This window comes from Paenibacillus sp. FSL K6-3182 (genome assembly GCF_037976325.1).
Lineage (GTDB): Bacteria > Bacillota > Bacilli > Paenibacillales > Paenibacillaceae > Pristimantibacillus.
Genome location: NZ_CP150265.1, coordinates 719,045 through 776,715 on the forward strand (window position 1 = coordinate 719,045; position 57,671 = coordinate 776,715).

Here is a 57,671-nt window from a genome sequence, read left to right on the forward strand (position 1 = left end):
CTTTAAGATTCCAAGGGTAGCCTTTATCGAATTTTTCCAGTTTATACAATAAATGAGCAAGTAAACCACTGTCAATAGTTTAGGTACAAAGAATTACTGAATTAAGGAAGTCCACATGGAATTTGGATACAGAAGCTGGTTTGTTCCACTTTTGACCGTTCACACTCCTTTTAAACTCTAACTATCTTATTTCGTAGTGACTACCATGGAGCAACTATCCTTACCACAACTCACGTTCACGAAAAGGGTTCAGGGTTTTAAGTCACGAATATGATAGATGTACCAAAAATTTCTATAGCTGGTTTGGTGAACTAGGATTAAAGAGAAATATCATAGAAATAAGTAGGTGAGGCATAGTGACTCAGGAAGAAGTGTTAAAAGGCGGAAATGTTAATCACATTGTCCGTAGGGAAAATACTGTTCTCCGTCCCACAGGTTATTGGAGCCCGTGTGTTCATGAGCTTCTTAAACATCTAGAGAAGCAAGGCTTTGAGGGAGCACCAAGTTTTCTCGGAATCGACGATTCTGATCGTGAAATACTAACATTCATTTCAGGGGAAGTTCCAGGGAATGAGTACCCTGAGCTTGAGCCTTACATGTGGTCGGATGAAACGCTTGTAGGTTTAGCACGTCTTTTACGCCAGTTTCATGATGCGACTGCAGGATCAACTCTCATGACGAAGAGCAAATGGCAGCTTAGTTATGTCAATGAACGTGAGCACGAAGTGATATGCCATAATGACGCTGCATTGTACAATGTGGTCTTTCAAAAGGGGATTCCTGTGGGGCTCATTGATTTTGATATGGCTGGTCCAGGTCCACGTATGTGGGACATTGCTTATTCACTCTATACATCGGTTCCGCTTGCGAGCTTCGAGCCTGACCATTCTTCGGGAAAAACGGTGAAGTACCAATCGGATATACACGCTACGGAGCGCCGTAAACGAATTCATTTGTTTTTTGAATCGTATGGAACTCCCGTCCCCAATGAACTGAGTCAGTGGATTATTCAACGATTGACTACAATGTGCGATACGTTGAGAAATGGCGCTGCCGAAGGGAATCTTGCCTTTAAAAAAATGGTTGATGAGGGACACTTGGCTCACTATGAGAGCGAGATTCGATTTGTAGCAGATCATTTCAATGATTGGATAAAGAACTAAATATTATGCTAACAGTTCACGATAAAACATATCGAGATCAAAGAAAGGGCCACCCCGCAAAAGGATGGCCTTAAAACTTGCCGTTATAGATATTGCAGTGAACCGTATCAAAGGCACCTAGTCGGGTGCCTTTTGATTATTTTCCTACATACTTAACCGAATAAATATGCGTTTTCGTTAAATCAATCACTTCCTGGATAAATCCCTCCCGAGATTCCTTGAAATCAGTCTTGATCCAATTCAGAATGAGTCCGTAAAAGCCATAGGCTGTATAACGCTTAAAATAATCCATGTTGACGGGGATGTTATTAATCGTTTCAAAAATAAATTGTTCCTTATAGATCTTTAGAATGGTTTGAGGGAATCCCGTGTGCAATCCTGGTAAAGTATCATCGTATTTTATCAGCTCAAAAAAATCCCGGTGTTGATAAATGTAGGAAACGATATTAAAGGACGGTGCGTTGAGTCTTTCCGTGTATACTTTGTGTCCAGGAACATATGGTTTTCCTACGGAATCTTCCAACCCCTGAAACATAGAAGTAAGTAAATCTTCAGCTAATTTAATTTTATCTTGGTAATGTACATAGAAAGTACTACGGTTATAGGAGGCTGTATCTACAATGTCCTTTACAGAAACGAGATGGTAACCCTTCTCTTTTATTAGTTTTATAAAGGCTGATTTTAGATGTTCTTCTGTTCGATTTCTTCGCTCAGATGTCACGTTTTGTTCATCACTCATAAAAATATCTCCTCGTAAAAAGACGATTTTGATGTAAGTGTCTACTAGTTAGACATATATTAATACTTTAATGATTGTTAAATGTGAACAAAAAACTACAATTAAGATGAGAACAAAATAGTACAAATATTTTATTAATGAATGTTAATTAATAAAAACACAAATAGTACTATTAAAAATATTGTACTGGAGGATTCATCGATGGGCAAACTACAAAACAAGGTAGCTGTGATTACTGGGGGAGCATCCGGAATCGGTGCAGCTACAGCACGTTTATTCGTTTTAGAAGGAGCCAAAGTGGTTCTTGTTGATTTAAATGAAGAAAAAGGAAAGGCGTTCGAGAACGAGTTAAAGGCGCTTAATGCTGAAGCATTATTTATTAAAGCAAATATTACAAGTGAAGAAGAAGTCGCCAATATCTTCAAACAAACCGTTGAAGCCTTCGGCAAAGTGGATGTTGTATTCAACAATGCAGGGATTGGGCGCGTTCATCCTTCGCATGATTTGGAGTACTCCGAGTGGCGCAACACAGTAAATGTCGACTTGGATGGCGTCTTCCTGGTAGCACGTGAAGCCATCCGCGAAATGTTAAAAATGGGCGGAGGTACGATAGTAAATACGGCGTCTATGTACGGCTGGGTTGGTTCGCCCGGCTCGGCAGCCTATAATGCGGCAAAAGGCGGCGTGATTAATTTGACTCGCTCTCTTGCTCTTGAATATGCAGAACAAAATATCCGCATTAACTCATTATGCCCAGGTTTCATTGACACACCCATTATTCCCGAAGAAAGTAAACAAGTATTAGCCGGACTCACTCCGATGAAGCGCCTCGGTAAAGCGGAAGAAATGGCAAAAGCCGTACTTTTCATGGCATGCGATGACTCATCATTTATGACTGGAAATAGCTTAACCGTTGATGGCGGATATACAGCTCAATAACAGTTCTAAACATGCAGTGATTAGCATGACCAAAGTTTCAAGCTCAAAAATGGGAAAATTAGTAGAAAGAGTAGCCGTTATTACATGAGCGGCTCAAGGCATGGGCGCTATGCATGCACATGAATTTGTCGAAGAGGATGCAAAGGGTTGGCGTCATAGACATCAAAAGCAGGCCGGCCAACAGCTGGCAGATGAGCTAGGCAGATAGATTTCTTACAGTGAGAATTCTATTGCGACTGGGGAAGAGTAGAAGGCTTAAGCAGACATATAGTATGTAATTTGGAGTACATCGCTCATGTGGCGATGTACTCTTTTGCTTGTATTCCATATTCAGGCCCTACCTCACGCGCGAGAAGCAACGGGAATATCCCTCGAGTAGTCCTAAAATCGGGAGAGTCGACAGGGGTCTAATTCACTTCTAGATTCCCGATCGAGTATTTCACTTGCAGCCAGATGCGCAATCAACGGCGCCAGCGTAATCGCAGAATGCATCACCGTCAGATAAAGTCCCTTTATGTGATCGTGGAAGCCCACGATCGGATAGCCGTCTTCAGGCATGGGTCTCATCCCGACCTTTATACTTTCCAGTTCCAGTTGATTTCCGTCCTTCAGACTGCGACGCAGCGTGTCGAACGCTCGCTTACCGACCGCCTCGGGTCCGTTTTCCTCCGACTCGTCGATATAATCTTCCGCAGCCAACAGTATATGATCTGTCAGTTGACGCGCTTCAAATTGTGCATTTGAGATTAATGTGCGTATCAGTTTATTCGTAGTTTTCATCTGAATTAGAATGGAAGGCGACGACGTTACCGGCACGTGATAACCTAACGGGGCGCAAAGTTCGGGTATGCCTGTACCTGCGGCCAATACCACGACATCCGACTCCAGAAAACCCTTGGACGTATGGATGCCGACTAAGCGGGAATTTTCTTGCTGCAGCTGTGTGACGTTGGTGCCAAGCTGAATCTTTGCTCCGTACTCCCGCGCTTTGCTGAGCAACAGCTCCGTTACCCCTATAGGGTCCACTGCACCTTCTTCGCTGACAAACATTGCTTCATCCGGATATTCCTTCAGATTCGGCTCCAATGCTTCAAGCTGCTCTCGGTTTAATTTTTGAAAGTGGAGTTGCTCCCTTAGGGGCGGAGTGCCCCAAGTCAGCGCTCCATGCCAATGAATGTTCAGTTCAGGCAGCTCTTGCTGAAGCGCATGATATTCTTCCAAAGCTGCATCGTACAAATGCCAGTATTCTGGAGCCACCCTATGAGTCGTATGTATCCAGGCAAAAGATTTTTCAGTGACTTCACGCGCCGCGGCGGGGTGTTGTTCTATTACGGTTACATCTTGATTTCGTTTAGCCAGATGATAGGCCATTGACGCCCCGACAATCCCTGCGCCAATAATCACGATTTTTTGTTTATTCAATTATGACTCCCCCTCTATCACCCTAGTGTAACATAGGCGTTATAATAATCAGACGTTATAACATATTCAGGCAGTTGGAGTTATTGGAGTTCTGTAGAGGGGAATCCGTTTGTTTGGGGGCTGCAGCACTCATCGATTTTCATGAAAACGGTTCCAAAAGGCTAAGAATGACTGGAAAAGTTTAAAAATGTCTCACTACATACTAGGTTACTCATACGGTAAGCTAGTAGTAGTCCTTATATTTACAATTCTTCCATTATGAATACTTAGGGGTGATGTTGGAATCCTCTTCGCTGTCTGGTTGCCAAGCAAGCTAATGGTATAAGCCGAACCTAAGAAATGGGAGGTAACAATTATGCGTAAAAGGTTTATAAGTTTGTTCTTGTCAGTAACGATGCTGCTGTCCGTCCTTATCGGATTCAATTCCTCTACATCAGCCGCGGATCCAATCATCAGTTCTGGAAATCCCATTTTCACTAGTATTTTCACCGCCGACCCTTCTGCTCGAGTGTGGAATGACGGACGTATTTACGTGTACGCGTCACACGATATCTTTCCTTCCAGAGGAAGCGATTTGATGGATAAATATCATGTCTTCTCGTCGGACAATATGGTCGACTGGGTGGACGAAGGAGAGATCCTGAGCGCGGACGATGTGCCGTGGGGACGGCCGGAAGGGGGCTTTATGTGGGCTCCGGATGCCGCATACAAGAACGGAACCTACTACTACTATTTTCCGCATCCTAGCGATACGAATTGGAATAGCTCTTGGAAGATCGGCGTGGCAACAAGTGACAAGCCCGCCAAGGATTTTGAGGTTCAAGGGTATATACAGGGGCTTCCTGGCAGCAATTTGATTGATCCTAACGTATTCCGCGACGACAACGGAACCTATTACCTGTATGCCGGGGGAGGAGGTGCCAGCTACGGGATGAAGCTTGGTGCCGACATGATGTCGATAGATGGTCCCGTCAAGCAGTTCACTGAGCTGGAGGATTTCCACGAGGCTACTTGGGTGTTCAAGCGGGGGAGCATTTATTATTTAATGTACTCCGATAACAATCCTGGCGCGAACCGGATGAGGTACGCCACCAGCAGCAATCCGCTTGGACCATGGACCAACCGCGGCGTCATACTGGATCCGGTATTCGGCAGTGAAACTTCGCATGGGTCCGTTGTGGAATACAAGGGGAACTGGTATATGTTTTATCATAATGCGAAAATCTCCTCTAACGGTACGCTGCGCTCCGTCGCCGTGGATCGGTTGTATTTCAATTCCGACGGGACAATCCAAAAGGTCATACAGACGTCCGAAGGAGTACCGGCTGTTGGACCGCGCTCCACCGCTACCGAGATCAAGTACTACGATTTAATTAACGAAAGCTTTGACGCATATACACAGAAAACGGAGTATGCCATGAATATGAGCAACGTATCCATAGGAGGAGGGGCGACCCGATCCGGTGCAAATGTTGAAAATATGCATACTCAAGGCTCCTACATTCAGTTGAATGGAATCAACGGCGGCGCAGGCGGGAAGGCGCTTCTAACCGTACTCTATTCTTCCGGGGACAGCGGGTCAGCCTTTAAGGTAGATGCGAGCGGCGACACGGCCGGAGACGGTTATTTTCTTTCCCTGCCTGGAACGGGAGGGTGGGGCAATTATACCGGTCGAACCAATCGTCTAATCGATTTGAATTCGGGCACGAACAATCAAATCCGGCTAAGCGGCGGTATGGGAGGAGTCAACGTATCGCGCGTCATCGTATCCTTGATCCCGCAAACGTCGCAGGAAGCGGAATATCCGATGAGCGGAACTAACGTGTCCGTAGGGGGAGGGGCGACGAAGTCGGGCGGAAACATTGAAAATATGCATATCCCGGGCTCCTACTTCGAGCTGACTGGGGTTGGCGGTGGGTTGGGTGGCCAAAAGCTTTTAACCGTGGTTTATGCTTCAGCGGACGCCCAAACAACCTTTAAAGTGAACGCCAGCGGCGACCTGTCGGGGAACGGCTATTCGCTTACTTTGCCTGGCACGGGAGGCTGGAGTGCCTACACCGGTCGGGCCAGCCGCATCATCGATTTGAATACAGGCAACAGCAACGTTATTCGGGTGAGCGGCGGCATGGGCGGAGCTAACGTGAGCCGAGTCATCATCTCGTCCATTCCGTAAACATGAGTCCGCTAAAATAAAAAAATAATTGCTTAATCAATAAGCAGGATGGGGGCTGTGACAGGTTACTGGTTAGTGACCTGTTGCGGCCCTCTTTGGGCCTCTTTGGGCTTTCCGTTCAACAGGTTACAAACAAAGCAAGAAGTGAGTAGTCGCTCAGAAGGTTCGGAGTCAGCCATAGTTTAGCAGTCGGGTCAGGTGGTTGTTGAACGCTTGTCGCTTTTGCTACCGTCCTTTCACGAACAGACGCAAACTTTCTTGCGAAGCAAGAGTTCGACCGCCATTGACGCCAAAGGGATGGCGTCGATGATCGGTTTACTATTCTGATTTATTATTAAAAAATCCAAGCGGGCAAGGTAGCAAGCAAATAGCTTCATTAAAATTAAGCAAGTGTTGTAATCGAGAGTGGGCGGCAACGCAATTATCCTTAAAAAAGCTACGCTCTATCAAATTTTTGACCACCCGAATACCGGCCGCAAAATCTTGCGAATATAATAAGCCATTATTGTCATTGGAGTCCATGAGCTGCGTTTGTTCTGGATGTATTGATCGTTGATAATATAAGTCCGAGTGGAAGTAGGGCTCTTCAGACCAAACGTTTCCCACTTCGCCGGATCATTCGAACCTTCGAGCCTTACAAGCATATTCTCCGACTCACTATTTATTTTAGCCGGAATTTGCTCGTAGGCTTGGGCGATTTGCACATGAAATTCGTCGATCGGATTGCGGCTAGCAAGGCTCTCCAAGTGGATGCCTTCGCGAATGTAAGAAACGTATGCCAGATGGTCAGCCCAGAACTCGTCGATATAAAAAAGTCGTACCCGCTGCTCCGAAGGGCTCATCGGCTTCTCGCCTTTCAAAATTTCGAGCCTCTCCTCGTATAGAATTCGCCTCTGATCCTCCACCATATCCGAATAACAGTTCAGTTCCTGGCGGATATGAAAGTTTTGACCCATAGCAACGCGCTGAATATGCGCGATTTTGCTGCGGAGCCCCGGCTTTTCGAGAGCCTCATCCTGCCTCAGATTGCGAAACGCTTTATCGATGCCGAACTGAAGCAGCAACTCGTCCTCCAAGCTTACGAAAATTACGGAAGCTCCCGGGTCGCCTTGGCGGCCAGAACGCCCGCGCAGTTGGTCGTCGATCCGCACGCTTTCGTTCACATGTGTGCCAATCACGTACAGCCCACCCAGCTTGGCGACAGCTTCTGCTTGCATGGGGTTGCCTCCGCCGAGCCGAATGTCGACGCCACGGCCTGCCATATTGGTAGACACCGTTACGGCGCCGATTTCTCCTGCTTTGGCTATGATCTCGGCTTCTTTTGCGTCGTTTTTTGCATTCAGAACATGGCAAGGAACATCGGCAACCGCTAGCGCCTCCGCCAGCATGTCAGATTCCTCGACGCTTGACGTACCAATGAGAATCGGACGACCCGTCGCATGGACGGATATGATTTCTTTTACAAGTGCCTTGAGTTTGGCATCTTTATGAGTATAAATCCGGTAGGGATGGTCGATCCGTATGTTTGGCCGGTTCGGCATGATTTGTACGACTTGCAGCGCATAAATATCTTCGAATTCCATTGCGGAGGCGTAAGCGGTAGCCGTCATTCCGCAAATCTTCGGATATAGGCTAAGGAAGTGTTGAAGAGTGATTGTCCCGAGAATTTCCCCGCCGGATATCGACTGCAGCCCTTCTTTGGCCGCAAGTGCAGCTTGCAGCCCATCCGGCAAATGCCTGTTCTCCGCCACGCGGCCGGTATATTCGTCGATCAGCTCGATTTTACCGTTCCGGACGATATAATCGACGTCTTTTTTCAATAACAATTCCACATGCAGCGCGCAATTTAATGACGTTAACAAATGACTATTATGGCTATCGTACAAATTGCCGCATCCGAGCAGCGACTCCGCTTTCGCAGAACCTGCTTCATTTAAATATACGTTCCGCTCGAACTCGTCGAAGTCGTAATGCTCTACTTGCTCGAGGTGCCGAGCCACTTCTGCGAAACGAATGCCGTCGTTGCTGGAAGAGCCCGACTCGCCAGCGATGACTAGCGGCACCCTCGCTTCGTCGAGAAGCAGTGAATCCGCTTCGTCGACGATGACGTAGTGGAAAGGACGATGTACGGTATCGGCTTCGCCCAGTGCGATCGTGTCTCGCAAATAATCGAATCCCGCCTCCTTGGCTGTAACATAGGTTATATCCGCGGCGTACGCTTCGCGTTTCTCGGACAGGTTCATGCCCGCTTGAACCGAGTTTATAGTTAACCCTAGGAAACGATAGATTGGGCCCATCCACTCCGCATCTCGATTTGCCAAATAGTCGTTAAAAGTCAGCACATGAACGCCTTCGCCTGTCAGCGCATTTAGATAAGCAGGCATAACAGCAGAGAGTGTTTTTCCTTCACCGGTATGCTGCTCGATCAAAAATCTCTCGTGAAGAGCGATGGCAGCGATAATCTGAACATCGTAAGGCTGTAATCCGAGTGTTCTTTTCGCTGTCTCACAGACTAACGCATAAGCATCGATAAGCAGCTCATCCAAAGGCGTACCCGATTTTGCTTTCTCTCTTAGCCGGAGGGATTCCGCTTGAAGCTGCCCATCGTCCCATGCTTCCAAATTCCGTTTCCTAATGAGCTCCACTTTGTCCTGATAGACTTGCAGTTTATGCTGAGTATCGCGGTCTTTGAATTTTTGCATCAGCTTGGCGGCTATATTCATAGGAATTTAATCTCCCCTCGGTAGAAATTCGTTTAGTTTTGGATAATATTTGTACTGATCTGTCACCTAATAGGTTTAAATCTACTTCATATAAGCAAAACCATATACTGCACTTAGTTATTGGTTAGAAAATATTGTAATTTGTCCATTGCAAAATGTAAATAATATATTGCATTCCAGTGGCGAGAGTGTCTAAAAATACTTTGATTAAGCTTCGTGTTGAGTACGAATATAGTACATACTTTATCCTCCTAAATTTGTTCGCTTTCAACTAGCTGCAAAACTCGATGGCATTTTGGTGGGCAGATTCCCTTTTTAAGTAGTCAATATGCTCAGCAATGAATGGAATACTATCGTCTCTATTTTTATATTTTCAGGTTAATGGAAGCGTGGTATTATAACGAATAATAGGTTTAATTTCAATTATTTTACAAAATCAGATTGGATAAAGGGGGTAACGCTTTATTATGCTAGGCAAATGCATAGGCATTGGCTCCAGTTGTGAGGTGCATGAGTGGGGCGAAGAGGGAAAAGTAGTAAAGTTGTTTCATGCTGGCACACCATTGGAAGCTGTTCAGCTCGAATATCGGAACAGTTCTGCTGCTTGGGCCAGCGGACTACCGGCAGCGCGCCCGTTCGAGCAAGTCGAGTGGGATAACCGCCTTGGTATCGTCTTCGAGAAAGTAGTCGGATCGACATTCGTGAATCGTTTTTTTGAACAACTGCATGCTTTTCATGAAATTGATTTTGACGATGTAGACAGCGATTTAAGGAAATTTGCTCGCGTCCTGTATAACATTCATAAAGGAGACATCAGCGGGATCGTTACTGAGCAAAAGGAGCATTTGAAGGTAATCATCGGTAGACCCTCCTTGCTGACGGAAGACGAAATAACTGCCCTCCATGCTTATGTGGATCAGTTGCCTAATAAACGAATGCTATGCCACGGCGACACGAACGTCAATAATCTCATTTTACGAGAAGGTATACCAGTTATGATTGATTGGATGCATACCGTAATCGGCAACCCGGCGGCGGATATCGCGGAAGTTTGCGTGACAATCCTGTATGCTGTGTTGCCCCCAGAAACGCCGCCTGACGTTAACGCATTCTTTGAATTCTCGCGGCAGACAGCTTACCGTATATTCGTCGATGAATATTGCAAGCTGTCTGGCGTGACAGAAGATGAAATATTCCCTTGGTACGTTCCAGTCGCCGCTCGTCAGCTCGCATCGGGTGCCTTATCAGACGTACAAGCGGAAAAGCTTGTTGCTTTGATTAGGGATAAGCTCAGTATCGTGCTTTAGCGAAGAGGGCTGTAACAGGTTAAGGACAAGTTTACGATTGGATGTCATTTTCAGAGCATGATTGCAAGCTAGAGTGTTATTATTCTACCGGCTGACAATACATGTGTATAAAATATTACAGAAAATTATGGTAATATAGTTTTAATAGATTACCATTTTAATTTATGGAGGCGCTTACTTATGGACCAACAGTTGCAGCAAGAGGGGTACTTCGGGGAATTCGGAGGAAGCTTCGTTCCACCGGAATTGCAGGAAGTGCTAAACTATTTGAGCGAGCAATTTTACAAGTTCAGGGAAGATCCGGACTTTCAGGAAGAGCTCAGCTATTACCTGCGTGAATATGTTGGCCGCAAGAGCCCGCTCACATATGCGGAGAGGCTGTCCAAATCATGGGGAGGACCCAAGATCTACTTAAAGCGTGAGGATCTGAACCATACTGGTGCGCATAAGATCAACAACGCCATTGGCCAGATCCTGCTAGCCAAGCGAATGGGCGCCAAGCGGATTATCGCCGAGACTGGTGCTGGTCAGCACGGAGTTGCGACAGCAACGGCTTGTGCAATGTTTAATATGGAATGTGTCATCTACATGGGAGCAGAAGATATGCGCCGTCAGGCGCTTAACGTGTTCCGGATGGAACTGCTCGGTGCTACTGTTGTACCGGTTGATAAGGGTCAGGGTCGACTGAAGGACGCTGTGGACGAAGCATTGGGCGATCTGGTTCGCAATTATAAAAATACGTTTTACTTGCTCGGTTCTGCGGTTGGTCCACATCCGTTTCCGACGATGGTCAAGCATTTTCAAGCGGTCATCAGTGAAGAGTCAAAGCAGCAGATTTTGGAGAAGGAAGGTCGTTTGCCTGATGCGGTAGTAGCCTGTGCGGGCGGCGGCAGCAATGCGATTGGCGCATTCGCTCATTACATCGACGAGCCGAGCGTTCGCTTAATCGGCGTTGAACCCGATCAAGCACCGACCTTAACGGAAGGCGTTCCGGGCATGATTCACGGCTTCAAATGCTTGGTACTGCTGGACGAGGAAGGAGAGCCGCGGAAGACGTATTCAATCGCCGCGGGGCTCGATTATCCGGGTATCGGGCCGGAGCATAGCCATTTGAAGGTGACTGGACGCGCCGAATATGCGACGGTTACCAATGAGGAAGTGCTGGAAGCATTCCAAGAACTTTCTCGTACGGAAGGAATTATCCCTGCCTTGGAGAGCGCGCACGCGGTTGCCTATGCCAAGAAGCTGGCGCCAACGATGGATCAAGAACAGATCTTGATCATTAACCTTTCCGGACGTGGAGACAAAGATGTCGAGCAAGTATTTCAGATGATTAAATAATAACAAACGTCGGCTGCATCTATGCAAGATCGGCTGCGGTACGATGAAAACAATCACGATTATATCGATGTAATCTAGAATTTGGAATAGCAGACCGGGAGCCTCCAAAGTGGAGAGACTCCCGGTCTTTGTTATATAATTGGCAGAAGCGCTCCATTGAAGATTGGAATCACACCATATACTATAGATATGAAGGCTAATAGAGCAATCTAAGGCTAAAGGTTCCATAATGGATTACATAAATGAACGAAAGAGGCGAGTCAAAATGAATAACATCGTGTCGTTGGAATGGCTAAAGGAGAAACTCGGTGAGCCGAAACTCGTCATCGCGGATTGCCGTTTTCGTTTGGACGATCCCGATGCGGGGCTCAGAGCGTATGAGGAGTCCCATATTCCGGGGGCTGTTTATATGGATCTGGAGAAGGATCTATCCGGTGAGGTCGAGGAATATGGCGGACGCCATCCGCTTCCCGATATTTTTGCAATGACAGTGACGTTCGGCAGGACGGGCATAAGCAATGATTCGATTGTGGTCGCTTATGACGATCAAGGCGGAGCGATGGCTTCCCGGCTGTGGTGGCTGCTGAAGTATATGGGGCATGAGCAGGTCTATGTGCTGGACAAAGGCTTCTCTGCTTGGGTCAAAGAAGGGTTGCCTGTATCAACCGAGAACAAAGTGGTACAGCCTGCGACATACCTTGCAACGGTTCAGCACAATATGCTAGTTGAAATGGATGAGGTTAGGGAGCTGCTTGGCAGCGAGGGAGTAACGCTTATTGACTCGCGCGAAGCTCCACGCTACCGCGGAGAGGTCGAGCCGATCGACCGCGTCGCAGGCCACATTCCAGGCGCGATTAATCGTTTCTGGAAAGAGGGTCTAACGGAATCCGGCGCTTGGAAGGACGTCACCGCTCAAACTGATCGGTTCCATGATCTGGACAAGAACGGCGAGCTGATCGTGTATTGCGGATCAGGCGTCACAGCCACGCCAAACGTCATTGCGCTGCAGGAAGCAGGCTTCACGAAAGTGCGCTTGTATGCGGGAAGCTGGAGTGATTGGATTAGTTTCTCTAACAACCCCATCGCCATCGGGGACGAAGAAGAACGGTTAGAAGAATAGCAGTAATTATTCGATGAATACATCGCCATGCAGCTTGTAAGCTGCGGCGATGTATTTTTATATCGTGAACTCAACACGAGGTCAACAAATGGATTTCGAACGATGAAATGAATTATTTTCAGAGACCTAGCGTACACTCTTATTCATCCTAAATACACAAAGATACCGGACTCTTCGCCCGTAATTGCCCAGCGTCTTGATTAGACAACGTGACGTTTGTATGATATGGTGTGGTTTACAGATAGGCATTCTACTTTCCGAAGTGGGGTGCCTTCCTGTATATTTACGGAGGTTTTACATTAAATGTATTGTGCCGTAATCGGCAGAACATGGAGGTGGTGATGCTATGTTTCGCTCTTTATCCCCAATCGGGGAAGATTCAGCGACTAAGGAACAAGCGCAAAGATCTTTTAATAAAGAGGAGAGAGTTAAGCATGACAACATTTATGCAAGCAGAGAAACGTACACATTTGAATACATCAGGGCTTCGTAATCTACGTAAATCAGGTCGTCTGCCTGGTATTGTGTTTGGTAGGAATGTAGAAAATAAGATGGTTCATATTTCAACGATAGAATTTCATAAGTGGTTGAAGCAAGGTGCATCTGGTTTTATCGATATACAGCTTGACGGGAAAGATTCGGTGTCCGTATTGCTTGAGGATCTCCAGCGAGATCCGGTAACGCGTGACTTGATTCATGTTGATTTCCAGCAAGTGCAGAATAACGAAATCGTATGCACAAAGATTCCAGTAAAATTCATAGGCAAGCCAATTGGATTGAAGCAGGGCGGGATTGTACAACTTCAGTCCGAGTTTATTGAGGTAGAAGCATTGCCAAGGCATTTGCCGTCGGTGATAGAATATGATATCAGCGGCATGAATATCGGTGAATCCGTCTATGTGAAGGATTTGGATTTGTCATCAGAAGTTACACTTATTTCCGGTAAAAACGAGTTTCTCGTATCTGTAGTGAAGCCTTAACTCATCCTATTAGGCTTCAACTATTAAAAACACGTCGTATCTGCAGCTTACCTGCTGGTACGACGTGTTTTTGCGTAATTTGACATCTTCCTCCCGTTCTTAAGGACCATTGACGGCGCTTGCAGATTATCCCCATAATAGAAAAAGGTGTTACATAAATTTACAGTTGGGAGAGGGTAAAATGTCCAAACGCGTGCTTATTCTAACGGGCGACGGTGCAGAGGTTCTGGAGGTTTATTATCCATTCTATCGGTTGAAGGAAGAGGGCTACGAGGCTGTGATCGCTTCGCCGAGAAAGAAGACATTGAATACGGTATGCCACGACTTCATCGAGGGATGGGATACTTATTCGGAGAAGCCAGCTCATCTGCTGCCGTCTGATATAGCCTTTGCGGACGTGGAGCCTGCTGACTACGATGCCTTGATCATCCCAGGCGGACGCGCTCCTGAGTTCATACGTAACGATCAAGATCTTCCGCGAATTGTCCAGCATTTTCTGGATGCGGACAAGCCTGTAGGCGCGATTTGTCACGGCGCTCAGGTATTCCTGGCGCTGCCCGATCGTTCCTACTTCAAAGGCAGAACGTTAACGGCATACAATGCGTGCAAGCTGGAAGTCGAATCACTCGGCGCAGAATATGCTAGCGAGACACTGCATGTAGACGGAAATTTGGTATCGGGCCACGCATGGCCTGATCTCCCTGGATTTATGCGGGAATTTCTAAATCTGCTTGGCCGGACGTCGAACAAGGAACTAACCTCAACCACGAACTAATTCGTAATACAGCGAATATGCGTTGCCTTTCAAGTGTCGGCCTTGCATACGAATAGAAGAAGGAAAAGACACCGTTGGGGTGTCTTTTTTTGATATATGCACGCCTAGCCAGCGATAAGCAGGTGCTGAGAGGCGTAACAGTATGAATGATTTAAATACATCGCCATGTGGGCTTAATGCTCTAGGCGATGTATTTTTTTGTGCTTGGAATCAATACAAAGCCGACGGGAAAATTGGAATATATTCATGAAATGCTCCTAACAGAGCACATGCTCATAAACTATAAACTTTTAGTAGAGAATATGATGTCTGGTTACTTACAAAAGGAGGCTGTCAGCAGTAATTTGACTAACGGCAGATTGTAAATGATAATTGTTATCAATAACGTGAAAATAGATGAAAGTCCTCATGCTCACCTTTCTGTATTCCAGCGGACACAGAATATACAACGATCATTCGAGATTAACGGTCAATTACTATTGAAATGAGGTAAGCAAAGTGAAAATCGACATTGATCAGTTAGCAGAGCATCTGGCACACACTCCTTTTCAAGTACAAGGAGTATATCGATACGCTAGAAATCCAGGCGTGCCTCACGCCGACTATACAGATTCTTTTCCTGGATTTGTGTTTCCTCTTACAGGAAAAATACAATTTCAATTTAATGACACGCCTTATATCTTTTCGCCAGGAAAAGTTGTACATGGGGCTGCAAAAATGAAACTAGGCCAAAAAGTGTTTGGTGAAACGGACTGGGAATATATCTTAGTTTTATACCGGATATGTAACTCGGAACTAGAAGAGTCAAGCTTTTCTCATCAGCATTTCGAATTATTAACAGGGCAGTCCCCTCGTCTAAATGAATTAATTATGCGTCTTTGGCGTGTTTATAATCAGCGTGGAGGCATTTCAAAGTTTCAGACCGAGATGCTGTTCCGCGATGTACTGAATGAAGCCTTATTATGTGTTGATAATAGGCAAAATAGCTGTGAATCACATACTTTATTCGAACGGGTATCTCATTATATTCAAGAATACTATTATCAAAGTCTTACAATAGTATCGCTTGCAGAACAGAATAACGTTAATCGCAATCGACTTTCTTATGTGTTTAGAAGGCATGCAGGTATGGGGCCTGCACAATATTTATTAAAATATCGTATAAACATGGCGCAAGAAATGTTATTTACAAGTGATGCACCTGTACAACAAATTGCGGAAACTGTTGGATTTGCTGACCCTTTTTATTTTAGTAGAGTGTTCAAAAAGCAAATAGGTATTGCTCCCACTGAATATCGAGAGAAATTCATCAATAATCCAAGCTAGTTTCAATAAGCATCCATTCAAATCAAAATATGACTTTACTATAATAATGGAAACGGAGATAAGCGCTTTATTACATCTGAGTGCCTGTTCACTGTATGGGCATATTGGAAATTCGAAAAAAGGAGGGGCTAATATCCATTATCAAGCTATAAATCTGAATGAGAAGCTATCTAAATTCAACGACTATTGGTCTCTGAAAGTCATTGGCGAAATGAATGACTACCAATTTAAGCTTATTAAGATTGCAGGGGATTATGAATGGCACGTTCATGAAGATACCGATAAGGTATTTATCGCACTTGAAGGGGAGATGATCCTTGACTTTCGTGATGGCCAAGTGATAATTTCCAAGGGTGAAATGTTTATTGTTCCGAGGGGAATAGAGATGAAGCCTTCCGCTGAAAAGGAATGCCATATCATGCTGGTGGAGCCTAAAAGCGTTATAAACACTGGCAATACGGAGTCCGAATTAACAGCAGCCGATACATGGATCTAGTGCTTGTTACTAGTACGAGCTAATTTAAGAGAATATGTTTCTTGCGCCAATTCATGGGAGTGATGAGGTGGTAAACCTTACTCGGGATGGCTTAATTTCCAGTGGGATTTGCTGTACTAAGACAGCCTGACTGGGAGATTTGCTTAATAGAAATGTCGTGTTTAATCTTTGTCTCTACAATGAAGGACACCCAATTAGGGTGTCCTTCATTTCGCTTTATAGATGTTAAGATGAACTTTTAACTAGTTCTTCCTGTTTATAAGCGACTTGCTTATTTAAGTTTTATTTTGAACAATGATTATCTCCAAAATGTAATTTTGTCAGAGCTTAATCGAACGGATTCATGTCCTTCTTCCTTTGCTTTTCCTATTGAAATAATCATGACTGGAACATAGCGCTCTTCATCTAAATCAAATGCTTTAGCTACCTGGTCAACTTCAAATCCTGCCATTGGATTCGTATCATACCCATGTGCACGAGCTACTAGCATTAACTGCATGGCAAAGAGGCTGCTATCGACCTTTGCAACTTCAACTTTCATTTCCTTTGGTAGAGTTGGATACATCGATAGAATGGTTGCGACTTGACTATCGCGTACTTCAGCTGGCATTTTTCCTTGTTCCACGGCAGTATTGTAAATTTCTTCAACATATAAATAGCTTTGGGTATCACCAAAAATTAATAACATGGCAGATGAAGTATCGTTTTGTACAGTATTGAAACGTACAAGGGGTCTTAATTTCTCTTTTCCTTCCGGAGTATCAACTACAAGTACACGCCAAGGCTGCATATTCGCAGAGGAAGGAGCAAGACTGGCTTCCGCAATCATTTCGCTTATCTCTTCTTTTGATATTTTAATGCTCTCATCATAATTACGCACAGAACGTCTTCCCGTAACTATACTGGTGAAATTGTTATTTTGAATGTGGTTAAACATAGAATCTCTCCTTTTGATAACATAAGGTTTTTTTGACATTAAGTATGTCGTTCGTTATCATAATTGCATTATGAACTATAAACCAAGGTTTATAGCAAATAAATAAAGCGAGGCCATAAGATGAAAATAAATGATGTTTCAAAATTAACGGATCTGCCTATATCAACCTTGAGATTCTACGAACGTAAGAATCTAATTCCGGACACATTTGTTAAAAGAGATGCAAATAATTATCGTATGTATACTGAGGAAATTGTTGAATTTCTAGAAGATGTAAAGGCACTTTTATCCGTAGGATTTTCGGTAGAAGAGTTGAGTTTACTAGTAAATCAAGAACTTAATTTATCATACGAGGTAAAGAAAAAAATAGTTGAACAAAAAATTAAAGAAATTGAAGATATTCAGAAGCGATTAAAAAAGTCGAAAAATTTTCTGCAAGCAACCTTGGAAGGAAAAGCGAATTTTCAAACGAAGTGTTAATGCTGTTGAGAGTCTAAAATAGTATGAATGATTTGAATACATCACCATGTAGGCCGCGTGCCTTGGGTGATGTATTTTTGCGTTCGAAAGCTCCTCGCTGCATCGTTCGATAAAGCGCTATCGAGGTTAGATATATTAGTGTAAACCTTAAATATTATTAAAGGTTTCTTAAGGAATTAGAAAAAGACGATTTAAAGTGCCGTGTTATAATGAAAAATCACATGAGAATAAGACAGTACGATTTTGTGTTCGATATGAGGAGGAATATTGTGAGCATTACAGATATGTTCAATTACTTACGCTTTCTGGGATTGCCAGTGGTCATTGTAGTTGGAGTCGAGCTGCTGCTTATTGCAGGTTATTATACATTTTATTATCGCAAAAGAAGGCGAGAGGAAGAGCCCTGGCTGCCTATGAGCAAGCTTATACTCGGTGCGCTTTTCATCGGTTATATTGTTTTTGTTCTCCAGTTGACCGTTATCGGCCGAGGTACGTCACATTTCTTGGAAATGAACTTATATCCTTTCGGTGGCTACATTGAAGCATGGCAAAAATATTCGCTAAGAGAGTTTCAGAACGGCATTTTTAATATTTTAATGTTTGTGCCATTGGGGATTTTGCTGCCATGTTTGAGTTACAAGTTTAGAGCGTTCAAACCGCTTCTTCTTGTTGTTGTATGTGCAACATTAGCTATCGAAACGTATCAGACGCTTACTGGCGCAGGTCTATTTGAGGTTGATGATCTTATTAACAATACACTTGGCGGCATTATGGGCTACCAGTTGTATAGACTTGCTGCTTCTATCATTGAGCACAAAAAAGTTAAGATCAAGAGCCTGCTGGGCAATCTGTCCATCCCCATAGCAATCGGTTTGATGTTTTGTGCAATGAGTATCGTCTACAATCAGCAGGAGTTTGGTCAACTAGCCATTAATTCATATCACAAATGGAATATGAAAGGCGTTGAGCTTAGCGCTTCACTCACGTTAAGCCCAGAACCAAATGCTGCAGCGGTATACAAAAGAGTCGTAAATAATGATGAAATCGCAGCTCCGCTGCGGCAAAAACTAGAATTGACCGAGCTAAGCGTCAAGAAGTGGGGAAGTGATCGTGAAAGTGTGTTAACGAGCAATAGCGGAATACACTACACGTTATTTCAATCCAAAGAGGGAAACTGGTCGTTAACTGAAAATGATTACGTCCCAGCGCAAGACTCGCTAATTAATCCGAATTCTATGTTAGAGAAGGCGAAAACGATTGCGGATGATTTGGGCTTACCTACCGAGAAGGCTGAATTGCGAGGAGTAGATGACGGTGAGTATGCATGGTCACTCTCGCAGATTCCTGGAATGAACGAGGATTATTGGACAGGCGATTTCTCCATTGGCCTAAAAGAGGATGGCAGCATCTACGCGATCAATAGCGGAATTAAGCACAATCTGTTTGTGCGGACGATGGATCTATTATCTCCAGCCGAAGTATATAAACGCATAGAGGATGGGGAATTTCAGCAGCTGCAAAGAAATGCCTTATTAACAAAGGATCAGCTTGAAATAAAAAAGGGTGACCATCTAGAAATAAAAGGAATAGAACTAATCTATATGTATGATTCAAAAGACTTTTATCGGCCTGTATACCAGGTTAATGGAACATATAATGGAGATCCCAATTGGTTTACCTTGATTGATGCAAAGAATTAAAAAAGCTGGTTTGGGCTTATTTTATTTTAATCTATATCCCTGAAAGCATATCTCAGGAAGCTTTATAAAAGGGTACCCATACAATGGACATTTTTAAAAGAATGTTTAGCGTAGGGGTACCTTTTTGTAGCTAGAGTGATTAGTGGGGGCGAGCCGTCACGCTCTATTTTTCTCCATCCAAGGCACGGTCCAGTCGATCAGGGGTCTTACTTCCATAAATCGCACATCAGCATTTCCTACTTTATGAATTTTTATATTTTTTTGTTGATCATATTCCTTTCCTAATCTACTAAAATCTTCGTCGTCGACTGCTTGAGTAGAATAAGTAACCCACGTTCTCTTGCCATCAATCATGATTGCACTGCTCTCATCTGCAAATCTTTTGGAAGAAAAATTTGCTCTCGTTTCCGCTAAATGCAGGGATGTATTTTTTTCATAGCCAACACCAAGTAATAGTACATGTCCATCTAATTTATACAATTTATCTACAGGGGAGCCGCTGCCAAAAATATTGCTTAAATCATGTTTTTCAGTTACATATTCCGCGTGTTTCCCTACTGCTGCTATCGACCTTGCCGGGTGATCAGACCTTTTGGCCCCTGGCCACTGTCTAAACATTTCAGCCACGGCACCCATACCAATGGCAGGTGTTATTTCTTTATCATATGCGGGCCAGTTTTCTCGAATAATAGGCCACCATTCCTTCGGTTCATTCCAATGAACTCCAGTAGAGGGATCAAGGTTTTTCCATGTCTGAGAAGGCATCATCAATGTTCCTTCTTTTCCTACGATTTCAAGAAGTGACCTAATCAATGTTTCAGCCCCGCCTACAACAAATCCCAAGCTTTTTAATGAAGTATGTACGAATATGGTTTGCCCTTCCGTTAATCCGCAGTTTTTGAACTGTGTAATTAAATCCTCTTTCGTTAAAATCATTCTCGTTTCTTCGTTTCCAGTCATTGTGCATCCTCCATTTCATTTGGAAAACAAAATAACCCCGCTACAGGTAGCGGGGTTGTCTCTAGCATTGCCAGAAAAGCATAGCCCTTGAATTACTCAAAATGGAATTATTTTTCAATAGTATATCAACAAAAATGACAGTCTACAATGGTCAGCAGAAAAAAATGCTCTTCAATTTAATTATCATAGAATACATCGACAAATAGGCTGCAGTATTCGTTTATGGCCGTCTTTTTGCTGCGGATAAATGTGCAATTGCAGCCCCATTAAACCCTTTAGCAATAAGCCATACTGCTAAAATCATTTCATTCGCCGCTACAGGAAGGGACATTAGTGCGCCCCAAACGGAAAGCTGAGAAAATACGCCGAACATTTCCAACAATGCTGCAATGAAAACAAGAGCTGCCCCTGTCATCCCCAATAGGGAGATAAAACGCGGTACAAGCCTGGATTGATAGAAGATATAGCTGTACATCATTGTATTGATCCCCAGCATGAAGTTAGGACCGAGTAGGAATGTCCAGTTGTGAACGGAATGCAATAAAGTGCCCGAGGCTTGGAAGGAAGCCACGTTCGAGGCGCCTGATGCTACATACTCCTGGCTCAAGGTTAACAGGGACAGCACGCTGACGATGCCGATAGTAATAATAACGGCTTCCATAAACCGAAAGCAAACATGGCCGAGCGCGATACTTTCATTATACCTACGCAAGAATGGAAACATAATGATGGATGTGCCAACCGCTGAAACGACAAGAATTAATTCCATCAACGCGCCTAGAATTACTTGGTTGGCGTGCTCAGCACCGGTTACCAAGTAATCGGGATCATTGAGGATCGGGTCGTACAATATAAGTCCAATGATTGACGAAACCGCCGCAAGGATAAACAGTACGCCCACGACTTTCGCAGCTAACTTGGCTGATCTCATATTTAACCTCCATCTATTTCATTACTGATGTTCTCCGTAGAAAAAAACCTCTTCCAAATGCAGGTTGAAGGCATGAGCGATACGAAAAGCTAGCTCCAGAGAGGGAGAGTAGTTGCCCTTTTCCAGTGCTACGATGGTTTGTCTGGTTACGCCCACCTTGTCAGCCAACTGCTGCTGCGTCATTTCGTCATGGTTGAATCGTAATTTGCGAATGTGATTGCCGACAAGATTTTTACTCATCTTAAACTCCTCTCCGATAATGATACAGTTTCGTCACAGAACCGGTGATATCGGAAATGAATCCCGAGACAATCAAGATGACGAACATCACCTGTACTGGCTGCTCAATGACGAGCGATCCCATGGCTAGAAGAAAGCCGAGGATAAATACGAAAAAACCGTTTCGATTCGCCTTCAATTCGATGTGTTTATCTAGTTCGTCCGCGAACGTTGGCTCCTTTTCCCCAGTTGTGATTCTAAAAATGATGTTGAAAACAATGCTGATCACGATATGTGCGAGGATGGAAACTAAAGTCAGGACGAGGACGAAAGAACCCCAATACCGAAAGGTTTCTGACATATCCATTCCATCTGCCGGATATTGCACGTACTTGTACGCGCTAAAAGAAATGAATATGAGGATGGCGCTGAAGATAGATACGATACTTTTCTTCTCTTGATAGGTCAAGCCGTTCACCTCCTATAGAATAAATTTTACAAGTTAAGTTTTATATACATAATGTATTAAAAACCATTCATAATGTCAAGTTTATTTTACATTAAAAGTGGAATTGACGGGATTAGCTATGCGGGGTCATTCGGTCAAATGATGATGAGGTGCGAGAAAAGTTATAAATATTCACAGAAAAATAGTTGCAATAGCATTCTATATTTCATATACTGACATTAGTTGCAATGACATACTATTTAAGGGGTGAGAAAACTGAGCGAATATAGGAAGCTGGCTGAGAAGCATGAATCGGAATCTCACGGACAATATATTTCTGCCATCTACCGCCATATGCAAGTCTTGATATCAGCGGAGCTGGCACCTTATCGAATCGGCAGCGGGCAGTATATTTTCCTAATGGCCATAGCATCTCAGCAGCCCATTACTCAAAAAGCTTTAAGCGAGAAGCTGCTTATTGATAAGACGACTACCGCTAAGGCGATTGCAAAGCTAGAAGCAGAAGGATACGTGCGCAGGGAAGTTGATCCCGAGGATAACCGCTATCAGCAGCTTTATTTGACAGAATCGGCACAGGACGTGGTACCGAAAGTACAGGAAGCGTTAGACAGGGTAAAGAGTAGAACCAAGCAGGGAATTTCCGATGAGGAATATGATCTATTTATAAGCCTGTTGAAGGTTGTGCTTAGCAATCTGAGCAGGCAGGATGAAATGATGTAATGAAAAATGTCACATAAGCAATTGAAATTACAAATGCAGCGTATGACCAAACGAACCTTGGGAGGGTGCAAAGGATGATAGCATATCCGTTTATCGTAGTGGACAACTGCAAGGAGGAAATGAAGTATTATCAAAGCGTTTTTGGCGGCGAGATTGCGATTCTACGCAAGCAAGGGGAAGAGGTACTCAATGCGGACCTGCAAGTGGGGGATGCAATCCTTAAGTTTGCAGATACTCAAGCAGCGAAACCTGAGCTGATGGGTGATTATGTAAGAGTCTTTCTGAAAATCGAGACGGAGGAGGCTTATCGAGGAATTTACAATGAATTTGCCTCCAGCGGGACAGTTAATACGGAAATATATGAAGCTCCATTTAACGGCCTGCTGGCTATCGTTACCGACCGGAACGGCATATGCTGGGTGTTGTCCTTTTATCGAAGCTAATGTTAGATAATTGGGAATGGAACGTTATTGTTCACTCTGTGGAACGGGAAGAAATCTTCTTTGCCCCAAATACTGATGGGCAGGTGCAGGCACAGGGCTATCGGCTACATGTTAATACGGATCTGTCAGCAGAGCTACGTGCGCAGGATCAGGTTCGAATGACTGTTGGCGAATTAGGTAAACCCGACTGGGCTGCTTTTATCGGAACGGTAGTGGATTGCAGTCCTGATTCCATCCTGCTTTATACGAGTCCCCAATATGAGTCAAGTCTAATGAACACAAGGCAGCTTGAACGCCTATTCTCACCGCTCACTTCTATAGAGGGAGCCCATAGTGTTATTGATAAGTTCGGTTTTTTCCCTCCGTTTCATTACGATGAAATAACAAAGGTCCGCATTGAAGCTGCAGGACTGCATGGCAATCAGAAAAACTTGTATGTAACGATCAGACATACATCCGCAGGTGGGCTGGAGCAGCCTATTGCTTTGTATTTCGAAGACATCCAGCATGAGAAAATAAGTCCCGCCGAGGAGTGCAATATCTGTTTGCAGCTGAGTCTCGCCTATGAAGGCGATCAGATTCGCGTCGAATTGGATGCCGTGTCTGGGTTTGAAGCATCGTTTCTATGCCGAAAAATGATTGTTCAATTTCATGATGAGAGTATGAGCTGAGAAACCTCATAGGTCAGACACTGAAAATACAGTGCATAATGGATCTTTGATTCATATGCGCTGTATTTTTTGATGCCTAAAAACAAATTTTGCTAAGGTCAGGTCTAACTTTCATCGTTATGATCATGAAGGATCATGCAGCAGGGCTTCATGTAACACTTTTTCCATTGCCATACTTTCGCCATGTTCAGGAGCATTCTGCTCAGACATAATTCAGTTATAAGTACAGAAGTTAGTTTGTTTTATAGCTGTCTTTAAGGAGGAATGGGCATGTTTAATAAAACGGTGGCGCTTCAACCTTTTGCTGATATTTCTGCGTATACGGATGGTTTCAAGATTGTCTCGGCACAAATTGGCTCCGATGGCTGCATGTATGTTTTGCTCATTAACGAGATCCCCGTTCGGGAACGAGGCATGTTCGTCCAAACGGTTCTAAGGAAAACATATACCTACAAGGTACTGCTCGTAGAAAAAGATTATGTTGATGAAGTGGTGATTGCGGATCAACATTTCAATTATCATTATGTCCAGCCGCTTCATAATCGTCTACTGTTAGTCGGAGCGCGCTGCTCTTACTATGGGGTAGGCAAATATGACCTGAACGCTAAAGTGTGTGATTTTAAAGGGAATACGATCCGAGAGTTTTTGCTTGGAGACGGCATTCAAAGTGTTCAGGTGACGGAGAAAGGGATTATTTGGACCAGTTATTTCGACGAAGGCGTGTTTGGAAACAACGGTTGGGATAAACCTATAGGTGCGCAAGGTCTTCTGGCTTGGGATGAGAACGGCAACAAATTGTATGAGGACCAAGTGTCGGATATCGCCGATTGTTATGCTTTGAATGCAGTTAACGATGAGGAAGTTTGGTTTTATTATTATACGGACTTTTTGCTGGGCTGTATTTCCGGCGGAATCGAGCAGCCCAAGGTTATCTTTATAAATCCTGAGATTTCCGGCTCTTCGGGGTTTTGTACGGATGGTTATCACTTTCTGTTCGATGGCGGCTACGGAAAACACTCAACTTATATTCTTAAGAAAAATGAAAAACCGGGGAGCTTATCCGCAGGGTGCCGGATCCATTTTCTGAATGAAAAAGGCGAGCCGCTTGTCCCGTTAACACAGGATTTTCGAGAGAATCGAGTGCTTTTCAGTGAAGGAAGCTTGTTGTACCTGGTGTCGGTTGAAGAAGTGGTTTAGCCTTGCTCTCCTATTTTCATTGACTAATCTGGTTTATAGTTATAAACTCATTACAAAGGTTTACGATTATAAACCAGATAGGGGAGGTTATTATGAGTAACTTGAAGCTGTGTGAAAGTGATTATCGCTTTATGCTAGTTGTGTGGGAGAGCGAGCCGGTGGCATCCGGAAGACTGGTAACTCTTTGTTTAGAGAAACTCGGGTGGAAGAAGCCAACCACCTATACCGTGCTTCGGAAAATGTGTGAAAAAGGACTTCTTAAAAATGAGGATACAATTGTAAGCTCCATTATTCCAAAAGAGCAGATTCAGGCGTACGAAAGCGAGCATTTTATTGAGCGGGCTTTTGAGGGCTCGCTGCCCCAGTTTCTTGTTTCTTTTTTCGGCAATAAAGCTCTCTCCAATAAGGAAGCTGATGAGCTAAAGCGTCTAATTGATGAGCATAAGGAGGGTTGAGTATGGAAATGTTGTTTCTAAAAATACTCAATATGTCCCTCACTGCGTCTTATGTCATTATCGCCGTGCTTCTCATCCGTCTGCTGTTGAAACGGGCACCAAAAAAATATTCCTATTTGCTATGGGCGATTGTACTGTTCCGCCTTGTTTGTCCGGTGTCTATTTCCTCTGAGCTCAGCCTCTTTAATGCTCCCCCCTTTGATATGACCGCAGCGCAAAAGAGCGGCGAAGCGGCACTGAGCTATGTCCCAGCGGACATCGGCTATATGGAGAAGCCGGGAATGACGGTAGGCATACCGACCGTAAATGTCATGATAAGCGACACGCTGCCGCAAGCTAACCCGACTGCTAGCGTAAATCCTTTGCAAATATGGATACAAATCGGTACAGTTCTTTGGCGTTTAGGTGTTCTTGCGCTGCTTGTTTACAGCTTGGTGACCTATTTCCGATTGAAACGCCGCATGGCTACAGCGGTCCTACTGGATAAACATATATTCGAGTCCGACAACATCCGGTCGCCATTTATTCTCGGCTTTATCAAACCGCGAATTTATATTCCCTTTGGGCTTCAGGAGCAAGAACGAGTCTACATTCTGAAGCATGAAGCCTACCATTTAAAGAGGAAAGATCACTTAATCAAGCCGCTTGCCTTTGTGGTTCTTGCTTTTCACTGGTTTAATCCGCTTGCTTGGCTTGCCTTTATATTAATGGCCAAAGACATGGAGATGAGCTGCGATGAAAAGGTGCTATCGGAGACGGGTTCGGGAATCGCGAAGGATTATTGCACGTCATTGCTAGCCTTTGCGGCAAACCGTCGCTTACCGTCTGCTAGTCCGCTAGCCTTTGGAGAGACAGGCATCCGTGAGCGCGTCAAAAATATACTACGCTTTAAGACGCCAAAAAAACGGGTGATCGTATTCTCAGCCGCTGCTTGTATAATTGCTGTTGCCGTCTGTGCAACGAATCCAATCGTGAATGGGGCGTTGCAAGAGACTGGAGAACCGCATGGCAGCTATCGCTTTGAAGAACAGGTGTATATGAATTTACTGAGCTCGTTTGTAGCTGTCGATGGGTTTAAGGAGTACTATACATTTACCGAAAACTCGCTTATTATAACCGACGGAGCCGGCAATCAACAGAAAATGAAGGCTGTTTATGAACGGAAGGCTTTAGATGTGCAAAAGTTTAATGAAAGCTTTATGCCTAGCATTAATGTTCCTAATATTTTAGGCTATAAAGAAAGATATGAATACGTACTAACAGATTCGGCCGTTGATCCTGAATATCGTCTTTTTCTACTGGATGATGAGGTGTGGCTGGCAAAAACAAATAAGGATAACGTCAATACTCTAAAGAGCGAATACATTTGGAGCATCTACAAAATTTCGAAGCTAGACGAGGAGATAGTAGAATCGGAATCTATAGTGGGAACTCAGAACGGTGTTGATGCTTTTTTAGCTTTGCAAAAGGATTTTAATTCAGGCTACGACACAGATAAGTGTTATAACATCACACCGCAATCTATTAGTGAAAACTCTGAGTATAGTATTTTCAAATATGACAAATCTGCCGCATCATTTTTGTTATATAAGGGAGTTGTGTATCCTCTTGGCGAGTGGTTTGGCGGGCTAGGCGTAATCAGCATGGCTCTAGCCGATCTGGATAACGACGGGGATTCCGAATTGTATTTTACATACTCATGGGGTTCTGGCCTTCATCGCTCTCATGCGGCTTATTTTAACCCGTCTACCAAACAAATTGTAACCTTACCCTACACAAATATGAATAAGGACATGACCCTCGTGGATCATGGTGACGGCAGTCTATCTCTATATGGGGCAGACATATCAAATCTAATAGATTTTGCTCATTTCGATAAGAAGAAATCGGATTTTATATCGGATATTGTTTATGAGAAAGGACAGATCTTATTAGGTGCAGCAGCTAATGAGTAAAGACGAAGACGAACGCAATGATAGGTATTATGAAAGCCTCATAGGCATAGAAGGTAGAAGCTCAGATCACGATAATTGAGGATGCAGCTTTCACTGCTATAATGCAATTTCCATCTCAAAATCATTTTTCTAACGAACCGTATTGCCCTTATTGTGCATTAAAGTACAACTATTTCATATTAACGAACCTGGATAACGTTATAACATGCTTTATTAGGTGTTATGAGCTGTTTATCTCGAATTAACGATTCTGGAGTTCATTACAATTTTAATCGACTACCAATGGCATAAATAAGAGCTATAAGGTTCGTAAGCTATAGGAATAGTAAGAGAAGGAAATCCTTCTGGGTAAGCTCATCAAAAAACAAAGCTGGGTCTGTTCCAAGTGTAGGTAATTCTACTTTTGGGATAGCCCTTTTTTAAATTAAAGAATGGCGATAAGGTACGAAAAAAGACTAATCGTTCTCTATTTTCGTTTATTTCATACCTTTGTTCTACTTTGAATAAGCAAAAATATTCATGTTTATGTCAGCGTTTACATCGTATCTAGGTTCGGGTAAAGTGATGGAATAAGGGGGATCGCATATGCGTAGAAGTTGGCTGCTGGGACTTATTATGTGTACAGGTTTAATTCATCTTGCGACGTTATCAGTGGACAGTACGGTGCTGCATTGGATATTCAAGCTTCTGCCAATGGCACTCATTATTACGCTCGTTGCTCGCAGTGTACCAGATGGACGTGACCAAGCGGTTTATAGGAAGCTGATTCTGACAGGGCTGCTGTTTAGCCTATTGGGAGATGCGTTTCTACTGCTTCCCGATGATCCTTGGTTTGTGTTCGGATTGGGTGCATTTCTAACGGGGCATTTGTTTTATGTGGCTGCAATGGTTACTGGTTGGTTTAAGCAGCAATCGCGAATGAGCTGGTATGGTGTGCTTGCAGGCTTTATTATCGTCATTTACTCGGTGCTGCTGGGCAGTCGCTTTTATGAGCGTATTTCGGGGGATGAAAGCTTAAGCGGGTTATGGATTCCCGTCGTTGTCTACATTACCGTTATTGGAGCGATGTGCTTTACGGCAATTATGAGCCGCAATGCGTTTGCGATTGTTGGTGCGATCCTATTCGTTGCATCGGACTCGATACTTGCTTGGAATAAGTTTGTCGCAGATGTTCCTTATTCAGGTCTCCTTATTATGTCTACTTACTTCGCAGCTCAATTGTTGATTGCTTCAAGTGTACAGAAGGTCAAGAATGTTGGAGCGGCGGCCGCTAAGCCTAAGAACATCCCTCTGTGATTAAGAATACGAACTTGATGATTGTGAATCAAATTGGATCGAGAACAGGTGTCGCCTGACACCTGATCCAAAAGCGCTTGCGGTCGTAGGAGATCCCACATGAACAGCGATGAGTACCGAAAAGCGAGTTATAGGATGGAGGGAACTCGCGATTTACACGGCGAACCTCGCGCGAGAACTCTCTGCTATCCCTTGGAACTCTACGCAGCTTGTTGGCCTTTGCTTGGGTATCGATATGTGCTCCGGGAGGAACGAACCGATTGGGGGCAATTAGACGTTTGGAGTTGTTTATCTTAGTGTTATTGTTGAATAATGGTTTCCAAAGCTTAACATTATTCCCCATGTCTTATTCTCCTCATGAGCAGTTTATATGCCTTCCCAACCCATTGAGCTGCCTTATACACACCAAAATCTATTAATCTCCATATGATAGTAGTAATTCTACTAATATTAAGGAGATGATAGGAATGATGAGAACAGGGGGAAGCAAGAGCGGAGGAGACCGAAGCTCAGGTTGCACATGCTCAAAGAACCGGAGCCAAGGCGATAAAAGCGAAGGCCACAAGAGTGGAGGCCACAAAAACGAAGGACATAAAAGCGAAGGCCACAAAAATGAAGGTCACAAGAGCGAAGGCCATAAATGCTGCTGCGGTAAAAGCAGTGGAAGCAACAGCAATATTTTAAAAATTCTTTTGCGAATTGGTGTAGGAACACCCAATGTTCGGATTCATTTTGATGGAACATCGCATGTAGGCGTTTATTTGGGCATTTCAGATGGCAACGTCATTATTAATGTAAGAGGTGTCGTAGCATATATTAAAATAACTTCTATAACGGCTGTAGAGTTAGGTGTTAAAGTCAATAGAAAGTGTAAGAGAAAACAGTCGTGGAAATGCAGAAAAACATAAGCTAAATGTGTGTACTCACTAGATATAACAACCGTACTGTTAGCAAAAAGGCCGTGCTCATTTCCTTGTTTGGGTGGCACGGTCTATTCATTATTTCTACCAATATAAACAAAAAAGGGCTAAAAGCCCTTAATGCCGTAGATATGACCCAGATGGTGTTAGTTCTCTTATTGTTATGATCGAAGCTTACTTTTTCATCACCATATAACGTGGGAAAATGATTAATCTTGGGGACGAGTGCCGGGCTCCAGGCCAGTAGAAGTCGCTGTCTTAATAAGCCGGACCGATAGGTCGCTATGCAGCCGAATTTGGCAGGATAGACGAATAGCTGCATCCTCGATTCCTTTGTTGCGAAGAACTGTCGCTTCTGCCTCGCTCATCTCGCCTGCATCTCCAGAGAGAACTTCTACAGCGCATGTCGTACACTTAACGTTCCCGCCGCATCGGTGCAGGACGTCGACTCCATTATCCTCTAACATTAGCACAAGCTTTGTGCCCTCAACTGCCTGAATGGCGTTTCTTCCTTCTACTTGAACCGTTGGCATTTGCCATTCCTCCTCGAATTGTTCATCCTCATATTACCTAACCAGCTTATATTAAACCATTATCTTGTTGAATAAGTCCAATATTATAGCCCTTAACAGAACGAAGACCCACAAGAGGGGTACTTTTTTCAAAGTATCCTTCTTATGGGGAAAATGGCTAAAATAAAAAGAATCGTGCCCCGAAAGATCATTCATCTAACGGGGCACGATTCTTTAATGTCGCCAGCTTAGCTGGTTGCAACGGCCACCCAGTGGCCTTTTTTCACTTCCACGAATTCGGAGTGTTCGAGCTCGTAGGGATCAGCTTTGGCAGCTTCCTCATGCACCACCAGCTTCTTCTGTGATTCAACCTTCGGATCGGGTACTGGGATTGCCGCCAAAAGTGACTTCGTATAAGCATGGATCGGATTCGCGTAAAGCTCCTCGCTTTCGGCAAGCTCAACGATCTTCCCTTTATACATAACCGCGACGCGGTCGCTAATATGCTTCACCATCGATAAATCATGGGCGATGAACAGGTATGTCAGACCAAGCCTTTGTTGGAGCTCCTCGAGCAGCTTCACAATCTGTGCTTGAATGGAAACGTCGAGTGCGGACAATGGCTCGTCGCAGACGATAAATTCAGGCTCTACAGCGAGCGTCCGCGCAATGCCGATCCGCTGCCGTTGGCCGCCGGAAAACTCATGCGGGTAGCGCATGGCATGAGAAGGATCTAGCCCAACCATCTCAAGCAGCTCCTCGACACGTTTCTGACGATCCCGTTTGGAGGTCGTTATTTCGTGTACGTCAAGCGCTTCGCCAATAATATCAATGATGCGAAGCCTTGGATTTAGTGAGGCGTACGGGTCTTGGAAGATCATACCCATATGACGTCTCATCGTCTTCATCTCCGAGCGATTTAATTGCTGAAGCGGTATTCCTTTGAAAAGCACTTCGCCGCCCGTCGCCTCATTTAAGCGAAGAATTGTGCGGCCGGTCGTTGACTTTCCGCTGCCCGATTCACCGACAACTCCGAGAGTTTCACCTGCCTGTATATCGAAGCTGATATCATTAACGGCCTTAACAATTTGCCCTTTGCCCATATCAAAATATTGCTTCAATGAACGGACCTGCAGCAAAGGCACGCCTTCTTCCCGCTGAATAATCGCAGGGATGGGCTTCGGTTTTTTCTTCTCGTCTAAACGAGGCAATGCATGGAGAAGCTTAACAGTGTAAGGATGCTGGGGACTAGCAAAGATTTGCTCCGTTGTTCCTGTTTCGACGATTTCTCCGTCCTTCATGACGACGACGCGATCACACATGCCGGCTACGACACCTAGGTCATGCGTAATTAAAATAATGGAGGTTCCCAGCTGCTTCTGTATATCCTTCATCTGGTTAAGGATCTGTGCCTGTATGGTAACGTCAAGCGACGTTGTCGGCTCATCTGCGATTAGCAGCGAAGGACGGCATGCTAGCGCAATGGCAATCATGACCCGCTGACGCATCCCGCCAGAGAATTCATGAGGGTACTGATGATAGCGGGCTTCGCTGTTCGGAATGCCTACTAGCTTCAACATCTCGATCGCTTCAGTACGAGCTTGCTTCTTGTCCAGCTTTTGATGCTTGATCAAGCTTTCTTCAATTTGGTTGCCGATCCGCATGGTCGGATTGAGCGATGACATGGGATCTTGAAAGATCATCCCGATATCTCTTCCGCGTATGGCTTCCATTTCTTTATCGGTTTTAAAGGCTAAATTTTGTCCTTGAAAAAGCACCTCACCGTTCTTCACCATGGAAGGGGGAGATGGCAGAAGCCTCATAATTGTACGCGCGGTAACGCTCTTTCCGCTGCCGGATTCGCCTACAATGCCGAGCGTTTCGCCTTTACGGACCTCAAAGCTGACGTGACGTACCGCTTCTATTTCTTTGTTACGGGCGAAAAAAGAAACCGATAAATCGTTAACTTGTAATAATGTATCCATATATGCACCTGCAATTCTGTGGTTTTCCAATTGAGATTAGGGTAATTTAAAGAGAGATTCTTATTTATACCTGATATTCCTTATATCATGTATAATGAAAAAAAGTAAGTAACAAAGTTATAAGTTATTGACATATTCCAGTCCATAAAATAAAATCTACTATATTGATCGGAATAATGCAATTTAAAATTACTAGATGGAAAGGAAGCGGACTAGCTTGAAAGGGCACGCAACTGCTACGGGTAATGGCTTTGTTGATCATATCGCCGCCATCTACCGCAAAATGTTATTACATCCAGCCTACAGTCTGCTTATATTGCTGTTAGGAGCTCCTGTATCTGCCATCGTGTATGGCGTTCATCAATATCGTAAAACCAAGTACGGCTACAAAGCAATCGCCGAGGAGACAAGGAGCAAGCTGCTTGCAACGGGGCACCGGGATAAGCTGCTTATCGAGGTTAAGGAACAGCTTGTCCGAAAGCATCGTTTCTTCGGGCAGACCGTCAGCGCAGAGCAAACCGAGCTGGAAGCGAACCGGTTGGCTGAGATCAAATTTAATGAATCGTTCAACCATGAGCTGGACAAACGGCTTGCCAGCGAGAACGGGCTGAAGTTTTCATTTGGCGATACGTATCATGCGTTAGCCTTGAATCCGGCTTTCTTCATCTTATCACTCATTATCGGTTTTCCAATGTATGTGTTGATGGCCATTTACTCGATGCCTTACTTGAAATACGTTGCGGAACGAATCGTGATGTCAGTATTCGTTATTTTGGGCGTCGCTTTTCTCGTTTTTACAATCCTGTATATATCGCCGATGAATCCAGCGGCTAACTTATTAGGAGAGACAGCGACTGCCGAGCAGATCGCAGCCTTCAACCATCTGTACGGATTGGATCAACCTTATCTTGTCCAGTTATGGGACACAATTAGAGGTATATTTACATTCGATCTCGGCAAGTCATTTGCAGGCAACGAGAATGTTACTGCAGCTATCGCGAATAAATTTCCGGTGACGCTCACGTTAACGGTTATCTCGACGCTGATCGCAGTATTGATCGCTTTGCCAATCGGCATTATTTCGGCTACGAGACCGAATTCCTTTTTTGATTATACCTTTATGTTCATTGCTTTGCTCGGATTGTCGATTCCGAACTTCTGGCAGGCGCTTATATTTATTTTGAATTTCTCAATTAAGCTTCCATGGCTGCCTGCAACGTATAACCCTGAGAACTGGCTGTCTGCGATTATGCCGATTGTCGTTCTAGGCACAGGGCTAACGGCTGCCGTAGCCCGAATGACCCGCTCATCGACGCTTGAAGTTATTCATGAGGATTACATTACGACCGCAAGGGCCAAAGGGCTTGCCCGCAAAAGTGTTATTTGGAAGCATGCCGTTGGCAACGCGCTTATCCCAATTATTACTGTCATTGGCTTGCAGTTCGGCGGTATGCTCGGGGGAGCGGCGGTTACAGAGAAGGTATTCAATATTAGCGGTATCGGCAGTTATATCGTTGATAAGCAGTTCATTCCCGACATTCCTAGCGTGATGGGCGGGGTCGTCTATACAGCCATTACCATCTCGATCGTGAATGTTATCGTCGATTTGATGTATGCGTTTTTTGATCCTCGAATCCGCTCGAAAATGAAACAATACTAAAGCAGGTGCTACTCTTGACGAATCCTACTATCAGCAAGCAAGAAGTCAAGTTCAGGCTGAAATCGAGCCAAGAATACAGTCAGGCAAGCTTCGCTGGCATCGTATCCCTGGCGCTTGGTCTTGTTCTTCTGCTAAACAGTTATGTTCCCGGTGACGGGTCATTTAAGCCTGCAGTACTCATTGCAAGCATTGCATATTTTGCCTTCGCTCTGCTCGAGCTGGCGGTATGGGCGCTCATTCGAAGCGATCTTATCCGTTTTGGCGCGATCAGACGTTCCACAAGGATGCTTGGTTATGTACTGCTGTTAAGCCTTCTAACCGCGAATGTATTCGTGGCAACCACGGCGTTCCAGCTCATCAAGCAGAAAAAAAGCGCGGCGTATACGTTAGCTGTTTATTCGCTCCTTACGACTCTGCTCGTATTCGCAGTATCAGCCCTTAACTTGTTTAAGCCTTATGTGGCTAACGGGTTTATGATCGGTATGTTTCTATTGATCGTTGCTGCGCTCCTGCAGCTCGCAGCATTGCTGCTGGTCGCTAAGTATGCAGATCAAGCAGCGATGCCGCGCTGGATGGGAATCGTTGCTGGCATTCTTATTTTAACTTCGGTATCCGGCAACTTGTTTGCATTATTTCTAGGGTTATTATTGATTGCGAAGCTGCGGGACAAGGGGTATTCATCCGGCTCTAAGCTTGGAGAAGTTGTGGAGCGTTTGTCGAGAAGCTCGACTTCCATGCTTGGACTGCTCTTTATCCTGTTCCTGCTCACGCTGTCCATAACCAGTTACCTGACCTTTGATTACGGCCTTGCGGTTGAGAACAACTACAGCTTAATTCTTCAGTCTCCTGAGCTGGCTTACCCGCTAGGAACGGATAACTTCGGAAGAGACCTGTTCTCTCGTATCGTCTTCGGCGCACGAATCTCTTTGGCAGTTGGCTTGTTGTCAACGCTCATCCCCGTCTTGATTGGGGGCGTTCTAGGTGCAGTCTCTGGCTATTATGGGCGGCATACGGACAATATTATTATGAGGATATTAGATATCCTCTATGCGATTCCTGGCATTCTGCTTGCCATTGCGATTATTGCGGCATTTGGCGCAAGCACGGTCAATCTAATTTTGGCATTAAGTGTAGGTGCGATTCCAACTTATGCCCGGACAATGAGAGCTAATGTCATGCTCGTATCTACGCTGGAATATGTACAGGCTGCTAGAGCTTTCGGCTCCAGTGACCGAACTATTTTGTTCAAGCATATCGTACCTAACTCCATCGCGCCGATGATTGTAAAATCTACGCTGACGATTGGTACTGCGGTCATCTCGACCAGCAGCTTGAGTTATTTGGGGCTTGGCGTCGAACCGCATATTCCGGAGTGGGGAAATATATTAAAGCTCGGAAGCGCATATCTGGAAACGCATGCCTATACGGCTGTTTATCCGGGACTTGCGATTATCGCGCTTGTACTCTCATTCAACTTTCTTGGCGACGGCTTGCGCGATGCGCTGGATCCGAAGCTGGATTAAACATTTCATCCCTTTTTTAACCTCATTCATATTCCATCGACTTCTACGTTACGAGACAGGAATGGGCGATAACTGAATGTGAGTTAACATACAAGATAAAGATAAAACAGGAGGAGACTACTATCATGAAGAACAAAGGCAAATTCGCCGCATTGTTGCTAATCAGTCTTTCGATTATGCTCAGCGGATGCAAATTAACAACAAAGAACGACGTGAAGGAATCACCAGCACCAACGCAAGGAACAGAGGCAGTCGTTGACAGTAACCCAGTAGATATAGAATTGCTTGGCATGAGCTCAAACGAGGCTGACCTTAACATTGTTCGCGATCAGCTTACAAAAAACGGCTTTAAAGTGAAATTGAATCTACAAGCCGATTACGGCAGCTTCAAATCACAGCAGGACGCTGGCAACTATGACATCGCATTGTCCAGCTGGACTACCGTTACAGGTAACCCCGACTATGCAGTACGCTCGCTCTTCAAAACAGGCGGAGACTACAGCATCCTTGCTGATCCGGAAATCGATAAATTGATTGATGCGGCTGGTGCTCAAACGCCAGAAGAGTACACAGAAACGTACAAGCAATTCGAGCAGCAGCTTGTCTTTGACAAGGCTTATATCGCGCCGCTATACAACTCCTTGAAAGCACAGGCCTTGAATCAAGACGTACTGAACAAGGATTCCGTACGCATCTCGAAGTCACGTTCCCTTCCTTGGGAAGATGTTGATTTTAAAGACACTTCAAAGCGTGCAAAAGATGCGCTAGTGCTTCAATCAACTATGCCGACACTGACGTCGCTTGATCCAATCAAAGGCAACGACGGCTCCATCAACATTATTAATACGAATATGTATGTGCGTCTAGTGAATCTAACAGATGATGATAAAATCACTTCCGAAGGTTCCCTATCTTTGAATCATGCGATTGCTGATGGCAATTCCGATTATTACTTTATCCTAAGAGACGATATTAATTTTGCTCAAATCAAAAACAAGCTCGCAGTAGATACTGGCGAACGCGTTGGTGCTGACGATGTAATCTTCTCGTTGAACCGCGCGAAGGACAAAAACTCTGTACCTGACCACCGTACGTTTACTCTTCACGAGCATATCAATAACGTAGAGCTTGTAACGGATGCTGCAGCACTAGATGCGGTTAAGGTTTCCGGTGGCAGCGACACAGTAAAAGCAGCTCTTGAAAAAGGTCTTGGTTCAAAAATTTCCGCTCTCGTATCGGATAAGAAGCAAGCGAACAACAAAGAGGGTAAATACCAAGTCGTTAAGCTTACGACGACTGAGCCTTTCCCGCAAGTACTGAACTACTTGGCTCACCAATCGGCAGGTATCGTGTCCAAGAAACAAGTAGAGAGCATCAACACGTACGATGTAGCTAAATTCGATGTGAACAAAGATATTCCTTACGGCGACCAAAATACGGTAACAGAAGGCAGCGCGTATAACAACACATTGTTTACAAGCGGTCCTTACATCCTGTCCTCCAAAAATGATTACGAGGCAATTTTCTACAAAAACCCTGCGTATATGAAGGGTACAGAAAATGAGCCGAATATCGCTAATATTAAAATCCGCTTTATCAAAGACGCAGACAGCAGCTTGTCCGCGCTCCGCAGTGGTGAGATTCACATCTACTACGGCGTATCCGAGACGAAATTTGACGTTGTGAAGGGCGACAGCAAGCTGGCGCTTCAAACCGTACAAAGCAATGCTGTTTCTTACTTGCTGTTCAATACAAAAAATCGTCCAGTTGCAGAAAGCGCAGACCTGCGGAAAGCAGTTCTATACTCCATCAACCAGGATGAAATCTTGGCATTCTACAATGGCAACAAGTTCAAAGCCGTTTCCACGCTTAGCCCGCTTGTGAATACAGGCATGGAGCTGAAAGCTGATCCGGCGAAAGCGAAAGAATTCCTAAACGCCTACAAAGCAAGCAAGTAACTTTTAATATTGGCAAGAGACTGCCTCCGGTTATCCATGATGACCGGGGCAGTCTCTTTCACATAGGACTGCTCACACGCGAGCATAGAGGAGAGATTACGAATGGCTGACACACTCAAGCCCGAAACGAAGCTTTCACAATGGGATGCCTTGATGCTGGAATCACTGAAGGCTTACGGCTGGCCAAATGATGAACTGATTAGCAAAGTGCAGGCTGGCAATTTGCCGACAGATGAAAGTAAGTTCCATTTCGAATACACCGCATTAACCGCTTTGGCGAATGAGGAGCAAGATACTTTCGTACAAGCTGTAACAAACGGCTATCAAATCAAGTACAACACGATACGCGGCATTCACAGCTGGATACTTGTCGCACTGAAGCAAGAAGCAGAGCTTATTCTGGAGCCGGAGAACGAAGCGGTCATCGCCTACTTGTCAGAAGTGGAAGCACAGCGTCTCGCTTCCGTTCTTTCATTCGGCTGGGGCGTATCCCCTCATGAGGGGGAGCAAGATTCAGACGGTAGAGCCTCGTATAAGGTGGCACCTGTTAGAGCTTAAGGATTAGCTGGTATTGTAAATGGAATAATTAATAATTATGGTTTCAGTGAACAGAATTGTGACCTATAAGAAGGATGCTTTTTTAAAAAAGTGCTTTTCTTATAGGGTTTTGGAACGAATGTTATACCTATACAAGAAACCCAGTACCGCATCGGTACTGGGTTTCTTGTATAACATTAAACATCTTCCCATCCGAAATAATAATAGGGGAACCAAGAAGTCGAGACATAGACAACAGCATGGCTCTCCCTATCGAATATGAACGATATTGAATACATATTATCAGGGTTGTTAAGCTTATCATGAATGGAAATGTCGCGGTAATTTCCGTCGTTGGTCTTCTCGTAGAAATAGGTAGCTGATTGGTCTCCATAAAAACCAAAAGTTCCATATAGGCGAAGGACATCGAACATTGTGCTTTCTCCGAGGACAATCCCCTTATATGTACGTAATGACTGATTTGCATTGGTAAGTTCAATAGAGTCTTCATCTATTTTCCAAGAATCAATCAACCCACCTTTGTTATAGTGAGCTGAGAATAAAGGGTAAATGTTATTATTAAAGACATCCTTATCATCCGAAACCTCGTATAGCTCCTCTATTGTTTTTTTTGAATCTCCTATCTTCACCTCAGTAAAAGGACTATTTCCAAATAAATTGAAGTCATTTCCCGTGACAGGTTCAGCGCTGAAATCTGGAATACGCTGGACGGCTGCAGATGGTAAAGACGGTAGAAGTGTGCGATCCGATGGAGCGGTTGGCCTTTTTAATATATCCAGTACTCCTTTAAAGGAGAGTTGTCTAATCCACTGAATGGCTTCTGCTCGTGAAAAAGAGTCCTGTCCATTGAATTGCTCTGGCGTTATAGCATCACTGTTAGCCATACCGTTTCCAATGAGGTAAACAACGGCGTCTTCACCTTCATAATGAACCCCTTGCACGGCACAAATGATTTCTGAAGCTCGCGACTTCGTGAGTGGCTCCATTCGCAGCTTATGGTTCGAAGCGCCGGATGTAGGATGATTAAAGCTCTCTGCCAGGCGATAGGGACCGTCTGTCCAATCATCATTACCCTCAGGGGAACTTGCGGATGGCAAAGCCATACCCAAGGCTCTATAAAGAGCTTTTAAAAACTCTGCTTCACTTATTGGCTCGTCAGGCTTTAAGCTGCTGTCAGGGTATCCATTTATAATATTTTGTGCCATAGCCCATTGAAACAGACGCTCAGCCCAGTGTCCTTTCATTCCATAGGGCTTGATAATGAGAAAATCGTATTTTTCGTCATCTTTTTGATCCTGAGCATTCAAATTTGCTGTTGCTGTTACCCAAAATAATGAAGATACGATGATCAGACATGTAACTATACGCTTAAACTTAAACATAAAATTCATCCTTCCGAATCCAATTAAATACCGTTTTTTATATTGTTAAAAACTTCCTAATGTTATATCGGAAAGTATAGTATTTTAACTGATAGCTGCGAGTGAAAACAGCGATTTGATTTATTCTTCTTTAAACAGAATTAGATGAGGCGATGTAATGGAGTAGATTAAAATAGCTGTGGCAAGGCAAGCGGTGGGGGTCTTTCATTGGTTGCGTAAGCGTGGCGTAATGTAAACAGCTTACTCGGTTGATTTCATGGAACATAAGCAAGCTTTAAAAATATTTTGAATATTCCTTTACATGAATATTCCCGTTGTGGTATATTCAATTCAACAAAAGGAAATACAAGGAGGGAGGCTTAAAGGATTCGATAAAGCAATGTTTGCTTTAGAAGAAGGATGAATTAATTAAATCAAGTGAATGGATGTTTTTCTTATGAATGCTAACGTTATGAGTGCCTTGGCTGAGCCTAACCGCCTGCAGATTGTTGACCTATTGCGAGCGAGTCCTCTAACGGTTGGGGAGATTGCTGAAAGGCTTGGCTTACGGCAGCCCCAAGCTTCCAAGCATTTGCGCGTCCTTAGCGAGGCCGGTATTGTTGAGGTGCAGGCGATTGCTAACCGTCGTATATACAAGCTGCGTCCTGATCCGTTTAAGGAATTAGACGCTTGGCTGGAATCATACCGACGTATGTGGGAGGAACGCTACGATCGGCTGGACGATTATTTATTGGAGCTGCAAAACAAGGAAACAGATAAGTAAGATTAGCAATAAGACATAAACGGATTAATGATATAAACAAATTTGAGGAGGATGTTTATTATGACTAACCCTAACCTAACTAATCAATTGGTATCTAAAGTAGAAGGCAGCACACTTATATTGGAGCGTGTGTTTCAAGCACCGCGCGAGCTTGTATTTAAAGCTTTCTCGGAGGCAGAGCATTTAAAACATTGGTGGGGACCAAAAGGCTGGACTATACCTGTATGCAACGTCGACTTTCGTCCAGGTGGAACTTGGCATTATTGCATGAAGTGTGAAGATAAGAACCAAGGCGATTTCTACGGTATGGAATCGTGGGGTAAAGCATTCTATCAGGAGATTACAGCACCGGAGCAGATCGTCTATAGAGATTGTTTCTCGGATGCAGAAGGCAATGTTGCGGAAAATATGCCGCAAATGATGGTTACACTCGATTTTATTGAGCAAGATGGCAAGACGAAGCTAGTTAACACCGCGAAATATGCATCGCCAGAAGCTTTGCAAACGGTGATTGATATGGGAATGATTCCAGGTATAACGCAAACGTTTGAAAACTTGGATGTTCATCTGGAAAAGCTGCAACAGAGCAATTAAGGAATAAAGGCGTGTATTTTCACAAGAAGAATTAATAAAAATAGAAAAGAGACCGTATGATACGTCGCCTTAACTTGGGATTTTAAACTGATACTATTACCTATAAATTGTTTGGAGCTAGAAAAAAACAGCGTACTCAGTTACCCGAGTACGCTGTTTTCTTCTTCATTACGCTAGATTACCAGTTGTTTCCGGATACTCTTGTCACTGTAAAGTTCGGGCTGCCGCTTTCACCATAAATGGCTGCGACACCTGGATTATTCACTTTCACATTCGTAAAGCTTGCTCCGCCGACAGCTGGCCCTTGGCCTTGTTCTCCTCTGACCACGAGCTTGATGCCGTAGCGGGAAGGGTTGTTGATGTTAACGTTCTCTACGCGAACGTTTTGCATAGCAAGGTTCTCTGGCGATTTTGTCTGGAACATTAAACCAAAATACACAGGATTATTAATGTCCACATTTTTTACGAGAATGTTTTTGAAGGTTCTGTCTCCTCCGAAGAACCAGATAGCGCCAAAGTTTTGATATTCATTGATTTTGTCATCAGCGCCGACGCTGGTCCAGAAATCTCCACCCGTACGGTCTAATGTTACGCCATCAATTACAGTGTCCTTATCACCAAATCCTAATGTGTTGTAACCAAAGCTTAAGCTGCTGATGGTAATGCCTGGATAAGTCAACGTATCTGCACCATAGAGGTTTTGATATAGGTTATCCGAGCCGCCGTATACGGCAAAAGCTGCTGCGCGTCTTACACAGGTTGCCGTAAGATTCGTGTATTTGTTGCTTACATTGTAGGAACCGCCTGCATCAACCGCACTGAATAAGGCGAAGGCATCGTCACCGGCGCCTCTTGAATAGTTGTTGTCAATTACGTTATAGGATGAGCCGTTGGTCATGTTAATTCCATCCGCGAATGTGTTTTTGATACGATTGTCTTTGAACGTGTTGTTGGAGGAATTCACGCCCCAATATAAGCAGATGAAGTGCTCAACCCAGACGTTCTGAACGGTTACGTTCTGCATGCCGTTGCCATCGATGAATTTACCAGGACCATCAGTTCTGTATACATAGTTGCCCCATGCAGACAGGTCTTTAATCGTTGAACCGTTAGCGGTAGAGCCAATATTAAAACCTACATCTGTATTGGATTGGTTCTGTGGCGCAACCAATTTGGTATGCCATGGTCCAGCACCAATGATTTCGGTTGCACGTCCATAAAGGAATATTTTACTGTTGATCACCCATTCGCCTGCAGGGATGTAAATACCCTTTTTCGTGGAATCCTGTCTAAATTCATTAAGCGCCTGCTCTATGGATTTGGAAGAGGAAACCGAAATATATTTAGTCGTGTCAGGGTTGGCAGCTGGAGGAGCGACATTTTCGGTTTCAATCATGTCAACATAGATTGCTGATACGTCACCAGCATCCTTTTGAATTTTGATCTTTGTTCCTGCTGGATACACTTGGTCAAGCAGCAACTGGGAATCTTCATACAGCCAGTAAGCAGTTAATCCTGCCCCAGGCGCATTGTCGTAACCCAGGCGGCCAAGCGTACTTGGTGTTGCATAGACGTAAGAGAACTTGGAGGTTACCGTGAATTTGCCTTTACTCACACCGTTAGCATAAATACTAATCGTTCCAGTCGTATTTTCTGCAACTGCGTTGCGAAGGACAAAAGCGTTAGCCGAAGAAGTCAGCGTAAACTCTACATATTCGCCTGTTGCATCAAGATGCACGGCGGACCGTCCAGAAGCTTCACCCGCATAATCGCCAGGCTTGAAGTTCGGAGCTAATTTTGTTCCGTTCGTTGTATTGGAAGAGGACTCTGCTTCAATAATGGTAAACGGCATATTAGCGCCGCGGCCGGAATAAAGGCTTGTTGTATTTGAGTTGTTAGCTTGCTTAATGAGTACTTCGTTTGTGTCAGCTGCAACAGAGGAAGTTACTGTGTAGCTGCCATTGACAGCAGTCCAAGTCCCCAGGCTGACATTGACGGATTGGTCTACAGCTAATGAGCCATTATAGGAACCATTTAAGGATTGAATGGTTGCGCCAGCAGCATTTTTAAGAACTAATGTTATGGCATGAGCACCACCGGCGGAAGCAATGTTCCCTTGGTTTTTAAGATTTACGGTAAAGGTTACTGTATTGCCTGCACTTGGATTGCTTGGATTCCAAGAGGCGGTTGCGATTAGATCGGAGCTAGACACGGCAGCTACGGTTAATGCAGTCGGGTTGCTATAGCTGTTGTTAGTCTCGTTCTGCTCAATAATCGCATTGCTCTCGTCGACCTTGGCGCTAACGGCGTAGGTTCCAGCATTTTTTGCTCCGGCATTCAGCGATACGGTAGCTGAAGCGCCAGCCGTCAATGCGGCTACTGGAGCAGATCCTGCTAGCTCGTTGCCAAGATAAAAATTGACTGTAGTCGCAGGGGCGTTTGCAGTGCCGATATTTTTAACGGATGCGTTAAGGGTAATCGCATTCGTCTCTACCGGAGCTGTAGGCGTCCAAGTTATTCCTGTAATCGTAAGATCCGGATTTGGAGCTGGAGCGCCATAGATTTCAAATTCGGCTACTTGGCCAGCAGGAGCGCCGGAGTTGTTCGTTATGTTCAATTGGACCTGTTTCGCCGTAGCGGTTACCGGAATCGTTACCGAGTTGCCGTTAGCAGGGTTAAACGTGTAAGATGCCGCGGAAACCAAGCTGCTGAATGTGGAAGAGTTCTGAGTGTTGCCTAACACTTGAATCGTTTGGGTTCGCGTACCCCATTCGCTAGACGGGTTTAGCTTCACAACAACCGATGTGATGTTGTGATTGGAACCGAGATCGACGGTTAATTGGCTAGGATTGCTGCCGCCTTCCCAGTATGTAGCCGTATTGCCGTCGTTGCCGTTCGTTGCTACGAATGTGTGGACGGTAGAACTGGAAGTGATTAATTTACCTAGAGCTAAGTTGCCGCCAGCAGGTGGCGTTGGTGTAATTGTAGGCGTCGGTGTAATTGTAGGTGTAGGCGTAATCGTAGGTGTAGGAGTTGGCGTTGGCGTTGGCGTTTGTGTAGGCACAGGTGTAGGGGTTGGAGTAGCTGTTGGTATAGGAGTAGGAGTAGGTGTTGGCGTTACTGTGGAACCGTAAATTTCGAATTCAGAAATTTGTCCGGCTTGCCAACCCGTGTTAGCCGTAAAGTTTAAGCGAACATAACGGGTGCTGGTTGCTGTAAAGTTGATTGTCACGGTGTTGCTGCTCACTGCTGGATTGAATGTGTAGGATGCAGAACCAACAATATTAGAGAACGTTGTGCCGTTTGTGCTGCCTTGTACAGCTAAGGTTTGTGAACGTGTTTCCCAGCCCGCAGGCAGCTTTAGTTTAACTTGATCGATGCTCGTATTCGCACCAAGATCGATTTGGAGCCATTGTGGGAATGCATTGTTTACACTCTCCCAATAGGTACCCTGGTTGTTGTCATTAACGTTGCTCGCTACATACACATCGGCATAGCCGCTGGCTGATACAACTTTGCCCAGAGCAAGATTTGGGCCTCCAGCGGCTGAAGATACGGAGGGGTACAGCGTGAGCTGCGACAGCAATAAAACAAATGCCAAAGACATGATGACGAATGGATTTCTTTTTACCAATTCGTTCATTGATAACATAAAAAACCTCCTAGTCAGATGTTTTAACTTCGAATTAATGCGCTTTCAATTTTGCACATCATTACATTCTTTCTTAATCACCTCCTTAAATGTGTGAAGCCATCACGATTCTAGACGGCAATGCAATAAAACCAATATTTATTTAATATTGGTTTACAAAATAGGCGGATAATATTGCACGATCAAACGATATTGCAAACAAAATTATAGTACTAGCATAAATCAGTTATACAGCTTGCTGAATATGCATTCCTACGATTATCGTGTGTAATATTATTGTTTAGATAAACGGGGGCTATATATTTAGAGGTTTTCAATTGAGAATAAGCAGCTACGCTTTATGAAAAAACTTGCCAAGTCAATGTCTAATGAATTTAACCCTGCAAAGCAGGTTGGCAAAATGTGCACATCAGTCAGCAGTAGCTGAATCTAAGAGCATAAATGCACTTATTTAACTAAATACTTTTCAATTTTGTTCAACTAGATGCATTTATACACCTATTCGAATCATTTTCATCTCGTTTGTTAAAAACAGGTGCACTTCTGCGCTTATTTACACTCGACTATCGGTTCACGCACACCACTAATCTCTATATCGATATCAAAAATGACATTGTGAACGAGCTTTATTTTGAATATTTAATAGACTAAATAAAGGGTAATTCATCCGTAAAACTACCGACTTCCAATATAGCCCTGTTTCAAAATCACACCTTGGAGGTAAGAAGAAGCATACAATTATCGAGGAGATGATGAAGATGAATACAAACGGACTGAAAGATAAAGTGAAGGGTATTGCGAACCAAAGCAAAGGCGAAATGAAGGATAGCTACGGCAAAGCGACAGATAACAAGAAGCTGCAGGCTGAAGGCAAGTTGGATAAGCTGAAAGGTACTGCACAGGAGAAGCTTGGCGAACTGAAGGAAAAAATCAGCAAGTAGCGAATGGACGATAATGTATGCATCTGAGCCAATAGGTTTGCGGAAGGGCTGCTTAGCGGTGTTCAGGTACCAATCATTATCAGCAGAATTTTATAATGAGGAGCAGTCTGCTCTCCCGTCGAAGGGAGGCTGGCTGCTCTTTTTGTACTTACTTCATGCAAGTAATTCTATGTATTTACATATCATTTTCCTTCAGCAGCCTTACAATTCGAGACCTTTCGTTCCCATTACCGTACAAAATAGGAGATGAAAAATGCGGGATGAATGGAGGAGCTGTAATTGCGTCTGATTATTGAAGATATCGTCAAGCAATTTGAGGATAAACAAGTGCTCCAAGGAGCCGGATTTACTTTTGAGAAAGGTAAAATATATGGTCTGCTTGGCCGAAACGGTGCAGGCAAGACGACGCTGTTCGACTGTCTGAGCGGAGAGAAGGACATGGATTGCGGGCAAGTGCTGTTGGAGGTGGATGGCCACACGAGGAAGCTAAGCGAGCAGGATGTCGGATACGTATACTCGCTGCCGATTCTTCCCGAATTTCTTACGGGCTATGAGTTCGTGAAGTTTTTTATGGATATTAACAAAGGCAAGCTGCAGATGGATAAGAGCATTGATTATTATTTTGACATGATGAGCATGACAATGGAGGATCGCCATCTGCTGATCAAAGGCTACTCACACGGCATGAAGAATAAGCTGCAAATGCTGCTGTTTCTCATAACGAAACCGCCAATTATACTGCTCGATGAGCCGCTTACCTCCTTCGATGTTATTGTTGCTCTGGAGATGAAGAACATGCTGAGGGAGATGAAGAGTGATCACATTCTGATATTCTCTACGCATATTTTGCAATTAGCTTCAGATCTATGCGATGAGCTGGTTGTATTGAACAAAGGGAAGTTGTCTGCCGTGCCGTCAGAGCTGCTGCATAGCGCGGAATTTGAGCAATCCGTCATTAACCTGCTGAAGGATGAAGCCCATGCTGAGAACGCTTAACACGCTGCTCGCCATTCGAACCTCCATTACGGCAAACATGCTCATTTATTATATTCAGAAGCTGCCGCTGCTCGGCAAGCTGGTCCACAATAGCTTCTATGCCAATTTGGGGCTCAAAAAAGCCGTTTCTATTATAGCGCTCATAATTACCCAGCTGTGGGGATTCATGCTTCGATTCGCGTATTTGGGGATACTTATTTACTTGCCTATAGCAGAATTCGTTGTGGGATTGTCAGAGGAAGAAAAGCACCAGCAGTTTGTACATATTTTTGCAATCATCAGCTTTGTTGTGGCAGCGATCAGCAGCGCGACTGTGCTCGAACCAAAGCGAGAGAAGTACGTAGCGGTGAAGCTGATGAGGCTGTCTGGAAAAAGATACATGCAGGTGTCACTTGCCTATCGTTATACAACCTTTTTGCTATATCTACTGCCAGCCATGCTTTTGTTCGGATCACTCGCGGGAGTCTCCATTTTGCAAGCGATTTTGCTAACCATTATGGTCACAATGTGGCGAGTTCTTGCGGAGTATGCACATCTCAAGCTTTTTGAGAAAACGGGCATTGTACTGATTAAACAAACAGCTCTCGTATGGATGATTATTTTAATTGGTTATGCCGGCGCGTATTTGCCACTGCTGCTCGGCAAGGTTCCGTTTACGGGTACGTTTCTTCTGAGTCTGCCGGTTTGTATTGTCATTATAGCTGTAGGCTTGTTTGCTGTCTTTCAACTGGCCCGTTATACCGGTTACAGTGGAGTAGTTGATGCGGCAACTAAAAGGGATGACCCTCTGCTCGATCTAGGTCGTATGGTTACAGAGTCACAGAAGAAGAGCGTCAAATCAAAGGATAGCGATTATATTATAGATGTAAACGAGCAAGGCCAGTTAGACGGCAAAAAAGGTTATGCGTATTTGAACGCTATATTTTTTCTCCGGCATCGCAGCCTGATCAGCAGCCCGGTTAACAAACGATTAGTTATCGTTGGTGCTTTCGGTGTGGTGGGTGTTCTGCTTACCTTCCTATTCCAAGAGCAGCTGCAGAGTCTAAAATGGAATGCGGGAACGGTATTTCCGTTCTTAGTTCTGATTATGTATTACATGTCCGTTGGAGAAAACATTTGCAAGGCCATGTTCTACAACTGTGATCTTAGCCTAATGCGTTATAGCTTCTATCGCGGCTCGGCATTTGGTCATTTCCTCATTCGGCTAAAAAAAATGATGGGCTTGAACCTGAGTATTGCCGCTGCTTTTGGGGTGTCACTAACAGCAATTATCGCAGCAGCGGGCGGGGAGTGGCTAAACAGAGAACTGTTCATGCTTTGGATCTGTGTTATTTCGTTGGCCGTGTTTTTCACCATACATCATTTGTTTATGTATTATATTTTTCAACCGTATTCTACAGAGCTGAATGTGAAAAACCCGCTATATTATATAGTGAATATGGGGATATCAGCAGCTAGCGGGGCATGTATCTTTTTGCGAATTCCGATAGTGCCATTTACGGTGAGTATAGCTGCTTTGACGCTGCTTTACTTAGCTGCTGCGCCAGTGCTTGTCCGCAGGTACGGGCCGAGAACGTTTCGAGTGAGATAAGAATGATGATGCTCTTGCTTGCAGAATGAATTTTTAAAAAAAGGATTGCAAGTTTCTCCTACATCGTCACAAGATTATAGTAAACAACGATAGGTCACGCCTGGCTAAGCCAGGCGTGACCTGTCGTTACTGCCGTTATTCGTTAGTCCTCGCTTGTTACCTTTCCAAAAAGGGATAGAGCGTAAAGCGCAGCGACACCGACGACGATATATACAATTCGTGATCCAACCTCTTCTGTTCCCCCAAAAACCTCACTGACGACGTCATAATTGAATAAGCCCACGGATAACCAATTTAAGCCGCCTAGGATGATCAGAATAAGACTAATTACGTTAAGTGCCTTCATCAGAATTAACCTCCTTAATGGGGTTTCCTAACTTTTTTGCTGAAAAGCCTGATGGATGTGCGCTGATTCTTAGTTGTTTACTATAGGATTATGAGTATCTGCCGCATGATATGCCATACAAGCCTCATCCTTTAAACACATGTATCGCATTTTTTACAGTGTTTGACCAAGTTAGAACGGATAGATTTTCTTCGCTTTTCTTCGCACTGCGATGAAGGAGAACGATCATATTAAATTATGGAATCATGCTTCCATTAAAGTGAGCTGCAGAGATATCTATCACCGACTAGACAAGAGCACGATCAGACAATCATACCTCCTCATATGTTAAGGATAAGGAGGGAATGTACATTATGAACTACAAGAGTACCACTATTAAGAGCAAGTGGACAAAAACGAAATGGCTGCTTAAGAATGCAGATGTAAGAGCGTACGTTCCTAAGACGCTGCGCTTTAACCGAAGGAATCTTAGTACGATCCTTTCTCAATATCCAACTGTCTATTTCAAGCCGACCACTGGTTCAGGCGGCTTTAATATTATACGGATAAAGAAGCAGGGAAATGGTTATCAGATGCAACACAACTCCGAAAAAAATCACTGCTCCACGCTCGACAACCTTTATGGAAAATTGAAAAGGCATGCGAGGAAACGTTCTTATTTGCTGCAAAAAGGCATTCATCTTGCCACTGTGAATGGCAACTCTTTCGACATACGGGTCATGGTACAAAAGACAAACAACGGCATATGGAAGAGCAGTGCGCTCTTCACGAAAATAGGCAAGCGGGGGAAAGTTACAACAAACTATCACCAAGGCGGCCAGATCGGATATTTCCAGAATACACTTTCTCAAGCAGGGTTCAGTTATGCTAGAGTAAAAAGAAAGGAAGCAGAACTGAAGAGGCTTGGCAGATCAGTTGGACGTATATTTGATAGACATGGAAGTAGATTTCGCGAGCTGGGCCTCGATGTCGCCTTGGACAAAACCGGAAATGCCTGGATTCTAGAGGTAAATACGAGACCGCAGTTTTATCCGCTGAAGCATTTAAAGGACAAAAGCATGTATCGACGCATTACATCTTATGCCAAGCAATATGGAAGGAAGAAATAGACAAAAAAAACGACGCCTCTCGCGAAAGAGGGCGTCGTTTTTCTTTTAGCTAATCATTTAGGGATTTTCAATACCGTGCCGGCTTTTACATTATCAATATCTACGATTTGATTGAAGTCGGCAATAAACATTGCGTATTTGTTAGAGCCATAATAGGTTTTGGAAATGCTGTAAAGCGTCTCACCGTTTTTAACGGTATGATCTACTGTCTCAAAACCTGGAGATACGCCCCATGAGTTATCATCTTCCTCTTTCTTATAATTTTTAAGAGAAGGAATGATGAGATTGCTGCCTGCTTTCAATCCGGCGTTTTTGTCAATTTTGTTTTCCTGCGCAATGTAACTTACATATTCCGCGGATTTATAAAACATTTTGGATATGCTGGAGAGGGTATCGCCAGCCTGTACCAAATAGGTTGCTGGCAGGGTGATTTTGGAATAATCCTTTGTCCCTTGCGAGTTGCCGCCTGTTGATCCAGTGCCAGAGGATAATGCCGGAATAGTTACCTTATCTCCAGCTTTCATATCATTAATAAACAAAATATGGTTATGCTCTGCAAGCAGTGCATAGTGGTCTTTCGATTGATAAAATTTCTCTGATATTGAGCTTAAGGTGTCGCCTTTTTGAACGATATAGGTAGTTGGAAGCTTTATCGTCTCATTGGAGGAACTTGTTGTCTTGTCGCTGTCCTTCGGTTCTTGTACAGGCTTTTCCACCTTGTCGGGCTTTTCTGTCACAGCGGGCTTAGAAGTGTCAGGTGTTTTAACGGTCTCTTTGACCGGTGGATTTGGATTATTAGTCTCAACAGGTTTGGAACCGGTATTGGTATCCTGTTTTTCTTCAGTTGGTTCTTGTTTTTCTTCATCGTCTACAGATCCTGCGGGGATAAGCTCGTCTACAATCGTTTCAAGCCCGCCATTTTCATTTTTGCTTGAATTCGAGTTAGCGGTTTCATTATTGAGCGCTTGCTCATTTGATTGCTCTAGCTTATTAGCAACAGCGGATTGCAGGTTGAAATCAACCACACTCAAATATTTGCCGTACAGAACTCCGCAGACTCCAATGAGAATAATGACGATTGCTAAGTAGATGATGAGAGTCGTTTTTTTCAAAGATACAAAGCTGCCTTTTTGACGGTTATTGCTGCGTGTAATTTTCTGATTCAAGCACGTTTTCCCCTTTATTCTCAACTTGATTCTATTTTATCCGACATGTTCCAACATGTGGAATGGGACTAAACAGCCATTTCAACAGTATGCAAAATGCTCCGGACGCAGCTCGCATATACTACCAATTTGTGCATAGCGCCAAAAAATGAAGTATTTAATAGAACTTAGCTCAAAAAGACCAGTTTAAATGGCAATATACATACAACAATGGTTATTTTACACTATGCTTCTATACAAGATCTAAACATACGATTCAGTGGAATGAATAGAAAAAAAAGCCGCTCGCCATCCAGTGAATACTGGAGGGTGAACGGCTATTAAACTTGTTTTATTTGACCCTGTCTCTAGCCCTAGATCAAGCCTTTTACGACGAGCTTAAATTGCTCTTCTGTCAGATCTACATTGCCTGATGCTGTCACCTGATAATGTGTTTTTTGCGCTTCGTCATACCATATCGCTTGATAGCTTTGAAAGCCGTGTATACTGCCGCTTGCAAAAATAGTTTCTATGCCGTTTATAGCGACTGTTTCTTGTGTATATTCCGCGGAGAGAGCAACCTCCATGCCAATAATGTCTTTCATGGCTTGGATCCGAATGCTCATGTCGTTTTTCGTATATTCGAGCTCTGATATATTTGCTTTTGTCCAGTTGACCTCTTCGATGAATAAATCCTGATCCGGCTCCGCCGCAGCCCTTTGTTTGAACAACGCAAGCAATCTAGCGTATTCTTCAGCCAGGGAAGCGTCATGTTCATTCGGAGTGAGCGGCATAACGCTGCCGTATTTGAATGTGAACCCATCTGGCAAGTTTACTGGCTCCTTAATGACTGGTGCGGAAGTGCGATTGAGAAGCTCCTTAAAATCGTTGTAAGAAGTGTCCGTATTTGTGTTGTGGAGGTATTGTATAGCTAGAGACGAACGATCAGTTCTAACGAAGTAGGCCAGCATTTGTCCTGGCTTAGCTAATTCTAGTACGTGATCTCTATAAGTTGGAAGCGGAGGGTCATTTTGAAACGTATAAGGTATGATTTTCGATTCTGACTCCAGCACAATGGATTTAATTTTGACATCTCCCGCACGATCACGAATTTGAATCAGTTCACTTGCAGCATATACGGATGCAGATGTTAGAAGCACAATGAATAGAATCGTGGCGTAGATCGGAAATCGCTTTACTAGATTGTAGCTTCGGACCTTTATGCCTGATTGCGAAGCAGAAATATGATTCATTACAGCATCTGATAAATTAATAGTATTGATCTGATGATCAGGTATGGAATGCTGCCTTAAGTCTTTATATGGATCGTCTGATTGTTCTCGTCCCATTTTAGCTCCTCCTGCCATTCCGCCATTTTTTTTCTAACCTTTTCTTTCATTCTGCTTAATCTTTTTTTAGCAGCCTCCGGTTTGCATCCCATAATCTCACCCAGCTCCTCGAAAGTTCGTTCTTCAAAAATGCGAAGAATGAGCATAGATCGATCCTCTGGAGATAACGCAGACAGTGCATACATTAATTGCGGGCTGAATAATCGGTTGTCTATCGTTTGTTCTGGACTCTCTGCTTTCACTTCCGGAGTAAACAATCGAAGCAGCAGACGAAGCTGGTATTTACGCTTACGCAATAGGTTTAAACAATGACGGTAGGCAATTTTGTACAACCATGAAGAGAAGCTGACCGTGTTCTTGTATTGCATAATAGACTCGAACGCTTTTATGAAAATATCTTGGGCGGCATCTTCGGCATCCTGCTGATTTCCAAGTAACCGCAAGCAGTAGCGGTAGATGGCCTGCTGATACTTTTGAACGACCTCGACATAGTAACTCGATTCGCCTTTTTGCACCCGTACGATGAATTGCTCAATGGTCTGGTCTTCGATGAAATCTCCTCCCTTCGCGAATGGTGCTTTCTAATCTATATAACACTTTATAACAGTCAATCGGGACATTTAATATTCTCCACAATATATCGTACAGACGACTATGTGTATACATAAAAGGAAGGGAGTCCCAAATGTTAATAGGGATATAAAACTGCGAGAAAATATACCCAATATATTTCATTGACGCCTCTAATTAATAATGATAATCTTTATCAATAAAAGAGGTGGGTGAGAACTTTTAGCCCAGTATTACTGGGGAAAAGTAAGCTTAGCTGCGCCCAAAAATATAGCTACACATTACTGGGGGATATCATCTTGAAGAAAAACGTATTCATATGTATGAGTATACTTTTATTTGTATTAGCATTAGCGGCATGCGGGAAGGCAGAAACGAATCCACAAGCAACGTCAAACCTTGAGCAGAATGACGCGGCTTCACAGAATGAGAAAGCATCTAATGAAAGTACGACCGAAACGCGGGTTTATAAACATTTCTTTGGAGAAACGAAGATCCCGGTCAATCCGGAAAAAGTCGTTACACTCCAATATGCCAGCCATATGCTTAAGGTAGGACTTAAACCAATCGGAGCTTCAAGCCATTTGCTTGAAACAACGGATGTGGATTTTAAAGGTATTGAAGACGTTGGAAGCGCAGATCAAATAAACTACGAGAAAATCGTGTCATTGCAGCCTGACTTGATTATTGCTGGCGACATGGAGAAGGAGGTTTATGACAAGCTTACTAAAATAGCTCCAACGGTTGTTGTTCCTTGGATGGATTACGATGTGTTCGGCCACGTTGAGGTTATAGGAGATATTCTGAATCGCAAGCAGGAAGCAGCAGCATGGAAAACGGATTTCGATGAGAAAATGAAAACAGCAAAAGATCAAATTATCGGTAAAATTGGCGAGGGCAAAACATTTGCTATTTATAGAGTGGACCCGAAACAATTTTATGTCTATGGCGTTCGCAATATGGGCTTTACGCTTTATAAAGCGCTTGGACTCACTCCGCCTGCTCTCGTTCAGAAGGAAATAGAGAAAGACCCGAATTTGTGGGCAGTCCCCATATCCTTGGAGGTGCTTCCGGATTACGACGCTGATTATGTGTTCCTGACTTTGCTTGAGGGAGAGGATACAACTAAGCGTTTGGACGAAATTAAACAAAGCTCGTTGTGGAAAAATCTCACGGCCGTTAAAGAAAATCAGATTTACGATATTAGCATGGACACTTGGTTAGGCTACACGCCTCATGATATTGAAGTTCAAATAAAGGAAGCTGTTCAATTTTTGACACAGGATAAGTAGAAGCAGCAAAGGAAAGCTAGAAAGGTTGAGCTATTGTTCAGCATCAGGCAAGGGATTAGATGACTGTAGAAGGCCGATATGACTAGCAGTGGGCGGGCAATACTTATGTTTGCATGCCTGACCAGTTAGTTTTTAGAAAAAAAGTATTCAAAATAAGCGCCGGAAATGCCTTATAAAGGGCACCGGCGCTTTTTTTGTTGTTTGCTGTTCAGTTATAGCATTAATTCAGCAGGGGTTCTTCATATGGAGCTAACGAAATCCAATAGTTTAGATAAAGTTCTCCCTCTTTATGGAAATGTGAACCTAACAAAACGAGGAACGCAATCCTATAATCAAATTGTAAACGATCAAATTCCTTATAGGAGGGTCAACGAAAATGAAAAGAAAGACGCTTATCTCATTGATTGCAACGCTCTTCATTTTTTCATCCGTGTTGTCAGCATGTGGAGGTAACAATGGAAATAACAAACAAGAACCTGACAAGGGTTCAGCAAACCCTGCTGCAAGCTCTAATGCAAGCCCGGCTCCAAAGGTTGAAGAGGTTGATCCGTTCAGTATGACGCTTCGTCATACGCAGGTGGGCGAAGCCAAGAAGTTTAGGCTTGCCATTCTAGAGGATGCCGTAAAGAAGACGGAGGCAGATGTGCCTGGTTTGAAAATCGAATTTGACCCGGTTGAGGATAATGCAAATCGGTTCACAAAGCTTCCTGCCGAAATGACTGCTGGCAACCCACCTGAGATTTTTGATTTGTTCGGCGGAGTTGGAGATGCACAGAAGTATGCGGCAGCGGGACGGCTGCTTGATCTGACTCCTATTTTAGAGAAGCTTGGCATTAAAGACAGCTTTATCGATTTATCGAGCTTCACCTATGATGGCAAAGTATACGGGCTTCCAATCGGCTCGAGCCAAGAGGGCTTCTTTTATAACCAGGAGCTGTTCGATAAATATGGCTTGAAAGAGCCTAAGACTTGGGAAGAGCTTGAGAACATTATGGCTACGCTTAAGCAAAATAAAATAACGCCTATTGCGATGGCGTCCAAAGCAGCGTGGATTCCGCTTATGCTGGCGAATACCCTTTGGTCAAGATATGCCGGCCCTGATGTGAACTTCGGGTTTGAGAATGGTGCTCATAAATGGAATGAGCCTGAAATGGTAGCCGCATTAACGAAATATGATGAGTGGCTTGAGAAAGGATATTTCATGAAAGGCGAGCTTGGTTATGAATATGCAGAGATGAGAAACCAAATTATTACTGGAAAAGCAGGTATTTCGTTTGATGGCATTTGGTCATCCTCTACTTACGCAGATCCAGCGCAAGCAGGTGATATGGTAGGGAAAATAGGTTATTTTCCAATGCCAGCTGTACCTGGAGGCAAAGGTGACCAAACCTATATTAATGCGAATCATAGCAATGGGTATGGTTTTTCCTCCGATTTGAATGAGAACGAGAAGAAGGCAGTAGAGGCCTTTATCAAAAATCTTTACAATGAAGAGTTCCAAAAGCGCGGACTCAAGGAAGATAACTTGCTTCCATCGATGAAGGTAGAAGGAGATATGATGAGCCTGGTTGCAGATCCGATGCTCAAATCGGCTGCAGCAGCTATCAGTAATGCGGGAGGAACGTTCCCTGTATTTGACGCTCTAGTGCCATCTGAAGTAAATAAACAGCTTGAAATAGGCATTCAGCAGTTGATTGCACGAAAGACGACACCGCAAAAGCTGCTTGATGAAGTGCAGGCTGTACAGGAAAAAGCAAACAGTAAATAAAAAATAATTTAGGTCACAGGTGTCGTTGGTCGAGGGACTAACGGCGCCTGTTGCCATCCGATCATAGAAACAAGAGTCTGACAACGGAGGAACATGGACCGATGAATGATACGTTAAGAAACGGATATGTCTATTGGATGTTTGTGCTGCCGGCAGTTGCACTGTATGCCCTCTTCTTCATGTACCCGATGATAACGACCACTTATTATGGATTTACAGATTGGAACGGATTGATGCCCGAGAAGTTTGTCGGACTCGATAACTTCGTTCAAGCACTTCAGAACGACATGTTCGTTCACGCCATCCGAAACAATCTGATCTTCATCCTGTTTAGTGTTTTTGTACAGGTGCCGCTAATCATTTTCTTTGCTCTACTTATCAGCGGCGTAAAGAGGCTTCGCCGTTTTTATAAAACGACGGTATTTATGCCATCGATTTTATCAACATCAGTTATCGGCATATTGTGGAGCTTCATCTATGAACCTGAAATTGGTCTTCTAAATCAATTTCTTGGACTGTTTGGCGTAGAGCCGATTTACTGGCTGTCAGATACGAAGACGGCACTGTTGTCGGTGCTAATAACCAATGGCTGGCAGTGGATGGGGTTTTATATCATTTTAGTATTAGCTGCTATACTCTCTTTGCCTAAAGAACTAAACGAGGCGGCAGAAATTGACGGTGCAACAGGCATCCAGCGTGCATTATATATTACCGTGCCGCTAATCATGCCGATTATTTCCGTCGTTATAATGCTGTCAATAGCCGGAGCTATGCGCGTCGTTGATATTGTGCTCGTCATGACGAACGGTGGGCCTGCAGGAGAAACGGATGTGATGGCTTCCTATATGGTGCTGCAAGCGACGCAGACTGGGCAATACGGCTACGGAACCGCGATCGCTATTCTTATCTTTGTATTCGCGCTCGTTCTTACAGGCTTATATCAATTGCTGTTCGCTAGGAAGCAGGAAAGGATTGAATACTGATGGTGGCAGCATGGAAAAAAAGCGTTCCTCATGTCATATTGCTGCTCTATGTAGCAGCTATTCTGTATCCATTTGTGTTCGTCATTTTCTCTTCATTAAAGGTAAGCAATCAATCGATTGCAAGTAATCCGTGGGGATTTCCGTTTGATCTGAAATTTGAGAACTATATAACAACATGGGTTGAGGCGAAAATAAATGTTTATTTTATAAATAGTTTTTACCTTGCTACCAGCGCAGCAATCATTGGTGTACTTCTGGCTGCAGCCATGGCGTTTGCGATTACGCGTATGAAGTTTGGCAAATTAAGCAGCGTGCTTACTCAGCTTGTGCTGGTAGGGCTTCTCATTCCCGGGAATGCGTTATTTATTTCACAGTACATTTTGGTTAAGGACTTGCATATTTTGAACACGCACTGGGCTCTGTTCTTTCCTTATGTAGCAGGCGCAATCCCGACGAGCGTGTTGCTGATCGCTGCCTTCATGCGCTCCATTCCAAGAGATTTGGAAGAAGCCGCTATTATGGATGGCTTGAACGCGGTTGGTTTGTTTTTCAAAATCGTATTTCCACTTACTGTTCCTGCACTCGTGACCGTATTTATTATTAATTTTCTTGGAAATTGGAATGAGTTTTTGCTGGCTAACTTCTTTCTCAATAAAGACATACTACGTACTCTTCCAGTTGGAATGGTAGGCTTCCGAGATACGTATCAGACGAATTATGCACAGGTTTGTGCGGGAATCGTGTATTCAGTATTGCCAGTTCTGATAATATATGCCATTCTTCAAGAGAAGATTATTGAAGGATTAACAGCGGGCAGCGTGAAGGGCTAGCGCGAGAGAGGCGGGGTAATGGCATGAACTTACGGCTGAAGTTGTTTGCGGCATTTTGTCTGCTCATCATTATTCCGCTTATACTGCTTGGCGTGTCTTCCTACTATATTATTTCAAAAACAATTGAGCAGAAGTATTCAGAGCAATCTGAACTGACCTTGCGGGCATTAAGCCAGACGGTCAGCTTTCTGTATCAAGAAATGGATAAGGTGACTGATAACACGATTTCTAACGCTGCGCTGCAAAATATTATTCATGAGAGCGGCAAGAAGGAGGATGGAGATACCTCCTTGAACCATTACTTGCA

Annotated in this window: 51 protein-coding genes and 1 pseudogene (2 of these 52 running past the window's edge); 35 read left to right on the forward strand and 17 right to left on the reverse strand. The window is 44.0% G+C overall.

Annotated features, from left to right (window positions below; translation table 11 throughout):
- A pseudogene (locus MHH56_RS03185) lies at positions 1–40 on the reverse strand (FGGY-family carbohydrate kinase) (its annotated part extends 590 nt beyond the left edge of the window); the annotation flags it as partial.
- A gap of 316 nt (positions 41–356) precedes the next feature.
- Here MHH56_RS03185 and MHH56_RS03190 point away from each other — a divergent pair.
- The gene (locus tag MHH56_RS03190; protein WP_339206566.1) at positions 357–1,163 is read left to right on the forward strand and encodes an aminoglycoside phosphotransferase family protein; all 807 of its coding nucleotides are present in this window, start codon (positions 357–359) and stop codon (positions 1,161–1,163) included.
- 136 nt (positions 1,164–1,299) lie between these two features.
- Here the strand turns inward: MHH56_RS03190 and MHH56_RS03195 are convergent, their stop codons facing one another.
- On the reverse strand, positions 1,300–1,902 hold the full coding sequence (locus MHH56_RS03195) for a TetR/AcrR family transcriptional regulator (RefSeq protein WP_339206568.1): 603 nt from the start codon (positions 1,900–1,902) through the stop codon (positions 1,300–1,302).
- A gap of 201 nt (positions 1,903–2,103) precedes the next feature.
- On the opposite strand from MHH56_RS03195, the gene MHH56_RS03200 reads away from it, so the two are divergent.
- Positions 2,104–2,841 carry an SDR family NAD(P)-dependent oxidoreductase gene (locus MHH56_RS03200; RefSeq protein ID WP_339209485.1) on the forward strand — a complete coding sequence of 246 codons (738 nt, stop codon included), beginning with the start codon at positions 2,104–2,106 and terminating at the stop codon, positions 2,839–2,841.
- Between the two features lie 381 nt (positions 2,842–3,222).
- Here MHH56_RS03200 and MHH56_RS03205 read toward each other — a convergent pair whose 3' ends face one another.
- Positions 3,223–4,263 carry an FAD-dependent oxidoreductase gene (locus MHH56_RS03205; RefSeq protein ID WP_339206569.1) on the reverse strand — a complete coding sequence of 347 codons (1,041 nt, stop codon included), beginning with the start codon at positions 4,261–4,263 and terminating at the stop codon, positions 3,223–3,225.
- 355 nt (positions 4,264–4,618) lie between these two features.
- Here MHH56_RS03205 and MHH56_RS03210 point away from each other — a divergent pair, with 355 nt between their 5' ends.
- Complete coding sequence (locus MHH56_RS03210) at positions 4,619–6,436, forward strand: family 43 glycosylhydrolase (protein WP_339206570.1); 1,818 nt, start codon at positions 4,619–4,621, stop codon at positions 6,434–6,436.
- A gap of 446 nt (positions 6,437–6,882) precedes the next feature.
- Here the strand turns inward: MHH56_RS03210 and MHH56_RS03215 are convergent, their stop codons facing one another.
- On the reverse strand, positions 6,883–9,159 hold the full coding sequence (locus MHH56_RS03215) for a DEAD/DEAH box helicase (RefSeq protein ID WP_339206572.1): 2,277 nt from the start codon (positions 9,157–9,159) through the stop codon (positions 6,883–6,885).
- A 467-nt stretch (positions 9,160–9,626) separates the two neighbouring features.
- On the opposite strand from MHH56_RS03215, the gene MHH56_RS03220 reads away from it, so the two are divergent.
- The 7 genes from MHH56_RS03220 to MHH56_RS03250 all read left to right on the forward strand — a co-directional run bounded on the left by MHH56_RS03220 (position 9,627) and on the right by MHH56_RS03250 (position 16,504).
- The gene (locus MHH56_RS03220) at positions 9,627–10,466 is read left to right on the forward strand and encodes an aminoglycoside phosphotransferase family protein (protein WP_339206573.1); all 840 of its coding nucleotides are present in this window, start codon (positions 9,627–9,629) and stop codon (positions 10,464–10,466) included.
- A gap of 180 nt (positions 10,467–10,646) precedes the next feature.
- Positions 10,647–11,807, forward strand: a complete 1,161-nt coding sequence (gene trpB, locus MHH56_RS03225; RefSeq protein WP_339206574.1) for a tryptophan synthase subunit beta — start codon at positions 10,647–10,649, stop codon at positions 11,805–11,807.
- Between the two features lie 265 nt (positions 11,808–12,072).
- Positions 12,073–12,927 (forward strand): sulfurtransferase, encoded by an 855-nt coding sequence (locus tag MHH56_RS03230; protein WP_339206575.1) that lies wholly within the window; start codon positions 12,073–12,075, stop codon positions 12,925–12,927.
- Positions 12,928–13,361: 434 nt separating this feature from the next.
- A complete protein-coding gene (locus MHH56_RS03235; protein ID WP_076268662.1) occupies positions 13,362–13,907 on the forward strand; it encodes a 50S ribosomal protein L25 in 546 nt (181 codons plus the stop codon).
- Between the two features lie 181 nt (positions 13,908–14,088).
- Positions 14,089–14,682, forward strand: coding sequence for a DJ-1/PfpI family protein (locus MHH56_RS03240; protein WP_339206579.1), 594 nt, complete (start codon positions 14,089–14,091; stop codon positions 14,680–14,682).
- A 498-nt stretch (positions 14,683–15,180) separates the two neighbouring features.
- Positions 15,181–16,008, forward strand: a complete 828-nt coding sequence (locus MHH56_RS03245; RefSeq protein WP_339206580.1) for an AraC family transcriptional regulator — start codon at positions 15,181–15,183, stop codon at positions 16,006–16,008.
- A 133-nt stretch (positions 16,009–16,141) separates the two neighbouring features.
- Positions 16,142–16,504, forward strand: a complete 363-nt coding sequence (locus MHH56_RS03250) for a cupin domain-containing protein (protein ID WP_339209486.1) — start codon at positions 16,142–16,144, stop codon at positions 16,502–16,504.
- A gap of 298 nt (positions 16,505–16,802) precedes the next feature.
- Here MHH56_RS03250 and MHH56_RS03255 read toward each other — a convergent pair whose 3' ends face one another.
- Entirely contained in the window at positions 16,803–17,441 is a 639-nt protein-coding gene (locus tag MHH56_RS03255) for a nitroreductase family protein (protein WP_339206582.1), read from the reverse strand.
- 120 nt (positions 17,442–17,561) lie between these two features.
- On the opposite strand from MHH56_RS03255, the gene MHH56_RS03260 reads away from it, so the two are divergent.
- Positions 17,562–17,921 carry a MerR family transcriptional regulator gene (locus MHH56_RS03260; protein WP_339206583.1) on the forward strand — a complete coding sequence of 120 codons (360 nt, stop codon included), beginning with the start codon at positions 17,562–17,564 and terminating at the stop codon, positions 17,919–17,921.
- Positions 17,922–18,190: 269 nt separating this feature from the next.
- Positions 18,191–19,621 (forward strand): VanZ family protein, encoded by a 1,431-nt coding sequence (locus MHH56_RS03265; protein ID WP_339206585.1) that lies wholly within the window; start codon positions 18,191–18,193, stop codon positions 19,619–19,621.
- Positions 19,622–19,777: 156 nt separating this feature from the next.
- Here MHH56_RS03265 and MHH56_RS03270 read toward each other — a convergent pair whose 3' ends face one another.
- The 4 genes from MHH56_RS03270 to MHH56_RS03285 form a co-directional block, all read right to left on the reverse strand.
- Complete coding sequence (locus MHH56_RS03270) at positions 19,778–20,557, reverse strand: AAC(3) family N-acetyltransferase (protein WP_339206586.1); 780 nt, start codon at positions 20,555–20,557, stop codon at positions 19,778–19,780.
- Between the two features lie 244 nt (positions 20,558–20,801).
- Complete coding sequence (locus MHH56_RS03275; protein WP_339206587.1) at positions 20,802–21,512, reverse strand: DUF4386 domain-containing protein; 711 nt, start codon at positions 21,510–21,512, stop codon at positions 20,802–20,804.
- Between the two features lie 21 nt (positions 21,513–21,533).
- Positions 21,534–21,752 carry a helix-turn-helix transcriptional regulator gene (locus MHH56_RS03280; protein WP_339206589.1) on the reverse strand — a complete coding sequence of 73 codons (219 nt, stop codon included), beginning with the start codon at positions 21,750–21,752 and terminating at the stop codon, positions 21,534–21,536.
- A gap of 1 nt (position 21,753) precedes the next feature.
- Positions 21,754–22,200 carry a hypothetical protein gene (locus tag MHH56_RS03285; RefSeq protein WP_339206590.1) on the reverse strand — a complete coding sequence of 149 codons (447 nt, stop codon included), beginning with the start codon at positions 22,198–22,200 and terminating at the stop codon, positions 21,754–21,756.
- A 246-nt stretch (positions 22,201–22,446) separates the two neighbouring features.
- Here MHH56_RS03285 and MHH56_RS03290 point away from each other — a divergent pair, with 246 nt between their 5' ends.
- The 8 genes from MHH56_RS03290 to MHH56_RS03325 all read left to right on the forward strand — a co-directional run bounded on the left by MHH56_RS03290 (position 22,447) and on the right by MHH56_RS03325 (position 29,845).
- Positions 22,447–22,920, forward strand: coding sequence for a MarR family transcriptional regulator (locus MHH56_RS03290; RefSeq protein ID WP_339206591.1), 474 nt, complete (start codon positions 22,447–22,449; stop codon positions 22,918–22,920).
- A 74-nt stretch (positions 22,921–22,994) separates the two neighbouring features.
- Complete coding sequence (locus tag MHH56_RS03295; protein ID WP_339206592.1) at positions 22,995–23,363, forward strand: VOC family protein; 369 nt, start codon at positions 22,995–22,997, stop codon at positions 23,361–23,363.
- Positions 23,363–24,034, forward strand: a complete 672-nt coding sequence (locus tag MHH56_RS03300) for a hypothetical protein (RefSeq protein WP_339206593.1) — start codon at positions 23,363–23,365, stop codon at positions 24,032–24,034. Before MHH56_RS03295 ends, MHH56_RS03300 begins: the two co-directional genes overlap by 1 nt.
- A 270-nt stretch (positions 24,035–24,304) precedes the next feature.
- Positions 24,305–25,231 (forward strand): hypothetical protein, encoded by a 927-nt coding sequence (locus MHH56_RS03305; RefSeq protein ID WP_339206594.1) that lies wholly within the window; start codon positions 24,305–24,307, stop codon positions 25,229–25,231.
- 92 nt (positions 25,232–25,323) lie between these two features.
- Positions 25,324–25,686 carry a BlaI/MecI/CopY family transcriptional regulator gene (locus MHH56_RS03310; protein WP_339206595.1) on the forward strand — a complete coding sequence of 121 codons (363 nt, stop codon included), beginning with the start codon at positions 25,324–25,326 and terminating at the stop codon, positions 25,684–25,686.
- Positions 25,687–25,688: 2 nt separating this feature from the next.
- Complete coding sequence (locus MHH56_RS03315; protein WP_339206596.1) at positions 25,689–27,641, forward strand: M56 family metallopeptidase; 1,953 nt, start codon at positions 25,689–25,691, stop codon at positions 27,639–27,641.
- A gap of 585 nt (positions 27,642–28,226) precedes the next feature.
- A complete protein-coding gene (locus MHH56_RS03320; RefSeq protein ID WP_339206597.1) occupies positions 28,227–28,937 on the forward strand; it encodes a lysoplasmalogenase in 711 nt (236 codons plus the stop codon).
- A 467-nt stretch (positions 28,938–29,404) separates the two neighbouring features.
- Positions 29,405–29,845, forward strand: coding sequence for a hypothetical protein (locus tag MHH56_RS03325; RefSeq protein WP_339206599.1), 441 nt, complete (start codon positions 29,405–29,407; stop codon positions 29,843–29,845).
- Between the two features lie 221 nt (positions 29,846–30,066).
- On the opposite strand, the gene MHH56_RS03330 is transcribed toward MHH56_RS03325, so the two are convergent.
- Both MHH56_RS03330 and MHH56_RS03335 read right to left on the reverse strand, forming a co-directional pair.
- Positions 30,067–30,390 carry a 2Fe-2S iron-sulfur cluster-binding protein gene (locus MHH56_RS03330; RefSeq protein ID WP_076268675.1) on the reverse strand — a complete coding sequence of 108 codons (324 nt, stop codon included), beginning with the start codon at positions 30,388–30,390 and terminating at the stop codon, positions 30,067–30,069.
- Positions 30,391–30,617: 227 nt separating this feature from the next.
- Entirely contained in the window at positions 30,618–32,354 is a 1,737-nt protein-coding gene (locus MHH56_RS03335) for an ABC transporter ATP-binding protein (protein WP_339206600.1), read from the reverse strand.
- A 283-nt stretch (positions 32,355–32,637) separates the two neighbouring features.
- Between MHH56_RS03335 and MHH56_RS03340 the strand changes: the two genes are divergently transcribed.
- From MHH56_RS03340 to MHH56_RS03355, 4 genes are all read left to right on the forward strand, one after another.
- The gene (locus MHH56_RS03340) at positions 32,638–34,014 is read left to right on the forward strand and encodes an ABC transporter permease (protein ID WP_339209487.1); all 1,377 of its coding nucleotides are present in this window, start codon (positions 32,638–32,640) and stop codon (positions 34,012–34,014) included.
- A gap of 14 nt (positions 34,015–34,028) precedes the next feature.
- Complete coding sequence (locus MHH56_RS03345; RefSeq protein ID WP_339206601.1) at positions 34,029–35,537, forward strand: ABC transporter permease; 1,509 nt, start codon at positions 34,029–34,031, stop codon at positions 35,535–35,537.
- Between the two features lie 125 nt (positions 35,538–35,662).
- Complete coding sequence (locus MHH56_RS03350) at positions 35,663–37,495, forward strand: ABC transporter substrate-binding protein (RefSeq protein ID WP_076268688.1); 1,833 nt, start codon at positions 35,663–35,665, stop codon at positions 37,493–37,495.
- A gap of 102 nt (positions 37,496–37,597) precedes the next feature.
- The gene (locus tag MHH56_RS03355) at positions 37,598–38,053 is read left to right on the forward strand and encodes a hypothetical protein (RefSeq protein WP_339206603.1); all 456 of its coding nucleotides are present in this window, start codon (positions 37,598–37,600) and stop codon (positions 38,051–38,053) included.
- 176 nt (positions 38,054–38,229) lie between these two features.
- Here the strand turns inward: MHH56_RS03355 and MHH56_RS03360 are convergent, their stop codons facing one another.
- Positions 38,230–39,444, reverse strand: a complete 1,215-nt coding sequence (locus MHH56_RS03360; protein WP_339206605.1) for an S-layer homology domain-containing protein — start codon at positions 39,442–39,444, stop codon at positions 38,230–38,232.
- Between the two features lie 427 nt (positions 39,445–39,871).
- Between MHH56_RS03360 and MHH56_RS03365 the strand changes: the two genes are divergently transcribed.
- Together MHH56_RS03365 and MHH56_RS03370 are read left to right on the forward strand one after the other, a co-directional pair.
- Entirely contained in the window at positions 39,872–40,198 is a 327-nt protein-coding gene (locus MHH56_RS03365) for a metalloregulator ArsR/SmtB family transcription factor (RefSeq protein WP_144376785.1), read from the forward strand.
- A gap of 60 nt (positions 40,199–40,258) precedes the next feature.
- A complete protein-coding gene (locus MHH56_RS03370; protein WP_339206609.1) occupies positions 40,259–40,792 on the forward strand; it encodes an SRPBCC domain-containing protein in 534 nt (177 codons plus the stop codon).
- A gap of 178 nt (positions 40,793–40,970) precedes the next feature.
- Here the strand turns inward: MHH56_RS03370 and MHH56_RS03375 are convergent, their stop codons facing one another.
- Positions 40,971–44,444, reverse strand: a complete 3,474-nt coding sequence (locus tag MHH56_RS03375; RefSeq protein ID WP_339206611.1) for a discoidin domain-containing protein — start codon at positions 44,442–44,444, stop codon at positions 40,971–40,973.
- A 752-nt stretch (positions 44,445–45,196) separates the two neighbouring features.
- On the opposite strand from MHH56_RS03375, the gene MHH56_RS03380 reads away from it, so the two are divergent.
- The 3 genes from MHH56_RS03380 (at position 45,197) to MHH56_RS03390 (ending at position 47,972) form a co-directional block, all read left to right on the forward strand.
- Positions 45,197–45,385 (forward strand): CsbD family protein, encoded by a 189-nt coding sequence (locus tag MHH56_RS03380; RefSeq protein ID WP_339209488.1) that lies wholly within the window; start codon positions 45,197–45,199, stop codon positions 45,383–45,385.
- A gap of 279 nt (positions 45,386–45,664) precedes the next feature.
- Complete coding sequence (locus MHH56_RS03385) at positions 45,665–46,381, forward strand: ABC transporter ATP-binding protein (RefSeq protein WP_339206612.1); 717 nt, start codon at positions 45,665–45,667, stop codon at positions 46,379–46,381.
- Positions 46,356–47,972, forward strand: coding sequence for a hypothetical protein (locus tag MHH56_RS03390; RefSeq protein WP_339206613.1), 1,617 nt, complete (start codon positions 46,356–46,358; stop codon positions 47,970–47,972). Before MHH56_RS03385 ends, MHH56_RS03390 begins: the two co-directional genes overlap by 26 nt.
- 142 nt (positions 47,973–48,114) lie before the next feature.
- Here the strand turns inward: MHH56_RS03390 and MHH56_RS03395 are convergent, their stop codons facing one another.
- Positions 48,115–48,318 (reverse strand): DUF378 domain-containing protein, encoded by a 204-nt coding sequence (locus MHH56_RS03395; protein ID WP_339206614.1) that lies wholly within the window; start codon positions 48,316–48,318, stop codon positions 48,115–48,117.
- 353 nt (positions 48,319–48,671) lie between these two features.
- On the opposite strand from MHH56_RS03395, the gene MHH56_RS03400 reads away from it, so the two are divergent.
- Positions 48,672–49,427 (forward strand): YheC/YheD family protein, encoded by a 756-nt coding sequence (locus tag MHH56_RS03400; protein ID WP_339206615.1) that lies wholly within the window; start codon positions 48,672–48,674, stop codon positions 49,425–49,427.
- Between the two features lie 53 nt (positions 49,428–49,480).
- Here the strand turns inward: MHH56_RS03400 and MHH56_RS03405 are convergent, their stop codons facing one another.
- From MHH56_RS03405 to MHH56_RS03415, 3 genes are all read right to left on the reverse strand, one after another.
- A complete protein-coding gene (locus MHH56_RS03405) occupies positions 49,481–50,593 on the reverse strand; it encodes a LysM peptidoglycan-binding domain-containing protein (RefSeq protein ID WP_339206616.1) in 1,113 nt (370 codons plus the stop codon).
- 353 nt (positions 50,594–50,946) lie between these two features.
- Positions 50,947–51,921, reverse strand: a complete 975-nt coding sequence (locus MHH56_RS03410; protein ID WP_339206617.1) for a hypothetical protein — start codon at positions 51,919–51,921, stop codon at positions 50,947–50,949.
- Positions 51,882–52,472, reverse strand: coding sequence for an RNA polymerase sigma factor (locus MHH56_RS03415; RefSeq protein WP_339209490.1), 591 nt, complete (start codon positions 52,470–52,472; stop codon positions 51,882–51,884). The genes MHH56_RS03410 and MHH56_RS03415 overlap by 40 nt, the downstream gene beginning before the upstream one ends.
- 342 nt (positions 52,473–52,814) lie before the next feature.
- Here MHH56_RS03415 and MHH56_RS03420 point away from each other — a divergent pair, with 342 nt between their 5' ends.
- From MHH56_RS03420 to MHH56_RS03440, 5 genes are all read left to right on the forward strand, one after another.
- A complete protein-coding gene (locus MHH56_RS03420) occupies positions 52,815–53,783 on the forward strand; it encodes an ABC transporter substrate-binding protein (RefSeq protein ID WP_339206618.1) in 969 nt (322 codons plus the stop codon).
- A 376-nt stretch (positions 53,784–54,159) separates the two neighbouring features.
- Positions 54,160–55,551 carry an extracellular solute-binding protein gene (locus MHH56_RS03425; protein ID WP_339206619.1) on the forward strand — a complete coding sequence of 464 codons (1,392 nt, stop codon included), beginning with the start codon at positions 54,160–54,162 and terminating at the stop codon, positions 55,549–55,551.
- Positions 55,552–55,652: 101 nt separating this feature from the next.
- A complete protein-coding gene (locus MHH56_RS03430; RefSeq protein WP_339206620.1) occupies positions 55,653–56,534 on the forward strand; it encodes a sugar ABC transporter permease in 882 nt (293 codons plus the stop codon).
- Positions 56,534–57,364 (forward strand): carbohydrate ABC transporter permease, encoded by an 831-nt coding sequence (locus tag MHH56_RS03435; protein ID WP_339206622.1) that lies wholly within the window; start codon positions 56,534–56,536, stop codon positions 57,362–57,364. The genes MHH56_RS03430 and MHH56_RS03435 overlap by 1 nt, the downstream gene beginning before the upstream one ends.
- Positions 57,365–57,387: 23 nt before the next feature.
- On the forward strand, positions 57,388–57,671 hold the start of the coding sequence (locus MHH56_RS03440; protein WP_339206624.1) for a sensor histidine kinase. The gene runs 1,522 nt beyond the window's last position; only the first 284 of its 1,806 coding nucleotides appear in the window; the start codon lies at positions 57,388–57,390; its stop codon lies beyond the right edge, outside the window.

What these genes read in the sequence shown, in the direction of transcription:
- MHH56_RS03195 (WP_339206568.1), bottom strand. Translation starts at nt 1,902, where the DNA reads ATGAGTGATGAACAAAACGTGACATCTGAGCGAAGAAATCGAACAGAA.
- MHH56_RS03200 (WP_339209485.1), top strand. Translation starts at nt 2,104, where the DNA reads ATGGGCAAACTACAAAACAAGGTAGCTGTGATTACTGGGGGAGCATCC.
- MHH56_RS03210 (WP_339206570.1), top strand. Translation starts at nt 4,619, where the DNA reads ATGCGTAAAAGGTTTATAAGTTTGTTCTTGTCAGTAACGATGCTGCTG.
- MHH56_RS03215 (WP_339206572.1), bottom strand. Translation starts at nt 9,159, where the DNA reads ATGAATATAGCCGCCAAGCTGATGCAAAAATTCAAAGACCGCGATACT.
- MHH56_RS03220 (WP_339206573.1), top strand. Translation starts at nt 9,627, where the DNA reads ATGCTAGGCAAATGCATAGGCATTGGCTCCAGTTGTGAGGTGCATGAG.
- trpB (WP_339206574.1), top strand. Translation starts at nt 10,647, where the DNA reads ATGGACCAACAGTTGCAGCAAGAGGGGTACTTCGGGGAATTCGGAGGA.
- MHH56_RS03230 (WP_339206575.1), top strand. Translation starts at nt 12,073, where the DNA reads ATGAATAACATCGTGTCGTTGGAATGGCTAAAGGAGAAACTCGGTGAG.
- MHH56_RS03235 (WP_076268662.1), top strand. Translation starts at nt 13,362, where the DNA reads ATGACAACATTTATGCAAGCAGAGAAACGTACACATTTGAATACATCA.
- MHH56_RS03240 (WP_339206579.1), top strand. Translation starts at nt 14,089, where the DNA reads ATGTCCAAACGCGTGCTTATTCTAACGGGCGACGGTGCAGAGGTTCTG.
- MHH56_RS03255 (WP_339206582.1), bottom strand. Translation starts at nt 17,441, where the DNA reads ATGTTTAACCACATTCAAAATAACAATTTCACCAGTATAGTTACGGGA.
- MHH56_RS03260 (WP_339206583.1), top strand. Translation starts at nt 17,562, where the DNA reads ATGAAAATAAATGATGTTTCAAAATTAACGGATCTGCCTATATCAACC.
- MHH56_RS03270 (WP_339206586.1), bottom strand. Translation starts at nt 20,557, where the DNA reads ATGATTTTAACGAAAGAGGATTTAATTACACAGTTCAAAAACTGCGGA.
- MHH56_RS03275 (WP_339206587.1), bottom strand. Translation starts at nt 21,512, where the DNA reads ATGAGATCAGCCAAGTTAGCTGCGAAAGTCGTGGGCGTACTGTTTATC.
- MHH56_RS03280 (WP_339206589.1), bottom strand. Translation starts at nt 21,752, where the DNA reads ATGAGTAAAAATCTTGTCGGCAATCACATTCGCAAATTACGATTCAAC.
- MHH56_RS03295 (WP_339206592.1), top strand. Translation starts at nt 22,995, where the DNA reads ATGATAGCATATCCGTTTATCGTAGTGGACAACTGCAAGGAGGAAATG.
- MHH56_RS03300 (WP_339206593.1), top strand. Translation starts at nt 23,363, where the DNA reads ATGTTAGATAATTGGGAATGGAACGTTATTGTTCACTCTGTGGAACGG.
- MHH56_RS03305 (WP_339206594.1), top strand. Translation starts at nt 24,305, where the DNA reads ATGTTTAATAAAACGGTGGCGCTTCAACCTTTTGCTGATATTTCTGCG.
- MHH56_RS03310 (WP_339206595.1), top strand. Translation starts at nt 25,324, where the DNA reads ATGAGTAACTTGAAGCTGTGTGAAAGTGATTATCGCTTTATGCTAGTT.
- MHH56_RS03315 (WP_339206596.1), top strand. Translation starts at nt 25,689, where the DNA reads ATGGAAATGTTGTTTCTAAAAATACTCAATATGTCCCTCACTGCGTCT.
- MHH56_RS03320 (WP_339206597.1), top strand. Translation starts at nt 28,227, where the DNA reads ATGCGTAGAAGTTGGCTGCTGGGACTTATTATGTGTACAGGTTTAATT.
- MHH56_RS03325 (WP_339206599.1), top strand. Translation starts at nt 29,405, where the DNA reads ATGATGAGAACAGGGGGAAGCAAGAGCGGAGGAGACCGAAGCTCAGGT.
- MHH56_RS03330 (WP_076268675.1), bottom strand. Translation starts at nt 30,390, where the DNA reads ATGCCAACGGTTCAAGTAGAAGGAAGAAACGCCATTCAGGCAGTTGAG.
- MHH56_RS03335 (WP_339206600.1), bottom strand. Translation starts at nt 32,354, where the DNA reads ATGGATACATTATTACAAGTTAACGATTTATCGGTTTCTTTTTTCGCC.
- MHH56_RS03340 (WP_339209487.1), top strand. Translation starts at nt 32,638, where the DNA reads ATGTTATTACATCCAGCCTACAGTCTGCTTATATTGCTGTTAGGAGCT.
- MHH56_RS03350 (WP_076268688.1), top strand. Translation starts at nt 35,663, where the DNA reads ATGAAGAACAAAGGCAAATTCGCCGCATTGTTGCTAATCAGTCTTTCG.
- MHH56_RS03355 (WP_339206603.1), top strand. Translation starts at nt 37,598, where the DNA reads ATGGCTGACACACTCAAGCCCGAAACGAAGCTTTCACAATGGGATGCC.
- MHH56_RS03360 (WP_339206605.1), bottom strand. Translation starts at nt 39,444, where the DNA reads ATGAATTTTATGTTTAAGTTTAAGCGTATAGTTACATGTCTGATCATC.
- MHH56_RS03365 (WP_144376785.1), top strand. Translation starts at nt 39,872, where the DNA reads ATGAATGCTAACGTTATGAGTGCCTTGGCTGAGCCTAACCGCCTGCAG.
- MHH56_RS03370 (WP_339206609.1), top strand. Translation starts at nt 40,259, where the DNA reads ATGACTAACCCTAACCTAACTAATCAATTGGTATCTAAAGTAGAAGGC.
- MHH56_RS03375 (WP_339206611.1), bottom strand. Translation starts at nt 44,444, where the DNA reads ATGTTATCAATGAACGAATTGGTAAAAAGAAATCCATTCGTCATCATG.
- MHH56_RS03380 (WP_339209488.1), top strand. Translation starts at nt 45,197, where the DNA reads ATGAAGATGAATACAAACGGACTGAAAGATAAAGTGAAGGGTATTGCG.
- MHH56_RS03390 (WP_339206613.1), top strand. Translation starts at nt 46,356, where the DNA reads ATGAAGCCCATGCTGAGAACGCTTAACACGCTGCTCGCCATTCGAACC.
- MHH56_RS03395 (WP_339206614.1), bottom strand. Translation starts at nt 48,318, where the DNA reads ATGAAGGCACTTAACGTAATTAGTCTTATTCTGATCATCCTAGGCGGC.
- MHH56_RS03400 (WP_339206615.1), top strand. Translation starts at nt 48,672, where the DNA reads ATGAACTACAAGAGTACCACTATTAAGAGCAAGTGGACAAAAACGAAA.
- MHH56_RS03410 (WP_339206617.1), bottom strand. Translation starts at nt 51,921, where the DNA reads ATGGGACGAGAACAATCAGACGATCCATATAAAGACTTAAGGCAGCAT.
- MHH56_RS03420 (WP_339206618.1), top strand. Translation starts at nt 52,815, where the DNA reads ATGAGTATACTTTTATTTGTATTAGCATTAGCGGCATGCGGGAAGGCA.
- MHH56_RS03425 (WP_339206619.1), top strand. Translation starts at nt 54,160, where the DNA reads ATGAAAAGAAAGACGCTTATCTCATTGATTGCAACGCTCTTCATTTTT.
- MHH56_RS03430 (WP_339206620.1), top strand. Translation starts at nt 55,653, where the DNA reads ATGAATGATACGTTAAGAAACGGATATGTCTATTGGATGTTTGTGCTG.
- MHH56_RS03435 (WP_339206622.1), top strand. Translation starts at nt 56,534, where the DNA reads ATGGTGGCAGCATGGAAAAAAAGCGTTCCTCATGTCATATTGCTGCTC.